General features: G+C 53.3%; 51 protein-coding genes, 1 tRNA gene and 1 pseudogene (1 of these 53 running past the window's edge). 33 read left to right on the top strand and 20 right to left on the bottom strand.

From position 1 onward, the window contains the following. Both G461_RS0107115 and G461_RS23585 read right to left on the bottom strand, forming a co-directional pair. Positions 1-1,743, bottom strand: partial view of an EAL domain-containing protein gene (locus G461_RS0107115; protein WP_084429078.1) — the 5' portion only. 510 nt of this gene lie to the left of the window's left edge; 1,743 of the gene's 2,253 nt are visible here — the first part of the coding sequence; the start codon lies at positions 1,741-1,743; the stop codon falls past the left edge of the window. A gap of 101 nt (positions 1,744-1,844) precedes the next feature. Further along, positions 1,845-2,402, bottom strand: a complete 558-nt coding sequence (locus G461_RS23585) for a GNAT family N-acetyltransferase (RefSeq protein ID WP_051333422.1) — start codon at positions 2,400-2,402, stop codon at positions 1,845-1,847. A gap of 249 nt (positions 2,403-2,651) precedes the next feature. Here G461_RS23585 and G461_RS0107105 point away from each other — a divergent pair, with 249 nt between their 5' ends. The 7 genes from G461_RS0107105 (at position 2,652) to G461_RS0107075 (ending at position 8,026) form a co-directional block, all read left to right on the top strand. Beyond that, positions 2,652-3,440 (top strand): transporter substrate-binding domain-containing protein, encoded by a 789-nt coding sequence (locus G461_RS0107105; protein WP_026959383.1) that lies wholly within the window; start codon positions 2,652-2,654, stop codon positions 3,438-3,440. A 15-nt stretch (positions 3,441-3,455) separates the two neighbouring features. Further along, the gene (locus tag G461_RS0107100; protein WP_026971316.1) at positions 3,456-4,124 is read left to right on the top strand and encodes an amino acid ABC transporter permease; all 669 of its coding nucleotides are present in this window, start codon (positions 3,456-3,458) and stop codon (positions 4,122-4,124) included. Between the two features lie 11 nt (positions 4,125-4,135). After that, complete coding sequence (locus tag G461_RS0107095) at positions 4,136-4,786, top strand: amino acid ABC transporter permease (protein WP_026971315.1); 651 nt, start codon at positions 4,136-4,138, stop codon at positions 4,784-4,786. Beyond that, positions 4,773-5,501, top strand: a complete 729-nt coding sequence (locus tag G461_RS0107090; protein ID WP_026959386.1) for an amino acid ABC transporter ATP-binding protein — start codon at positions 4,773-4,775, stop codon at positions 5,499-5,501. The genes G461_RS0107095 and G461_RS0107090 overlap by 14 nt, the downstream gene beginning before the upstream one ends. Before the next feature lie 68 nt (positions 5,502-5,569). Beyond that, positions 5,570-6,391: a MurR/RpiR family transcriptional regulator gene (locus G461_RS0107085; protein ID WP_026971314.1), complete on the top strand. Its 822-nt coding sequence runs from the start codon at positions 5,570-5,572 to the stop codon at positions 6,389-6,391. A 116-nt stretch (positions 6,392-6,507) separates the two neighbouring features. Further along, entirely contained in the window at positions 6,508-7,512 is a 1,005-nt protein-coding gene (gene alc, locus G461_RS0107080) for an allantoicase (RefSeq protein WP_051333421.1), read from the top strand. A gap of 4 nt (positions 7,513-7,516) precedes the next feature. Further along, positions 7,517-8,026, top strand: coding sequence for an ureidoglycolate lyase (locus G461_RS0107075; protein WP_026971312.1), 510 nt, complete (start codon positions 7,517-7,519; stop codon positions 8,024-8,026). Between the two features lie 79 nt (positions 8,027-8,105). On the opposite strand, the gene G461_RS23580 is transcribed toward G461_RS0107075, so the two are convergent. Continuing rightward, complete coding sequence (locus tag G461_RS23580; protein WP_084429076.1) at positions 8,106-9,395, bottom strand: ADP-ribosylglycohydrolase family protein; 1,290 nt, start codon at positions 9,393-9,395, stop codon at positions 8,106-8,108. Positions 9,396-9,693: 298 nt separating this feature from the next. Between G461_RS23580 and G461_RS0107065 the strand changes: the two genes are divergently transcribed. The 11 genes from G461_RS0107065 to G461_RS0107015 all read left to right on the top strand — a co-directional run bounded on the left by G461_RS0107065 (position 9,694) and on the right by G461_RS0107015 (position 21,340). Further along, a complete protein-coding gene (locus G461_RS0107065; protein ID WP_211236258.1) occupies positions 9,694-11,139 on the top strand; it encodes an MATE family efflux transporter in 1,446 nt (481 codons plus the stop codon). A 462-nt stretch (positions 11,140-11,601) separates the two neighbouring features. Continuing rightward, positions 11,602-12,822 carry a hypothetical protein gene (locus G461_RS0107060; RefSeq protein ID WP_026971310.1) on the top strand — a complete coding sequence of 407 codons (1,221 nt, stop codon included), beginning with the start codon at positions 11,602-11,604 and terminating at the stop codon, positions 12,820-12,822. Positions 12,823-12,863: 41 nt separating this feature from the next. Beyond that, positions 12,864-13,841 (top strand): sensor histidine kinase, encoded by a 978-nt coding sequence (locus tag G461_RS0107055; RefSeq protein WP_051333420.1) that lies wholly within the window; start codon positions 12,864-12,866, stop codon positions 13,839-13,841. Continuing rightward, positions 13,829-14,578 (top strand): LytR/AlgR family response regulator transcription factor, encoded by a 750-nt coding sequence (locus G461_RS0107050; RefSeq protein WP_026971308.1) that lies wholly within the window; start codon positions 13,829-13,831, stop codon positions 14,576-14,578. The genes G461_RS0107055 and G461_RS0107050 overlap by 13 nt, the downstream gene beginning before the upstream one ends. 167 nt (positions 14,579-14,745) lie before the next feature. Then, positions 14,746-15,186, top strand: coding sequence for an ecotin family protein (locus G461_RS0107045; protein ID WP_026959394.1), 441 nt, complete (start codon positions 14,746-14,748; stop codon positions 15,184-15,186). Positions 15,187-15,318: 132 nt separating this feature from the next. Further along, positions 15,319-16,179, top strand: a complete 861-nt coding sequence (locus G461_RS0107040) for a PhzF family phenazine biosynthesis protein (RefSeq protein WP_026971307.1) — start codon at positions 15,319-15,321, stop codon at positions 16,177-16,179. A gap of 205 nt (positions 16,180-16,384) precedes the next feature. Further along, the gene (locus tag G461_RS23575; protein WP_051333419.1) at positions 16,385-17,005 is read left to right on the top strand and encodes a hypothetical protein; all 621 of its coding nucleotides are present in this window, start codon (positions 16,385-16,387) and stop codon (positions 17,003-17,005) included. A gap of 8 nt (positions 17,006-17,013) precedes the next feature. After that, positions 17,014-17,697, top strand: a complete 684-nt coding sequence (locus tag G461_RS0107030) for an ABC transporter ATP-binding protein (RefSeq protein WP_026971306.1) — start codon at positions 17,014-17,016, stop codon at positions 17,695-17,697. Next, positions 17,685-18,911, top strand: coding sequence for an ABC transporter permease (locus G461_RS0107025; RefSeq protein WP_026971305.1), 1,227 nt, complete (start codon positions 17,685-17,687; stop codon positions 18,909-18,911). Before G461_RS0107030 ends, G461_RS0107025 begins: the two co-directional genes overlap by 13 nt. Next, positions 18,904-19,644, top strand: a complete 741-nt coding sequence (locus G461_RS0107020) for an outer membrane lipoprotein-sorting protein (RefSeq protein ID WP_026971304.1) — start codon at positions 18,904-18,906, stop codon at positions 19,642-19,644. The genes G461_RS0107025 and G461_RS0107020 overlap by 8 nt, the downstream gene beginning before the upstream one ends. Positions 19,645-19,801: 157 nt before the next feature. Next, on the top strand, positions 19,802-21,340 hold the full coding sequence (locus G461_RS0107015; protein ID WP_026971303.1) for a phospholipase effector Tle1 domain-containing protein: 1,539 nt from the start codon (positions 19,802-19,804) through the stop codon (positions 21,338-21,340). 72 nt (positions 21,341-21,412) lie between these two features. On the opposite strand, the gene G461_RS0107010 is transcribed toward G461_RS0107015, so the two are convergent. The 4 genes from G461_RS0107010 to G461_RS0106995 all read right to left on the bottom strand — a co-directional run bounded on the left by G461_RS0107010 (position 21,413) and on the right by G461_RS0106995 (position 24,439). Next, positions 21,413-22,186 (bottom strand): FlgO family outer membrane protein, encoded by a 774-nt coding sequence (locus G461_RS0107010; RefSeq protein ID WP_157360254.1) that lies wholly within the window; start codon positions 22,184-22,186, stop codon positions 21,413-21,415. An 80-nt stretch (positions 22,187-22,266) separates the two neighbouring features. Next, positions 22,267-22,986 carry a FlgO family outer membrane protein gene (locus tag G461_RS23570; RefSeq protein WP_051333418.1) on the bottom strand — a complete coding sequence of 240 codons (720 nt, stop codon included), beginning with the start codon at positions 22,984-22,986 and terminating at the stop codon, positions 22,267-22,269. 372 nt (positions 22,987-23,358) lie between these two features. After that, positions 23,359-23,856 (bottom strand): LPP20 family lipoprotein, encoded by a 498-nt coding sequence (locus G461_RS23565; RefSeq protein WP_051333417.1) that lies wholly within the window; start codon positions 23,854-23,856, stop codon positions 23,359-23,361. Then, on the bottom strand, positions 23,837-24,439 hold the full coding sequence (locus tag G461_RS0106995; RefSeq protein WP_026971301.1) for a FlgO family outer membrane protein: 603 nt from the start codon (positions 24,437-24,439) through the stop codon (positions 23,837-23,839). The genes G461_RS23565 and G461_RS0106995 overlap by 20 nt, the downstream gene beginning before the upstream one ends. A 144-nt stretch (positions 24,440-24,583) precedes the next feature. Here G461_RS0106995 and G461_RS0106990 point away from each other — a divergent pair, with 144 nt between their 5' ends. Further along, on the top strand, positions 24,584-25,729 hold the full coding sequence (locus G461_RS0106990) for a flagellar assembly protein T N-terminal domain-containing protein (RefSeq protein WP_026971300.1): 1,146 nt from the start codon (positions 24,584-24,586) through the stop codon (positions 25,727-25,729). Between the two features lie 98 nt (positions 25,730-25,827). On the opposite strand, the gene G461_RS0106985 is transcribed toward G461_RS0106990, so the two are convergent. Then, entirely contained in the window at positions 25,828-27,015 is a 1,188-nt protein-coding gene (locus G461_RS0106985; protein WP_026971299.1) for a cation:proton antiporter, read from the bottom strand. Positions 27,016-27,163: 148 nt separating this feature from the next. Further along, positions 27,164-28,459 (bottom strand): anaerobic sulfatase maturase, encoded by a 1,296-nt coding sequence (locus G461_RS0106980; RefSeq protein WP_026971298.1) that lies wholly within the window; start codon positions 28,457-28,459, stop codon positions 27,164-27,166. A 99-nt stretch (positions 28,460-28,558) separates the two neighbouring features. Here G461_RS0106980 and G461_RS0106975 point away from each other — a divergent pair, with 99 nt between their 5' ends. Further along, positions 28,559-29,500 (top strand): LysR family transcriptional regulator, encoded by a 942-nt coding sequence (locus tag G461_RS0106975; RefSeq protein WP_026971297.1) that lies wholly within the window; start codon positions 28,559-28,561, stop codon positions 29,498-29,500. Positions 29,501-29,706: 206 nt separating this feature from the next. Beyond that, complete coding sequence (locus G461_RS26055; RefSeq protein WP_157360253.1) at positions 29,707-30,072, top strand: hypothetical protein; 366 nt, start codon at positions 29,707-29,709, stop codon at positions 30,070-30,072. A 9-nt stretch (positions 30,073-30,081) separates the two neighbouring features. On the opposite strand, the gene G461_RS0106970 is transcribed toward G461_RS26055, so the two are convergent. The 6 genes and pseudogenes from G461_RS0106970 to G461_RS0106945 form a co-directional block, all read right to left on the bottom strand. Beyond that, on the bottom strand, positions 30,082-30,756 hold the full coding sequence (locus G461_RS0106970; protein WP_026971296.1) for a hypothetical protein: 675 nt from the start codon (positions 30,754-30,756) through the stop codon (positions 30,082-30,084). 285 nt (positions 30,757-31,041) lie between these two features. After that, a pseudogene (gene eno / locus G461_RS23560) lies at positions 31,042-32,337 on the bottom strand (phosphopyruvate hydratase). Continuing rightward, on the bottom strand, positions 32,318-33,298 hold the full coding sequence (locus tag G461_RS23555) for a phosphotransferase family protein (RefSeq protein ID WP_051333416.1): 981 nt from the start codon (positions 33,296-33,298) through the stop codon (positions 32,318-32,320). Before G461_RS23555 ends, eno begins: the two are co-directional and overlap by 20 nt. A 9-nt stretch (positions 33,299-33,307) precedes the next feature. Continuing rightward, the gene (locus G461_RS0106955) at positions 33,308-34,783 is read right to left on the bottom strand and encodes an aldehyde dehydrogenase family protein (RefSeq protein ID WP_026971295.1); all 1,476 of its coding nucleotides are present in this window, start codon (positions 34,781-34,783) and stop codon (positions 33,308-33,310) included. Positions 34,784-34,860: 77 nt separating this feature from the next. Beyond that, on the bottom strand, positions 34,861-36,456 hold the full coding sequence (locus tag G461_RS0106950; RefSeq protein ID WP_026971294.1) for a solute:sodium symporter family transporter: 1,596 nt from the start codon (positions 36,454-36,456) through the stop codon (positions 34,861-34,863). 70 nt (positions 36,457-36,526) lie between these two features. Continuing rightward, positions 36,527-37,474 carry a carbohydrate kinase family protein gene (locus G461_RS0106945; protein WP_026971293.1) on the bottom strand — a complete coding sequence of 316 codons (948 nt, stop codon included), beginning with the start codon at positions 37,472-37,474 and terminating at the stop codon, positions 36,527-36,529. Positions 37,475-37,809: 335 nt separating this feature from the next. On the opposite strand from G461_RS0106945, the gene G461_RS0106940 reads away from it, so the two are divergent. Further along, positions 37,810-38,655, top strand: a complete 846-nt coding sequence (locus G461_RS0106940; protein ID WP_026971292.1) for an AraC family transcriptional regulator — start codon at positions 37,810-37,812, stop codon at positions 38,653-38,655. A 98-nt stretch (positions 38,656-38,753) separates the two neighbouring features. Here G461_RS0106940 and G461_RS0106935 read toward each other — a convergent pair whose 3' ends face one another. Continuing rightward, on the bottom strand, positions 38,754-40,451 hold the full coding sequence (locus G461_RS0106935) for a solute:sodium symporter family transporter (RefSeq protein WP_026971291.1): 1,698 nt from the start codon (positions 40,449-40,451) through the stop codon (positions 38,754-38,756). Positions 40,452-40,518: 67 nt separating this feature from the next. Next, entirely contained in the window at positions 40,519-42,621 is a 2,103-nt protein-coding gene (locus tag G461_RS0106930; RefSeq protein ID WP_026971290.1) for an alpha-galactosidase, read from the bottom strand. Positions 42,622-42,910: 289 nt separating this feature from the next. Between G461_RS0106930 and G461_RS0106925 the strand changes: the two genes are divergently transcribed. The 9 genes from G461_RS0106925 (at position 42,911) to G461_RS23550 (ending at position 52,884) form a co-directional block, all read left to right on the top strand. Then, complete coding sequence (locus tag G461_RS0106925; protein ID WP_026971289.1) at positions 42,911-43,951, top strand: LacI family DNA-binding transcriptional regulator; 1,041 nt, start codon at positions 42,911-42,913, stop codon at positions 43,949-43,951. A gap of 129 nt (positions 43,952-44,080) precedes the next feature. Continuing rightward, positions 44,081-44,156 (top strand) — tRNA-Arg (locus G461_RS0106920). A 673-nt stretch (positions 44,157-44,829) separates the two neighbouring features. Beyond that, positions 44,830-45,618, top strand: coding sequence for a hypothetical protein (locus G461_RS26210; protein WP_026971288.1), 789 nt, complete (start codon positions 44,830-44,832; stop codon positions 45,616-45,618). 749 nt (positions 45,619-46,367) lie between these two features. Then, positions 46,368-47,366 carry a dihydroxyacetone kinase subunit DhaK gene (locus G461_RS0106910; protein ID WP_026971287.1) on the top strand — a complete coding sequence of 333 codons (999 nt, stop codon included), beginning with the start codon at positions 46,368-46,370 and terminating at the stop codon, positions 47,364-47,366. 15 nt (positions 47,367-47,381) lie between these two features. Continuing rightward, the gene (gene dhaL / locus G461_RS0106905) at positions 47,382-48,014 is read left to right on the top strand and encodes a dihydroxyacetone kinase subunit DhaL (RefSeq protein WP_026971286.1); all 633 of its coding nucleotides are present in this window, start codon (positions 47,382-47,384) and stop codon (positions 48,012-48,014) included. An 86-nt stretch (positions 48,015-48,100) separates the two neighbouring features. Beyond that, positions 48,101-49,102, top strand: a complete 1,002-nt coding sequence (locus G461_RS0106900) for an ABC transporter permease (RefSeq protein WP_026971285.1) — start codon at positions 48,101-48,103, stop codon at positions 49,100-49,102. Between the two features lie 75 nt (positions 49,103-49,177). Continuing rightward, positions 49,178-50,176, top strand: coding sequence for an autoinducer 2 ABC transporter substrate-binding protein (locus tag G461_RS0106895; protein ID WP_035479671.1), 999 nt, complete (start codon positions 49,178-49,180; stop codon positions 50,174-50,176). A gap of 78 nt (positions 50,177-50,254) precedes the next feature. Beyond that, on the top strand, positions 50,255-51,841 hold the full coding sequence (locus G461_RS0106890; protein ID WP_051333415.1) for a sugar ABC transporter ATP-binding protein: 1,587 nt from the start codon (positions 50,255-50,257) through the stop codon (positions 51,839-51,841). After that, entirely contained in the window at positions 51,838-52,884 is a 1,047-nt protein-coding gene (locus G461_RS23550; protein ID WP_084429070.1) for an ABC transporter permease, read from the top strand. Before G461_RS0106890 ends, G461_RS23550 begins: the two co-directional genes overlap by 4 nt. Before the next feature lie 311 nt (positions 52,885-53,195). Here the strand turns inward: G461_RS23550 and G461_RS0106880 are convergent, their stop codons facing one another. Together G461_RS0106880 and G461_RS0106875 are read right to left on the bottom strand one after the other, a co-directional pair. Next, on the bottom strand, positions 53,196-53,642 hold the full coding sequence (locus G461_RS0106880) for an RpiB/LacA/LacB family sugar-phosphate isomerase (RefSeq protein WP_026971282.1): 447 nt from the start codon (positions 53,640-53,642) through the stop codon (positions 53,196-53,198). A 436-nt stretch (positions 53,643-54,078) separates the two neighbouring features. Continuing rightward, positions 54,079-55,056, bottom strand: coding sequence for a sugar-binding transcriptional regulator (locus G461_RS0106875; protein ID WP_026971281.1), 978 nt, complete (start codon positions 55,054-55,056; stop codon positions 54,079-54,081). Between the two features lie 254 nt (positions 55,057-55,310). On the opposite strand from G461_RS0106875, the gene tal reads away from it, so the two are divergent. After that, on the top strand, positions 55,311-56,300 hold the full coding sequence (tal, locus tag G461_RS23545; protein ID WP_051333414.1) for a transaldolase: 990 nt from the start codon (positions 55,311-55,313) through the stop codon (positions 56,298-56,300). A 390-nt stretch (positions 56,301-56,690) separates the two neighbouring features. Next, positions 56,691-57,392: a DUF4328 domain-containing protein gene (locus G461_RS25435; RefSeq protein ID WP_026971280.1), complete on the top strand. Its 702-nt coding sequence runs from the start codon at positions 56,691-56,693 to the stop codon at positions 57,390-57,392. Between the two features lie 23 nt (positions 57,393-57,415). On the opposite strand, the gene tnpA is transcribed toward G461_RS25435, so the two are convergent. After that, the coding region (gene tnpA / locus G461_RS0106860) for an IS200/IS605 family transposase (protein WP_026971035.1) at positions 57,416-57,671 on the bottom strand (256 nt) is incomplete at its 5' end.

Genomic DNA, 57,671 nt, shown 5'->3' with positions numbered 1-57,671 from the left:
ATTGGCGCGCATCACCTTAATCGCTTCAAGGGTCATCTTCAGCACTTCATAGTCCAGCTGATTGATCAAGCCGTAGGACTCTGCCACCGGCACGAACTCACCGGGAGAGACAAAACTGCCATCGGGTAAGTGCCAACGTAGCAGCGCTTCAAAGCCCACAACAGAGTCGTCTTCCAAGCTGAGCTTGGGCTGGAACACCAAAAACAGCTGATCCGTCCCGAGCGCACCATTGAGTTTTTGCAGCAAACGGTGTCGATGTGAGATCTCTTCTCTAAACTGAGGCTTGTACTCAACATATTGCTGCTGCTCCTTGTCAGAGAAGATCAGTGCCGACTCGAGCATGCGGATAAGCTCACGCCCCTCAGTTTCCTCGACCTTGCTGAGCTGCAGCAAGGCCACCTGAGTTTCTACATGTAGTTGAATATCCTCGGTCATCACCCGGAAGGTATTGATATTGCGCTGCAGCTCAGGGCGAGGCATGTCTTCGCGATTAAGCACAATGGCAAAGCAATCATCGCTGATGCGGGCAATGACTTTGTACAGTGCAAAGCGAACCCGAAGCTTGAGAAAGAACTGCTTTAAAAATTCATCGATAAAGTCGCTATCGGCGCTCAGTTGCAGTTCAGTAAAGTTCTTTAAGCGAACCGCGTAAATTACCGCCGCCTGCTGGTCGCGCTGATGGAGGTTGTCGAGGAAGCGCGTTAGCCAGGCGCGATTGGGGATCTTTAAGTCAGCATCGTAGTAGGCCAACTCAGTCAAACGATCACACAACAGGATGTTGTTGAAGCCGTTATTAATATTCTCGCTAAAGGCCTGCAACAAGTTGATGTGGTAATCAGTCAGGTTTTCGTTGGACTCAACGATGACGACAAAGCTCGATAGCTCAGCAATATCCGCATCGAAGTACAACACGGTCAGATTATCCTCAAACTGATGAGTCTGCAGCTCGATGGCGCGCTGCATAGACGGCCAAATCCGCTCACTAACCGCCTCAGGAAGCTGTTTGATTTGCTTAATACCTCTGGCTGGCTGCAACTCACTGAAGCTGCCAGAGCAGGCTATCAGGTGGTAATCCATGCCGTCTGCACCACTGGTGTTACGGGCACAGATAATGCCGCCCTTGCTCACCCCAATCAGCGCGGCGATCTCTTCAAGCAGTTGCTTGGAAAACTCCTTGAGCTCAGATAAGCGGGAAAGATGTCTTGAGGCATCAACCAACAGGTTAAGGCCGTGGCGAGCCCGCTCAAGCTCATGATAGGCATGCCAGGTGCGAATATGGCTGGCCACCGTGGTGCGCAACTTATCGACTTCGAGATCGGCCTTGTTCCAATACTCATCGATATCGTAGCGCTGCATAACATCCACTAACGGCGCCATGCCGGGCTGTCCGGTAAGCAAGATGATCCTAACCTCGTTATTACCCATCACATCGCGGATAGTATCTACTAGCCTGAGGCCAGCATCATCTTGCTCCATCACCACATCGAGTAAAATAACCGAGATATCATGCTCTTCGGTTAGGATCTCAATGGCTGATTTGGAGCTGTTTGCACGGAGAAACTGAATAGGAAGGTCGGAAACCGATAAGTCACTTAGGCTATGAACCAGGGTGTCCTGATAGGAAATGTTGTCTTCAATGCTGAGCACTTTCCAAGCGCGGCTCGCTTGGAAGCTTTCTTCAAGCGCCGCCTCTGGCGCAAAGTTGAACAGACTCTCTTGCATGCCGTCTACCATCCATGACATCTGACAATAATGTCACTAGTATAGCAAGCTGAGCATTTTCACTAGCCAAAGTTGTTACATTTCATTGACAATTTTATTTGCAGTGGAGAATAGTCTCGAAGCTAGTCACTACTCCACCGCCCTAACACTGATAGCTTGGCCCCGGCATTAAGCACCATGATGTGCTGAGGACCAAACTGACCGCCATGATAAAGCTGTTCAGTATCTACAAAGCCCACTTTCTTATAGCAGTGATAAGCCGCTGGATTTTTGCAGTTAACCGTCAGGTATAACGACGTGTGCTGCGGGTACTCATGAAATACCCACTCGCTCAACTGGGTCAGCGTTAAGCTGGCCAAGCCTTGGCCCTGATAGCGTTGATCGATAAAGAAAGCGCGCAGGCCTAGCCCCCCCTTACGAGCAAACTCATAGTTCTCGCTGTATGTGGTATCGATTAGGAAAAAGCCCACCGCGGTAGTATCTTGCCCATTCCCCCGCGCAGTCACCTGTTCAATCACCTGTTCAATCACCTGTTCTATCACCCATGGCTGCACCGTATCGCTAGCCAGCGTTAAGATATCTTTGATCACCCCAACAAACTTCTGCTGCTGCGGCGCAACAGCGAGAGCCAGCACAGCCTTGTGTTCGATGGATGAGTACCGTTTAAACTGCAGCGCCAAAGGCTTCTCCTTATTTGCTTCGTTCTGCACACTTTTCGTGCCCCTTGTTGGCTCGCGAGTGCACCAGCTTATAGCGCAACTGGAACAAGAACAATCGCATCACCGCTAGCCCGATTTTCACATTTCGATCTTAATCCCTTATTTTTCATATAGATAACTATATTTTATACCACCAAAGTAATAGTGGTTCATTTGTTGCAAACAACCCTCTCGCCGACTCACACGTTTCATCCACAAGGACGACACACTATGAAATTTCTGCGCAAGTTAGTACAAACAGTGACTCTATCTGTAGCCATGCTGCTAAGCCTTGGTGCACAGGCAGATCTATTGGAAGATATCCAACAACGCGGCACCTTGAAAGTCGCGGTCCCTCAAGACTTTCCCCCATTTGGCTCCGTTGGTCCAGACATGCAACTGCTCGGTTACGACGTCGATATGGCGAAATATCTGGCCGAGTCGATGGGCGTAAAACTAGAGCTAGTCCCAGTGACCAGCGCCAACCGTATCCCTTATCTGCAAACCCGCAAGGTCGACTTGGTGATCTCTAGCATGGGCAAAAACCCAGAGCGTGAAAAAGCCATCGACTTCACCGACGCCTATGCGCCGTTCTTCTTAGGTGTATTTGGTTCCGCCGACGAGCAGGTGAGCAACGCGCCTGAGCTGAGCGGTAAAACCGTTGGCGTGACCCGAGGTGCGGTGGAAGATATCGAGCTGAGCAAGATTGTTCCGGCAGACGCCACCCTCAAGCGTTACGAAGATAACAACGCAACCCTCTCCGCCTACCTATCGGGTCAAGTAAGCCTGATCGCCACTGGTAACCTGGTGGTTGCCGAGATCGCCGACCGCTACCCTGACCGTGCTCCCGGCGCCAAGTTTATGCTGAAAAACTCGCCTTGCTATGTTGGCCTGATGAAAGGCGAACAAGCCCTGATGGACGAGGTAAACCGTCTAATCGCCAAAGCAAAGGCCGATGGCACCCTCAACCAGCTGTCAGAAACTTGGTTTAACGCGCCGCTGCCTGATCTTGACGCTTAATCGCCGGAGTCGGTCATGAGCTATCAACTAAACTTCTCTGGCCTACTCCCCTACCTGCCGCAGTTTGCGGCAGGGATATGGGCCACTATCGAACTCACCCTCATCAGTACCTTTCTCGGTTTGCTACTTGGCACCATTGGCGCCGCAGGTAGAAACTCTCGCTACCGAGTTGCCCGCACGCTGTGGGGCTGCTACGTCGAGATTATCCGCAACACCCCGTTTATCGTGCAGCTGTTCTTTATCTTCTTTGGACTACCGGCGCTGGGTCTAAAGCTCTCTGCGTGGCAAGCAGGCATGATCGCCATGGTGGTGAACTTAGGTGCCTATAGCACCGAGATCATCCGCGCGGGTATCGACGCCACGCCTAAGGGGCAATGGGAAGCGGGTAAAACCCTTGGGCTAAGCCGCCGTCAGATCTTTATCCGCATCGTATTGCCGCCCGCATTCCAGCGGGTTTATCCAGCGCTGGTCAGCCAGTGCATTATCGTGATGCTCGGCTCCGCCGTGGTCTCGCAGATCTCCTTGGAAGAGCTCACCTTCGCTGCCAACTTTGCTCAGTCCCGCACCTTCTTAAGCTTTGAGTCCTATCTACTCACTGCGGTGCTTTATCTGGTTTTGGCCTTGTTGATGCGCCAGAGCTTCGCGTTTGCCGCTAAGCGGCTGTTTAAAAACCCCTCGCTTTAGGAGAAACCGCCATGATGCAGTTTTCCGATTGGGATATTCTTCGCAACTTATTGCTGGCCGCACGCTGGACCTTGTTGCTCTCGCTGATAGCCTTCACAGGCGGCGGCTTGGTCGGGCTATGCCTCACCTTGGCCCGCAGCCTGCGTAATCCGCTGATTAGCGGCTTTATCAAGGCCTATGTGGAATTGTTCCAAGGCACACCGCTGCTGATGCAGTTGTTTCTTGCCTTCTTTGGCCTGTCGCTGATCGGCATTGATGTCGACCCATGGACCGCCGCCGGATTGTCCCTCACCCTATTTAGCAGCGCCTTTTTGCATGAGATCTGGCGTGGCTGTATCGATGCCCTTCCCAAAGGACAATGGGAAGCCTGCCGCACCTTGGGGCTGAGCTATCTGCAAACCATGCGCTACGTCATCTTGCCGCAAGCGCTGCGCATCGCCATCGCCCCCACCGTGGGCTTCTCGGTGCAGATTGTGAAGGGTACCGCGCTTGCCTCGATTATCGGCTTTGTCGAGCTGACCAAGGCAGGCACCATGCTCAACAACGCAACCTTCCAACCGTTTAAGGTGTTTGCCATGGTGGCCGCCCTCTACTTCATCATTTGCTACCCCTTGTCGCTTTTCGCCAAACATCTGGAGAACAAAACCCATGTCACTCGTTAGCATTGATCAAATCCACAAATACTACGGCGAAAACCACGTACTCAAAGGCGTCGACCTAAAAGTCGCACCGGGAGAAGTGGTCTCGATCATCGGGCGCAGCGGCTCAGGGAAAAGCACCCTACTGCGCTGTATTAACGGCCTCGAAGCCTACCAACAAGGCGCCATCGTGGTAGACAGCCAAGCGGTTGAAGACGACGAATACAAGCTACGCCTACTTAGCCGTAGCGTGGGTATGGTGTTTCAAAACTTCAACCTGTTCCCGCACATGACCGCCGGTGAGAACGTTATGCTGGCGCCTAAACTGGTGCTGGGGCAAGACAGCAAAACCTCCCGCGCCCACGCCCAAGAACTGCTGGAAAAAGTCGGCCTTGGCGACAAGTTCGATGCCTACCCCAACAACCTCAGTGGCGGGCAGCAGCAACGCGTCGCGATTGCCCGATCCTTGGCCATGTCGCCCAAAGTCTTGCTGTGCGATGAGATAACCTCGGCCCTGGACCCTGAGTTGGTGGGAGAAGTACTAAAGGTGCTTGAGCAGCTTAAAGCGGAAGGCATGACCCTGATTTTAGTGACCCACGAGATGAACTTTGCCCGTGATGTGGGCGACACCGTGGTGTTTATGCACCAAGGCAAGGTGTGGGAAACCGGCCCCAGTGACGAGGTATTTGCCAGCCCACAGACCAGCGAGTTGCAGAGCTTTATTTCTGCGGTTCTTTAACCTAGCATAATGAAACAGAATTTAGAGTGATGAAACGAATGTTTCACAACACAAGGACCAGCATATTGATGAATCCAGCCAGCTGCCCACTGAACCAACGGATCACCGAGCGCTACCCAGAGCTCACTGGCAAGGCACGCCAGCTCGCCGACTATCTGCAGCTTAACTCCGACAAGATGCTGATCTTGTCGACCGCAGAGATCGCCGAGGCCTGCAAGGTATCCAAAACCAGTGTCAGCCGCTTTATTCGTCAACTGGGTTATCAAGATCACCAGCAGCTACGTCAAGAGCTGCGGGCCAGCCGCGAACGCGGCGAACCGGTGGCCGCCGAGCCCTCACAGGGCGATCATCTGCAGCAGGAGATCAGTAACCTTCAGCAGTTGTGGCAACACATCGACCAAGCCCAGCTAGAGCAAGTGGTCGAGCGCTTGGCCAGTGCCAAACGGGTTAAGATCATCGGTTATCGCAACAGCTACCCACTGGCACTGCATCTGCGCCAGCAGCTCAGCCAATGCCGTCAAGATGTTGAGCTCCTGCCGCTACCGGGTCAAACCCTCGGTGAAGAGCTGGCCAACCTCAACCAAGACGATCTGGTGTTTCTGATTGGCATCCGCCGCCGTACCCATGGCTTTGCCGATCTGGTGGAGCACTTACAAGGCCAAGCCTGCGTACTACTCACCGACCAATCAGGTCAGAAGTACGCCAAGCAGGTGAGTCATTTGCTGGTCTGCCCCATGGGCAACCATGGCGCGTTAGACAGCTATGCTGCCCCCATGAGCCTGCTGGCCAATATTGCCAATCAGGTATATGGCTGGCTGGGCAACCTGTCTAAGCAACAAAGCGGACAGATCAGCCGCCACTACCAACAGCTACAAGAACTCGAACAGTAGTCGCCACGCAGCCACTACTGTTTCTTTGCGCGTATCGATGGTTCAATTGTTTCTCATGCTAATTTAAGGAAACATACGAAACCAGCGATACCAAGGATGAATTAAGGACCTATAAGATGGATATCTACACCGAAGCCACTAGCGAGCTCACCGAGCAAACCCGCAACCTCGGCGTAAACCTGGCCGATGAACGCATCGGCGCCAAGGCGCTTAGCTGCTCAGACGACTTCTTCGCTTCTGCTCAACGCATGCTTAACCACCTCCCTGCCCGCTTCTACCCAGAGCGCTACGATGATAACGGTAAGTGGATGGATGGCTGGGAGAGCCGCCGCCGCCGCGATAACGGCCACGACTGGTGTATCGTCGAGCTGGGCGTTGCGGGCATTATCAACGCTATTCAGGTGGATACCCACTTTTTTACCGGTAACTTCGCCCCGGCGGTCAAGGTACAAGGGGCCAATGGCGATCAGCCTCCCGCAGCAGACAGCGACCAGTGGCAACCAGTGCTTGCCACCCACAGCCTTAGCGGCAACAGCGAGCAGCTGTTTGAGGTGAGTAGCGAGCAACAGTTCCGCTTCCTTAAGGTCAGCATCTTCCCCGACGGCGGCATCTCTCGCTTAAAGGTATTCGGCAAGCCTTGCGTATCGCACACCCCGGGTCAGCAAATCGACTTGATTGCCCTGCAAAACGGCGGGCAAGGCCTGGCCTATAACGACTCCCACTACGGACACCCAAACAACCTGCTAAGCCCCGGCGATGCCGCCAACATGGGCGATGGCTGGGAGACCCGCCGCCGCCGCGAACCGGGCAACGACTGGTGCATTATCGCGTTGGGCCAAAAAGGCATCGCCGAGGCTATCGAGGTCTACACCACTCACTTCAAGGGCAACTTCCCACCCGAGGTGTCAATCCAAGCAGCGTGTTTAGAGCACAGCGATATCGACCTGGTGCCACAAAGCTTGTATTGGCAGGAGCTACTGCCCAAGCAAGCCCTCGCCGCCGACGGCCAGTTCCGCTTTGAAGAACTTGCATCGCTGGGCCCAATCACCCATTTGAAGATCAATATCTATCCTGATGGCGGGCTGGCACGGGTGCGTCTGTGGGGTCAACCAGAGGCCTAATGCGATGAGTTCAGCCACTTCCCAAGGCGCACGCCGTCTTAAGGTTCGCCCCCTGACCCAGCAAGCCTTCGCGCCCTTTGGTCAGGTGATTGAAGCGCGCCCCGGCGAGAGCTTTGAGATAAATCAGGGCAGCACCGAGCGCTATCACGATTTGGTAGAGGTTGAGTTTAGCGGTAGCGCAGCCCGCCCTATCGTCAATATCTTCCGCGGCCAAGCCTATCAAGACGCACTACTAGCGCTGATGGAGTATCACCCCTACGGCAGCCAACTGTTTATGCCACTCAATCAGCGCCCCTACCTGGTGGTGGTGGCGCCCAAAGGCGAGCTGATTGAGGATGAGATCTGCGCGTTCTTGGCACAAGGCCACCAAGGTGTGAACTATGCGGCAGGCGTATGGCACCACCCGCTGCTAGCGCTAGAGCAGACCAGTGACTTCTTAGTGGTTGACCGAGCGGGCGATGAAGCAAACTGTGTGGAGCAAAGCCTTAGCCAGTTTGTTCAGCTGGACTATTAATACCAATCCAGATTGGTATTAACCTTGCGCAGGATAACGAATAAGGCCCGCTACAATGCGGGCCTTATTATTTGCGAACCTATTCCCAATCATTGATGGAAAAGGCCGTTAGCAGCGCGTTGATACGCTGTTGGATCGCGGCGATTAACCCCTGCTGCAGGGCGCGGCTGAGTAGCTCCGCATCGCGCCGCTGAGCCTTAATCAGATAGGTATTGAGATACAAGATATCCAGCATACCCAGCTCTTCCACCCACTGTGGGTCAGATTGCTCCAGCTCGGCTGCATACGGCCAGCTCTCCCAATCAAAGCCGGGCGCCATATGTCGCCGCTCAACCAGATAGCTGTAGTCGCGCAGCTGCGCCTCTTCATCTTGCTGTTGGGGGTTCTCAAGTAGCTCCGCCAGCTCACCATTGAAGCTCTCGAGCTGATGCATACCAGGCAGCAGTACCAACTGCGCCGCACGATGAGCAATCGACTCATCCCATGCCAGCGTCTCCAGCCAGTGTGTGGGTAAGCCCTCCCGGCAATAATAGGCACCGGCGAGTTGGCCATACACCGCTGCAACCGTGTCGGCATCATCACCTAAGTTAGCCGCCAGCAGTGCTCCTTCTTCAAAGGTTGAGGTGTTGATAAAGCACCATAATGCGGCTTCCAGTGTGTCCACCACAAAGCCGGTGCTGGCGATATCTTCACGCTGCTTGTTGCGATAACAGCCGTGGATCAGCTCCTGCACATCTAGGTGAAACTTGTCACTGATACGACGCCACTGCGGGTCGCGGTTGGCAAACAGTGAAGACTTATGTACGTGGCCATCGGAGTTGAGGATGCGGTGCAGCAGATAGACCAAGTACTGACAGCACTGCACGCTGCGGATCTCGCCATGGGTGGTACGGCTGACCTCTGCGGCCGCCTCCACCGCTTGCTCAGCGCTGGAGCTGGCATAACGCAGCGCCACCGGTGCAATACGCATCAAGCTGCCATTGCCTGCGGTATGGCGTTTGTCGCTGCCAGCTAGCGGGTTGCCATTGGCACGATAGCGCTCCATCGCGCTGCGTGCGGTGTAGCCAATATCGCTACATTCGCCGGTGCAGGAGTTTTCACCTTGCTTATACCAGCGCCAGTAGCGCTCCATTTGATCGCTAAGATGGTTGATGCCACAGGCCAGATAGCTGTCGCTTAAACACAGCGACATAGCAGTATCGTCGGTCCATTCGCCGGCCTTCAGCTTATGCGGGCCTCCACCCACAATATCGGTCACCGGCGCTTTGCTGTCGCGGGCGCAAAACTCCAAACTGGTGCCCAAGGCGTCGCCTAAGGCTAGCCCTAGCATTGCTCCCTGCGCGCTCTCTTTGAGATAAGCCTCACTCATAAAGCGGCTTTCCTTTTTTTAGATCGTTATTAACCATAAGATTATCTGGGCATTGTACCTATCTAGCGCTAATACCCAAGCCAGGACGCTCATGCTTTAAGCTATCGAGCTGAAATCTCTGGAGATCTGCGAATGTCCTCGCAAATCTCTATACAATCAGTAACAACTACGCCAACCTCGCCTGACAGAACGTTCACATCTTGAATAGCTTTTGCTTAGGTTCTCAACCCTTGCCTTATTTACAATTGGCGATTAAAGTAGCGCCCGCCGAAATCGGCACACCCTACGCAGACCCGACATGCAATCCTGCCTCAACCCCATGGTCTGTGATATTGGTGTACACGCCTCCATGTTAAAACACACTCATTCTCTGTCTGGTTTTTTCAACGAATCAGCGGCTTTGCTGCGCCTGTCACTCCCGATTATCGTGACCCAACTTGCCACTCAAGGTATGAACTTTGTCGATACCAGTATGGCGGGACAAGTTAGCGCCACCGACTTAGCCGCCATCGCCGTGGGCGCGAGCCTGTGGTACCCCATCAGCCTGCTGCTGCGTGGGGTCTTAATGGCGCTTACGCCACTCACCGCTCATCACCGCGGCAGCGGCCAACAGCAACAGATCAACCACGAGCTCGGTCAAGGCCTGTGGCTGGCAATGGCAGGCTCACTGCTGGCGATCCTGTTCCTGCAGCAAAGTGAAGGGATCATGGCCTATATGCAGGTCGCGCCCGAGGTTGCCCCCATCGCCACCCAATACCTGCAAGCACTGGCCTTCGGCGTACCCGGCATAGCGCTGTTTTACAGTCTTAATAGTTTCTGCGAAGGCATGGGCAATACCCGCGCGCCAATGCTGTTCTCTTTGTTGGGATTAGCGGTCAACATCCCAGCGAACTACCTGCTGATTAACGGCAAGTTCGGCCTGCCCGCACTTGGCGCTGTCGGTTGTGGCTGGGCGACCAGCATTGTTTACTGGCTGATGTCACTAATGATGGGGCTGTACATTGCACGTCACCACGAGTATCGCCAGTTCCTCAGCCGCAGCGTGTTGCAGTTCAAAGCCAGCCAAGCTTGGGCGCAGTTCAAACTGGGCCTGCCGATTGGTATGAATATCTTCATTTGCGGTAGCATCTTCGCCATTATCGCGCTGCTGATTGGCAAACTGGGCGCCAATAACATCGCCTCGCACCAGATTGCGTTGAACTTCTCCGGCTTGATGTACATGGTACCGCTGAGCCTGTCGTTTGGTATTACCATTCGCGTTGGCCATGCATTGGGCCAAGGTAATGCTGCGCTGGCCAAGCTGCGCAGCTACAGCGGCATCGCGCTCACCCTGGCGTTCTCGTGCATCTCCTCTGCCAGCATCGTGCTGTTTCGCGAGCAGATTGCCCGCATCTATACTCAAGACCCATTAGTTGCCGCCGGTGCAGCCAGCCTGATTATCTTCGCTGCCTGTTATCAGCTAAGTGACGCCATCCAAACCGCCACTAATGGGGTGTTGCGCGGCTATAAAGATACCAAGCTGCCGATGTTTATCTCCGGTATGGCTTACTGGGGCTTGGCGCTACCAGTGGGCTACACCCTTGGCCTGACCGATAAGGTGGTGGACGCGATGGGCGCTGCTGGCTTTTGGGTTGGCATTATTGTCGGACTTACCGCCGCAGCGATCATGATGAGCCTGCGTCTTAGAGCAATGCTGAGTAAGCAGCAGGCACAACCGCTGCAAGCAGAACTGGGCTTCGCCTAAACGCGCATCTTGAGTTTGCTCGGGTATAAAAGACATCCAGAAAAAAGCCCCCTTGGCAAAGGGGGCTAAACACAGGGTAAAACAAGTGTTGACGAGCAACACCCAGATGACCCGGATACCCGAACCACCTGTTTTGCCAGCGAAAGCAAGAATCACTGGCAAATTCTTTAGTAAGCTAAAACGCTCACCGTCAATAGTGACAGTTGTAACACCGAACGCCCCATCAATATTGAGCAAGCTCAAAGCAGCGTGCTGTTAGCTCCTCGCTATTTTCCGATTCTCTGAGCGATCTCCCACTATCACTTTAGATATACAAAACAGCTTAAGCTGAACCACCTTAGTGATTACATTTCGCCAACTGTCCAAATTAATTGCCACCTATCACTCATACCTACCGTTTATCGCAAGCCTGGGTTTGTCGCGCGGCGAAGCGCTGTAATAGCCCTAACAACGAGGTGAGTGATGAAAACCCAACAATATCCGGCGCTAATATATCTGACATTGTTTACAGCCCCATTACTGTGTCATGCGAGTTATGAACAACCGCTTTTTGATCAACAGTACTTTGAACAGCAGTGGCACTGGCAAACCGAAGCTGGCTATCGCGCCGCTTCATCCAGCGATATGTTTGAGCAGCAAGATGCCGTCGTCGCACAGGGCGCATTGTGGTGGAACCCCAGCTATCGTGGCTGGGTTGGTCAGCTAAGTGCCCTTGGCTATGTCGACCATCGTGGCGAACAGGAACTCGACCTTAGCGTGAACGAGCTGTTTTGGATGGGCCAATGGGGCGAGCTGGACTGGCTGGTCGGCAAACACCGCAGCGATTATGGGGTGAGCTATGCCCATCGACCGCTAGATATCTTCCTGCTCTTTAGGCAAAACCCGGTGGGTATTCAGATAGAGGAAGGGGTTGGCATTGTCGCAGGTAGTTACTTCACATCACAAGGCGAGCTTACTGTGCTGTACAGCGACTCCCATTTTCTCGACATTGAGGACAGGCTCAAGCAACGTGGTATCGGACTGCGTTATTATCAGCTTGATTTTACAAGCGAATGGCAAGGTATTCTGTACTGGGATGACCGCCGTAAACTCAACGCTGGCGGCTCTTGGGTGAGCACCTTTGGCGATAGTTGGGAGCTGCATTTGGAAGGTCGCTATCAACAACGTTATCAGCAGCCCGCCCTCAATAGTCGCGTCGGTGATGCCCAATGGCAGCAACCGCTAAGTTGGCACGAGCAAGACCACGGCTGGCAGATGTTAGTGGGCGGCTCCTATAGCAGCCACCTGATCGGCACGGTGATTATGGAGTACTGGAACGATGGACGCGCACTTAGCGACCAACAATGGCAGTCGGCGATAGCCACCACCGCATGGCTTCGCGCCCAGCAGCACTATGGTAATCTGTGGCAAGCGGGCGGAGCGCTGTTTAGTATGGAAAACCTGCAGCAACATAACCTGATGTTGCACTGGCAAAAGCAACGACAACCCTGGACCAATCGGATAGATCTGATGTTTTCACCCCAAGACCAAGGACTGATCGCCACGGCAAGTAGCGAATACGAACTCAGCCAACGCTGGCTAGTACGCGCCAGCCTGCGCTATTTTGGTGGCGCATCGGATTCGCTGTATCAGCAGCTGCCCGAGAGCAGCATTGCCCTACTCAGCCTGGAGGGTCGATTTTGAGAAGCCCAGAGTGTTTTAACGACTATTTCCGCAGCCTTGCAATGACCTTTACTTTCTCGATAGGGATCGCCTTTGTCACCCAAGCCATCTGGGAAGGCCCCTATTGGATGCACTATATGATTGCGCTGGGTTATAGCTTCCTCGGCTCCACCACCGGGGTAGCCATGGCGCTAATATTGCCCAAGCTCCCTCACTTAATGCAGCAATTTGTTTCGGTGATCATCACCGGCGTGTTGGGGACCTGGCACGCCAGTTACTGGGTTGGCCGAATGGGTGGGCCAACTGATTTTGACTTCATGCTCAAGGTCTTAGGCGTCGCCATCCTGTTTGGCTTGGTGTTCTACGCCTACTTCCACCAGCGGGTGCAGCGCCTCCATACCGAGAACACCATCAAGCAGCTTGAGTTGGAAAAGCTCAAGACCGAGCAGGCGCTTACCCTGTCCCAGCTTAAGAACCTGCAAAGCCAGATTGAGCCACATTTTCTATTTAACACCCTGGCCAACCTCAAGGCGCTGATTGCCATCGACCCCAAGCAAGCCGAGGTGCTACTGGAGCGCTTTACCGATCTTATCCGCCTCACTCTAAAGCTCTCGCGCCAAGAGCAGGTAAGCTGGAAGGACGAGATAGCCTGCCTTGATGCCTATCTGGATATTCAGCAGATCCGCTTAGGTGGGCGACTGCGCTACAGCATCCAAGTCGACCCTGAGTTAGATGTGCACAGCCAACTACCGCCAATGCTACTGCAGCCCTTGGTGGAGAATGCCGTCTGCCATGGGATTGAACCCAAGCCCGAAGGTGGCGAGGTAACAATCAACATTAGCCAACAGCCAGATAGCTGGAAGGTAGAAATCAGCGACAGCGGTGTAGGCCTTAACCATAGTCAACAGCAAGGCAATGGCCTGGCGATTGGCAATATCAAGCAGCGTCTGCACAGCCTGTTTGGCGCTCACGCTCAACTCACCTTGTCACCCCGTGAACCCGGCACCCAAGCCACTCTGGAGCTACCATGCAAGCCATAATCGTCGACGACGAGCCGCTACTCCGCTTCCATTTAGACAAGATGCTCGGCGAGTGTTGGCCAGAGCTTGAGGTGGTCGATAAGGCTGGCGACGGCGACAGCGCGCTCAATAGCATTAGCCAGCTTAAGCCCGATGTAGTGTTTTTAGATATCCGCATGCCGGGCCTGAACGGCATAGAGCTGGCGGAGAAACTCAACCAGCTAGACACCCCACCCGCGATTGTCTTCACCACCGCCTTTGATGAGTACGCGATTCAAGCCTTTGAGCAGCAGGCCATCGACTACTTGCTTAAGCCCATCGAAGAGCAGCGCCTGTTGGGTTGCTGCCAACGGGTAAAACAGCGGCTACAGCACACCGACGCGCCGGTCGATATCGACTATCAGGCCCTATCGCAAGCGCTTAACCCACAAACCAGCAGCCTACGCTGGATTAAGGCAGGCAAAGGTGAAGACGTGGAGCTGGTTGCCACCTCAGAGGTGCTGGCCTTTGTTGCCGAAGACAAGTACACAACTGTGCATACCCAAAGCGCCGACTACGTTATCCGCACGCCCCTCAAAGAGTTAGTGAAACAGCTCGACCCGGACCAGTTTTGGCAGATCCATCGCGCCACCCTCGTTCAGGTTGCCAAGATCCAGCGGGTAAAACGCAGCATGCTGGGCAAGCTGAGCGTCGAGCTCATCGATGGCAAAGAATTTGCGGTTAGTCGCAGCGCCAATCACTTATTTAAGGCTATGTAGTGTTAGGCCGCTTTATTCAGTGAACATTAAAGTTTTGTAAGCTAGGGTAAAGGCGCTTGCCGGGTTAAACACCCGGCTGCTATGCTTCACTCACTGTTATCAATCCTGTCAAAATCGCTTTTGACAGAGTTATTCTCTAGTTTATTGAACTAACTCAGGAGTTCACCATGAAAGCACCCATCGCCCTTTGCTTAAGTCTTGTTGTAGGAAGTGCCATGGCCAGTGAAAAAGCCGCCGATCATATGTTCCCTGAAACCCTTGACGAAAACTTGGTTAAACACAGCATCGAACTGCCGGTTCGTGATAACGAACAAGAGTTGTTGGTTGAATTGATCGCCAGCACCCAAGCCGAAGTAGACTGCAATCGCGCCAGCCTAGGCGGTCAGTTTGAGCAGCAAAACCTGCAAGGTTGGGGCTACAGCTACTACGTGTTTAACGGTAACGGCGCAGTTGCCACCACCCTGATGGCCTGTCCCGACGACAGCCGCCGCGTAGAGACCGTACGCAGCGCCCGTGGCGAGCTACGCCGCTACAACAGCAAGCTGCCATTGGTGGTCTACTTGCCGGAGAACATCGACTTTGATTATCGCGTGTGGGCGCCAGAATAGGTCACCCCATCCTGCAGAAGCCGGCCTCGCGCCGGCTTTTGTTTTTCTGCTTGCCTTTCTACGATACAACGAACTTGGCTTCACATTTAAGAACCTCTAAGCTGGCAACTTCTCTCACCACAAGGATCTGTGATGCAATGCACCCTGGTCGATGTCTTTGCCAATAAAGCTCTGACTGGCAACGGCCTAACCATCTTCTCCGATTGCGAGTCACTAAGCAGCCAACGGATGCTGGCGCTGACTCGCGAGATGCGCCAATACGAATCTATCTTCCTGTTTGAATCGGCTCAGGGCCTCTCTGCGCGGATCTTCACCATGGATGAAGAGCTCGATTTTGCTGGCCATCCGCTGCTGGGCCTGGCGCACTTTCTTGGCGAGCGCTCTGGTGTGAGCGGCGAGCACTCTAGTGTAAGCAGCGAGCAGCACTGGCAGGTAGCACTCAATACCCGCAAGGTAGAACTGCGAAGCTGGACACAGCAAGAAGGCAGCTTTGCCGCCATGGACCAAGGCAAGCCCAGCTTTGGCCACATCCTCGATAGCGCCCTAGCGCAATGGGCCTGCGAAGCAATTGGCTTAAGCCGCGAAGACCTCGCCCACGCCCCCGCTCAAATCGTCTCAACCGGCCTGCCCTATCTGATTCTGCCGCTGCGAACAGGTTTGGAAAAAGTCAGCTACCGAGAAGATATCTCCTACTGGCTGAGTGAAATTGGCGCCAAGTTTCTCTATGCCTTGGATGTCGAGCGTCTGGAAGGCCGCAGCTTTGATAACGCCGGTAAGAGTGAGGATATCGCCACCGGCAGCGCTGCAGGCCCAGCCGCTGCTTACCTGTGGCAGCACCAGTTAGTAGCGCGACCGCAACTTAGCATCCAGCAAGGACGCTTTGTCCACCGCCCCAGTGAGATCAAAGTCAGCCTTGATTGCGAGGGCCGAGATATCAACAACGTGGCGATCAGCGGCCAAGTGATCACCACCGCCAACATCAGCTTCGTCTAAGCGGATAACTGCCCCGCCCCTCTAGTGCTGTGCTGAATGCGGGGGGCTTCGCGCCTCGCGCTCATGGCCCCGCGTGTCGCAGCTAACGATCCTTTTATCCTGTTCGATAACAGTTTGTCTGCCCAAACAACCAATCGTCGCATCCTCAAGCCAAGCCCTCTCTCCCTTTTTAGGATTACAGCATCAACAACAGGGAGGACACACCATGAAAACCTTACAACTTGCCGGACTGTCACTTTTGATGAGTTTTGCCGTGAGCGCCGAGGTGAGCGACGAGCTACTCGGCCGTTACTACACCGCCGCCCAAGGCGACTACAGCGAACTGGATGCGGTTTACAAGGAACTAAAACAAGCGCAAGAGCAAGACCCTAGTGATGCCTGGACGCTATTTCACTATGGCGCCGTCGAAGCACTGAAAGGCGATGATGCCTTTCTGCCTTGGAGCAAGATGCGCTTTACCGAGAACGGCTTAGCGCGCATGGATAAGGCGCTCAACATGCTCGATCAGCAAAACTGGGACCAACACTTCCGCGGTCTACCGCAGGCCCTGTACATGCAAGCCAGCGCAGCTGCCACTTTTACCTCGGTACCGGATTTTTTCAATGTTAGCGAGCAAGGCTTGGTGCTGTTTAGCAATGTCATTGACCACGCCGAGTTTAACGCAGCCCCCGCACAAGCCACCTCATGGGTGTACTGGCGAGCAATCAAGGCAGCGAAACAGCATAACCGCGACGCCCAAGCAGAAGACTGGTACCAGAAGCTACAACAAAGTGGCGTCAACGATCAGTACAGCGCCAAAGCCGAAACCCTGATGCAGCAAGGCTAGGAGCCACTATGTTACAGCTAAACAGTATCAACAAAAGCTACCGACTGGGCCAGCTTGAACAGCAAGCGCTGTTTGATGTCAGCCTCGACGTGGCAGAAGCGGAACTGGTGGGCCTTTGCGGCCCGTCGGGCTCCGGTAAAAGCACCCTGCTCAATATCTGCGGCTTGCTGGATCAGCAGTTCGATGGCCAAGTTTTCTTTTCCGGCGAACAAGTCACTGGCGCCCAGCAGGCCATGCGCCTGCGCCGCAGCCAACTAGGCTTCGTGTTCCAGCGCTTTAACCTCGTCCCAGTGATGAGCGCCTTTGAGAACGTCGAGTACCCGCTGCAGCTTAATCGCATCGCCGCGCCCCAGCGCAAGCAACGGGTCAATGAATTGCTCGAAGCGGTTGGCATGTTGGAGCACGCGGGCAAACGCCCCGACCGTTTATCCGGCGGGCAACAGCAGCGCATCGCACTCGCAAGAGCGATGGTGTTAAAGCCGCGTTTAGTGATTGCCGATGAGCCCACCGCCAGCCTCGATAGCCAAACTGCCCACCAAGTGGTATCGCTGATGAAGCAGCTAAGCCATCAGCATGGCACCTCCATCGTGGTGGCCACTCACGACGATAGAATGAGCAGCCACTGCGATCGGATTATCCGCCTGGAAGATGGTCGAGTAGTCTCGGATAAGGAGGCACTATGCGTCGCCTAACTCAAGCCTGGCTAAACGTTCAACGCAACCGCCGCCGCTCACTGATGTCGGTCAGCATTATCGCCATTGCCGTATTCGCCCTGCTCTCCGCCGGTGGCTTTGGCCTTTACACCTATCAATCATTGGCCGAAGCCTCCGCCCGCGAAAGCGGCCATATCAGCGTCACCATGCCCGGCTACTTCGATAGCGAAGAGGACTACCCACTGCAAAATGGTATCGCCGATAGTGGAGCGCTGATCAAGTCACTGCTCAGCCACCAGCAGGTCAAAGCGGTGCAGCCGCGCGTGGAGTTCTCCGGCCTAGCCAGCAATGGCGAGAAATCGGCAATCTTTATCGGCCAAGGGGTACAACCCAACGAGTTCCGCCAAAAAGGCCCGTTTCTCGATGTCGTTGAAGGCAAGCTTCTAGACAGCTACAGCCCCGACGAGGCGCCGCAAGTGGTGCTCGGCAAAGACTTAGCCCGCAACCTGAAGATGCAAATCGGCGACTGGCTGACCTTGCTCTCCACAACCAGCGAAGGAGCGCTAAATGCCTACGATTTTGTGGTCAGCGGCATCGTCTCCACCGGCGTACCGGAGATGGACAAACGCTTGTTATACATCGACCTAAACGCCGCACAAGCACTGCTCGACAGCCAGCGGGTCAGCGTCGTATCGATGTACTTCTACGACTATCAAGATGTCGGGCCGATGCTGCATACCCTCGCTGCACCGGGCGCACAGCAGACACCATCACTCGAGTACACCCCGTGGTGGGAGCGCGCGGTGTTCTACGATGCGGTGCGCAACCTGTATAACCGGATCTTCGGCGTAATGGGTGCGGTGATGGCATTGGTGGTGTTCGTTGCCCTGTTCAATACTCTGAGCATGTCGGTCACCGAGCGAACCCGCGAGATTGGCACTTTGGCGGCCATGGGCACCAGCCCAGCCGAACAACTGCGCGGCTTTGTCTATGAGGCGCTAGTCATGGCCTTGATTGGCTGTGTGCTGGGCATCATTGCCAACGGCGCGCTTTCAGCTGGCCTGCTGGTTGCTGATATCGAGATGCCACCACCGCCCGGGCGCACTGATGGCTACGCTTTGCAGGTCTATTTCTCACCGATGCTAGCACTGTGGGTCACCATCAGTATCGCCGTTATCTGCGCCGGAGCATCCGCGATTGCCGCCCTGAAGGGTGTACGTAAACCGATTACCGAGGCACTTATCTATGTCTAACTTATTCAAAACCCTCGCACTGAGCCTCGCCTTGGTGACCAGTACCAGCTTCGCAGGTGAACTACAACAGCGACTTGCCGAAGCGGATCACTACCGTTTGCAAGAAGGCCACGCCAAAGTCACCACCGAAGTGGTGCAGTACCAATCTGAGCAGGAGAAAAAGCGCCACCTCTACAACGTCTACCTACGGCCGCAGCGCGAATCGCTGGTCGTGTTTAAAGCCGCCTCCGAGGCCGGTCAAAAACTGCTCATGCTTGGAGACAACTATTGGCTGCTGATGCCCAACTCGCGCCGCCCACTGCGCATCACCCCGATGCAAAAGCTACTCGGTGAGGCCTCGGTGGGCGATGTCTCCACCCTGACCTGGAGCGAGGACTACGACGGTGAGATTGGCGAGCTCAGTGATTGGCAGGGCTTCTCCGCCCGCCACCTGATGCTGAACGCACAAACCAAAGGCGCATCCTACCAACGCATCGATCTGTGGGTGGATGAAGATACCAACTTCCCGCTCAAGGCCGATATGTACCTTAAATCGGGCAAGCTGGCAAAACGCGCCTACTTCGAGCCCGGTGAGCGCGACGGGCAAACGGTGGTCAGCACCATGACCTTGGAAGATGCGATTCAGCACAACAACACCACGGTGATCTACTACCAACAGGTGGAACCAAGGACGCTGCCTGACAAGTATTACAACCCCGCCTATCTAAGCCGACAGGATGTAAGCGCGCTCTAAACGGTAATTGATTAACATGTAAATAAAAGTGGCCACAGCGGCCACTTTTTTTGTCGAGCCCACTTTCTTTAATCCGGTTTGCTAACTATTCCCTTGGTATCTCTGGCTATCTCTCGACCGAAACACCCCTCTACCCAAAGAGAATAAGGAGCACACCATGCAAGGAATACTGTTCTTTCACTTTGACGGGACCGGCAACGAACCAAAAGATGCCCAGCAAGGGACCAAAGGCTTAAAAAGCGAGATTGAGGACAACAGCATCACCAATGTGTTGAAGCTGCACCTGTTACTTGGCGGCACCCTGCAACAGGAGCGCGGCGAAACCGACTTGGGCGATGACTGCATCAGCTTCTACTACCGCGGCATTGGCACCTATGGCAATAAGCTGCAGAAGATGCTGGCACTTGGCTTGGCCACCGGCGATGTAGCGCACATCCTGACCAGTGCCACCGAGGACTTTAAAAGGGTCTTCAAGCGTGATGTTCACAAAGCGGTGGTACTCACCGGGTTCTCACGCGGTGCGGCGCTGGCGCGGCGATTCGCTCAGGTACTGATCAATGAGAAGTGCTTAACGGAACAAGACACGATCGTCACCGAACTGGTGTTTGATACTGTCGCCTCCATTGGCCTTCCTAACACGGTGCAGGATCAGCGCCCCAAATCCGAGGTGGTGTTCGAGCATGGCTTTAGCCTGCCACCTAATGTGAAACGCGCGCTGCACTTAGTGTCACTGGATGATAAACGCGATATCTTCCAGCCTACCTTGATGAACAACGAAAAGCGCGTTGAGGAGATCTGGTTCCCCGGCGCCCACAGCGATGTTGGCGGCGGCTACAACTTTGATGGGCTATCAGACCAAACCCTGTGCTTTGCCAAAGACTGGCTCGAATCCATCGACGAGCTGGACGTGCAGCTCAAGCCACCCGCGCGAGTAGAGGTAGACCGCCTGTTTAAAGACGGTGAGCCGCAGTTGATTGGGCAAGACGACTTGCTGGTCGATCCCACGCCATTCGGTGTTATCCATCAGCAGCAATACCGGTTCTATACAGACTTTCTCTACAACCATCGTCGCTGCGTGGTCATCGAAGGGGATCGGGTTCGGCCCAATCTAGCCCCCAAGGTTCACGTGTCGGTTGCCCAGCGCATTGCCGCTAAGCGCGAGTACCGCCCCGAGTCGCTCAAGCGCATCGACCACCAGCTGGTGTTCGCACCGACGCATGTCCACCCCAACCTCTGCACCGGTATCGCCTCACACGAGCTAGGCTTCTACTCCAACTTACTGCTCGCAGACGATGAGCTAGAAGTTCGCGTGGTCGCTCATCGCAAGAACAACCACAGCGGCGTATTAGTTGAAAAAGGTCAGCGTTATCTGGTGAAAATGGTGGGAAGCAAACGCTGGAATGACTCGGACATCAGGAAGGTTGATGGCGAAGGCTGGACCCGCGAAGGACAAAGCTTCCGCTGGTATAAGAACATTGCCATCTCATCGATGGAGCACAAGCGGCGTGTACCCGACGCCGACTGGTTTGCGCTGTGTTTTAACATCGACGAAGACGATGACTGCGCCGAATACATCGGCAACGAGAAGATCATCGCGCCACAGCAAACCGGCGAGCTTTGCCTGTTCGCCAACGACCTCAACAGCTACTACGGCAATAACAGCGGCTTCTTAGAAGTCTCTATTAAAAAGCTTTAACGCCACATTAAAACAACAAAGGGAGTGGCCTTACCAACAGGCCACTCCCTTTTCGCTTTAATTAACAGGCGATTACTTACTGAAATACTTCACCGGCGGCATATTCACCGAGCTGGCGCTTTCCATCTCATCGGCAATCGGGTTAGGTGTATCGCCGAGCAGCAGCACGCCATCGGCGTAGCGGCCCGACCAATGTACGCCCGGTAAAAACTGCTGGGACGAGGCCAATATCAGCTTGCCCTTAGGGTCGAGCATACGGGCGTTAAGCATGGTGCCGCGTACCGATTCCGAGTAGGAACCGACCACCACATACTCGGTGGCGGTTTGTCGCACCAAGTCATCAAGTTCACGCTGGTACACCCACTCACCTTCAGGGGCGACCTTAATCGGGTCTTGCAGCTTAAAGTCGATGACCGAGAAACCCGCTTGTTGCAGCTCGAAGCTAAGGCTTTCCGCCAGCTGAGCGCCAAACTCATCACCGGCGGTGAGGTCATCCAGCGATACAAAACGCGTTACACCGATTGGCGCATTGAGATTTAGCTTGTGGCCACTGGCGATCAGCTCTACCGACATCGCGCGGGCAGTCTGGGCCAGCAGCATTAGCGGCTCCGCCGGATAATGATCCGACGAGTAGCCAATCACCCGATAACCGGGCTCATGGGGTTCGCCGAATGCTTCGTCGGCATACCAGTGATATAAGCGTTGATGCGGCACCCGATGCGCAATCAAATCTGGATGGTACTCGTCGTTGACGTCATGTTCGTGTTCTGAGACTTCAGGAGCCGGTGAGGAACAGGCGCTGGCCAGCAGACACAGTGGCAACATTGTTCGATGCAGTCGAGCCATGGCTTCTCCTTACAGATGCCAGAGGGAACAGATAGGAAAACGAACTGGCAGGCAACGCGCTCGTAGCCTGCCAAGCAGGGCTATTCTGACAGATTACCCAGCAGCAGCACACCATCTTTGCGTGCCGGTGTGGTCATCGGCTCGGATGAGCGATATACACTGTGCGGAACCAGCGTCTGCGCCGAGGCCACTACCACCTTAGACTGCGCCCCCACGATACGCGCATTCACCACCACGCCGTGCTGGGTATTGGTGTAGGTGCCAATCAGCAGGTATTCGATGGGTAGACGCTTTTGCAGCTCACTCACCTTGCGGCTATACACAAAATCGCCGTTATCGGTGACGCGGATGTAGCCGGTGCTCTTGTAATCGATCACCGAGAAGCCGTATTGCTGCATCTCATAGACGAAACTCTCAGCCAACTGCAGACCGAAGTTATCGGTAGCGTGGTAGTTATCGAGCTCAACGAATGAGGCCACACCAATGGCGGTGTCACGATTCACATAGTGCGAGCTGGAAACCAGGTTAAACGACAAATCGCTGACATAATCGAGCAGCGTGGCGCTGTCTTGATCAACCGGTTTTGGCGGCGCGGTACCCAGAATATAGAGAGCACCATCAGAGCCCACCACCGCTTCGCGATAGTTGGCGTTATGGTCGCTGGCTGCACGCATTGGGTCGTAGACTTTAACCGTTTGAACAGAGGACGGTTCAACCTCTGGGGTTTGGCTTTGCTGCTCTGAGCTGGAGCATCCGAGCAAGAGCAGCGCCGAGGCTGCCGTAATAGTTATAGCTTTCATAGAGCTCACCAATGGAAAAACTTAGTTTAAGTATCGGCGAGTTTGGCAAGAACTTTATCAAATATACCCGAACTGCCTCAAGATGCGGGATTCAGAGGAACTCAATGTCCATCGGGCTAGGCGAAAGCACGCAGGAATGGTATCCCCTTTCAAGTGCTTTCAACGACGAACGATGGACATTGAGCTCCTCCCGAAGGGCGAGTTTTCCATGCCCTCATGCTGCGTTCCTGCTCCTTGATTTAGACCACTAAACCTGCGGAACAGGGCCTTGCCTGAGGGCTTGGCTAATCTCGCTGAACAAGCATCTTGAGATAGTTCGGGTATATTGGCAACCAGCTTAGGGGGGGCTGGTTGCCATCGTATTGGGTGGGATCAGAAGCTAGCGCTGGAGGCGCTACTGTCTTTCTTGGTGGAACCGGTGGTCACGCTGCGATTTGGGTTCATCGACATAGTTACGCGATACACTTCGCGAAAATCTAGCTCTAACTCAGTCACATAGGTATCTTCCAAAGCATAGGCGCGGATTACCCGAGCACCGCGAATAACCCCTGCCACCGAAGCGGCCAAGTGCTCGTTAGCCAGCACCATATCGCTCACTGTTGCACTGCCTTCAATGCGCTGGCCGTAGACCTGCTCAGACAGTTCGCGGTAGGCATCCAGTTTCGAGGCCTTCATGGCGCGCAGCTGACGCGCAGTATGGTCGGCTCCACGCTGATTACTGATCTGGGCATAGCCCACCGCATGTACCAAGGTAAAGTCACTCGGTGGCTCATACTGCCAAGATACCTGCTGGGGGTTGCTGGTCGTGCCGCAAGCTGCCAGCAGCAACGTTGCCGCTACCGCGATGATCTTATAAAAAACTTTGGTCATGGCGCTCCAGGCTCCCTTTCTCATTCGTGACCCGAGGGCCGGTAATTCCAATTGCATTCGGTACAAACTCATAGGCGGCAGAGACCACTTCTTGTGAGCCAAGGTGAACCAAACGAAGATTCACATGGCGGCCCGAGCGGCTTTGCTGATAACTGCCCACCATCAGGTAGGTGATCTCCATGCGATCGCGCAGCTTTTCTGCATCGCGCGACAGGCTAAACTCGCCCTGATTGCTCTCAAACAGCAAGCGACCGGTTAAGCGCGCTTCGACGGTACGCACTCCCAACTGGTCCAAAGCGGCAAACATTGCCTCCGACATTTGCCGTCCGAAGACATCGCTGGCCTCTAAACTATTCAAATCGGCCACCGAGCTGATGGCGACCGTTTCGCCAGCTTGGATCTCAACCCCGTCAACCAACTGCTTAGATAAGCTGTCCACATACATGTAGAGCTTGTTATCATGGGACTCACGCGGCTCTACGTAGGTATAGTTGGCCGTATGAAAGGTTTCGCTATTTTGGCTACAACCTTGCAAGGTTCCCTGCAAGAGCACAGCGACTACCAAGAACTTCAAATATCGCATCGATAAATCCTCCATCTACAGCATCTTAGCAATTACCGTTCCAGTATTTATTGCCAAAATTCCAGCGCCTGGCGGAGGGTAATACCGCCGATAGTCGTACTTGGGAATAGTAATTGCATTCTGTGCTGTCAACAGGAGGGACATATGAAGCAACTAGCACTGATTCTCGCGTTACTACTGCACTCAGTAGTCGCTCAAGCAGAATGGATGCAAGCGCAAGGACGCAGCGCAATCAATGGCTTAGGTAAGCAACAGGCACGTAGTGAGGCGACCCAAGATGCGGTCAAGCAACTGCTGCTGTATAGCGGCGCCTCGGTGACGGCGATAAGCCAGGTCAACGACGGAAAGCTGACGCTTGACCAGTTGGAAGTAGTATCCAAGGGTAATCTGCATAACGTTCAGATCGTCAAAGAGTGGCGCGAGGGCGACCACTACTATGTGGAGATGGGCGCCGATGTCTTCCCGATCCTCAGCCAATGTAAAGCCAGCGGCTACAGCAAAAACCTGTTACTGCTGCCGCCATTTCTCAAACCCCAGGCCACCATTAACGTGGGCCAACTGCACGACATGTCCCCCGCCGTCGAGCAGCGCAGCTACGATATCGCCCGCGAAGTGGCGCAGCAGTTTAACGTACTTCACCCGCCCAAGCTGCCGCAGAACTACTACAAGCCGGGTAGCCATAACTACCAAGGTATCAAAGACTTAGCCAAGCGTTACGACGCCCAATACCTGCTCGGCTTAGAGATTGAGAACATCAGCCTCGATCGCAAGCACCAGCCCAAGCACTTTACCCTGAGCTACCCCAATCGCTACTTCGTGGTTAATGTGCGGGTCTACAACGCGGTAGACCTCGAGGAGATCTACAACAAACGCTACAGCCTGCATACCGAGTGGCGCTTTAAGGCCGAGAAGATTGTCTACCCCGCCAGCGCCGAGTTCTGGCTGTCTGACTACGGCGATGCGGTCAACGACATGCTCTATTCGATCATCCGCGATATCGACGCCCTACTCGCCTGCCAGCCATTGCAAGGCTATATCGTGCGCCAGCTCGATGAAGACCGCTGGCAGATCAATCTCGGCCACAACAACCAGATCCAGCCCGGCATGCTGCTCGATGTCGACCACCAGCGCTTCCACTGGGGTGACTGGCAGATCCCACGCCAAGAGCGCCAGCCCGTGGGAACAGCGCTCAAGGTTGAGCAAGTCTACCAACGCAACGCCATCGTACAGGCAGTGGACCCGAGCATGAGTGGGAACATTCAACTGGGCGATATGGTGAGTAAGTATTAATCTGCATCCAATACGCCTTGTCCAACCACGGACGAGGCTATCGCGCTAGTTTGATGTTCACTCAAAAGATGTATCGGTCTAGAAAACTGTGGAAGCGACTACTGATTTTTCACTATCAACCACTTGGTGAACGGTATCGCGGTCAATCCATGTGCGACGGCGCTTAGCAGTACCGTACAGGCGACAACCACAGCCAAAAACTCCGCCTCTGGCACCTGATGGCTCAAAACGTGTATAGCGAACACGATGCTGGCTAAGCCCCTTGGTCCAAACCATGAGAGAAACAAACAGTTACCCATGTTCTCTCCGGTTCCTGCCAGCGAAAGCAAAATAGGTAGCATTCGTATCACCGTCAGACTTAACACAGCATAAAGAACGATCGTGCCAGAGATATGTGCAATTACCGCCGGTACCACGATAGAGCCAAACAGCACCCAAGTGAGCATTGCCATGCCCTCACCGAACCCTTCGGTATCGAGCACCAACTGATGAGACAACCTTCGGGTTACATAACCGAACAAAAGCCCTCCGGTGAACGCTGCAATGTAGCCACTCCCATGTACGCTTTCCGCTGCCGAAAAACACAGCAAACTTAAGAAGGTAACCGACATCTGCCCCCAAAGCTTGGTGATGTATCCAGCGCGCCACGCGAAATACCCCAGCAACAGCCCCACGCCAGTAATGCCTATGCCAACCAGCAAGCCTATACCGATCTCTTTGATAATTAGAGAAAACGCCAATTCCCACACGTTATGTCCTGTTGACGAGGCTAACGCGATAAACACAAACAAAATGGGTACGCACAGCCCATCATTTAGCCCGCTTTCAACATTCAAACTCATGCGTACTTGCTCTGGCACTTGCTTGTTAACCACGACCGATTTACCCAAGGCCGCATCAGTAGCAGCAAGCATTGTCGCCAATAGCGCGACACTCCAGGTGGACAACTCAGGAAAAATCAACTTGGCGACACCGGCGCCAAGCAGAATCACCCCGGTTAAACCAACGCTGAGCATTCGCAAGGGGATGTGCAAGCTAGCTTTTAACGCGCGCCGATTAACATTGGCTGCATCTGAGAACAGAATGAGCGCCAAAACCAAGTCTGCAAGTACTTTAAGCTCTATCGGAGTAGCCTCAAGGCTTAGCCAGTTCAAGCCAAAGGGCCCAACCACCGCACCAAACATAATGAAGAGAATTGGGCCCGAAATAGGAAGCGTCTCCAGCTTGCCGGCCAATATGCTGAAAAGAAAAGCAAATACAGAAAGAATCACAAGAGGTAGGTACACGGTTATCCTTTCACTACACAGCCCTAAAACAAGCCGCTACAACGGGCTCACAAAGAGGTGCTTCGCTGAGCCCTGTTACTGGGAAGTGTTGGGGACACAAAACCGACGTTCAGTAACAGAGCCCAACGAAACACATAACAATGCCCGGCTACATTCCCGAGCCGCATTTACACGCACTATCGCTTTCTAAAGAGCAAAGTACATCACTACTACTGGCTAGTTCAGCGGTCACAACCTGTTGCCGCTGGAGAATAAACATCGCATCAGATGGGGCCCTCCCTCGAGCAATCAAATCTCGCATCAAACGCATTGCCGATGCACTATGTCGAAAAAACTGTCGAAACCCCTCACATAAGTAGTTGTGCTGTGCTTCGCCACTTTGGGAACTCGAAAAACGGTGCTTAGGGCACCCGCCATGGCAGGCGAAACGATAACTGCAGGATTGACACTGTCCTGTGAGTCTGCGCTGCTTATTGAGACTAAACTCGACCGTTGTTGCGCTACTTTTCATCTCCGCCAAGGTTTGCTTGTGGATACTTCCCGATTTTGTTTGGGGATAAGCGCAATCAAGGCAGTGATAAACGTTGCCATTTGCTTCAGGTGCTTGTGAATAGCCACAAGCAGGAGACAGGACGCACAAACTACTGGGTTGATCACACCAAGCAGACAGCACACTATCGAACATATCGACATGGACTTGCCCTACATCTTTTTGCAACCAACGGTCGAAAACGTCGCTTAAAAAACGGCCATAGCCATCTGATGATACCGATCTTTGAGTCACCCCAGATTTATTGCCAAGCAGCGAGTAGGCCTGCGTCAATCCATTTAACGCCGGACGCGCGCCCAGCTTCTCTACCAACGGAACGAACTGAATAGCCTTAGAACCAATACCGACTAGAAAGTCATACATGCGCTTTGGAAATTTAGCATTCTCAGCATGAACAATCGTCAACGTGCTAAATCGAACACCATGTAGCTTGAGGCGTTCAATGGCGTCCATTACACGACGATAGGTAGCTTTTTCACCTTTGTTTAGCCGATAAAAGTCATGTAGATCAGCCGGCCCATCAATGGAGATCACGACTAAGAATTCATGACGTCTGAAAAACTCGCACCACTCATCGTTGATTCGAGTGCCATCAGTTTGAATGACATTGCGAATGGTCCGCCCATCTGAGTACCTTTGTTGTAGCCCAACTACTTTGTTGAAAAAAGCGAGCCCCATCAAGGTTGGCTCCCCTCCTTGCCAACAAAAGGTAACTTCACCGCTCGCGTTCGCTTCGATGTACTGCTGTATCAGGCACTCTAGTTGCGAATCATCTATTTCCGAATCAAGCTTGTCCCTCTCCAAGTGGAAACAGTCGCAGCTGTCGGCAACACAGCGGCTACCGGAAGCGGTAACGACTCGACAGTGACTTAAGGAAGCAAATGGTTCAGACATGTTTTCTCCAGACAAAGGGGCGCTCCGTATCGACGTAAGCGGCACAGCCATGAGCTAGCAAAATTAAGTAGAATAGATTGATATGTAAGAAAGCTGGGATTGAAGAATTGGAAAGCGGCCTGCTTTATACTGCATGCCCTCAGCGGAGATAAATCAATGTTAGATCTAAATTTGCTACGAACCTTAGTGGTGTTAAAAGAAAAGCGAAACCTCAAGTTAGCCGGAGTGAAACTAGGAATTACAGAAAGTGCAGTCAGCAAGCAGCTAACTCGCCTAAGAGAGCAGCTGGATGACATGCTCTTCGAACGAACCACGAATGGACTGGAACCAACCGATTACACTCTCGCGATACTACCAACTGTCGAGCAAGCAATACGAAACATTGATAATCTCGCCTCTCCCACAAGCTTTACGCCAGAGCACTTTAAGAAAACACTAACTATAGCGATGCCAGCAGCATTGCTAGAGCATCGCGGCATAGTAATTTACAACCACCTAGTGAACGCTCTACCCAATGCAGAGGTGAAGCTCATCACCTGGGAACACAACTCTCAACGCGCAATTGCCACACGAGAGCTAGATGCAGGCCTACACTTTTGGAGCGATGAGCGCAGTGCTGATATCCACCAGCAAGTGGTTTGCGAAGACTTGTTGGTCGTCTCTGTAGCCAAGACACAAAACGTACAGTGGGAAGATGTCAAAAACTGGCCTTTTCTTAGGTTGAATGTGCATGGCTGGAGCGAGTATCGAAGAATATATGTAGAGTACTCCCAAAGGAGTGCTGTAGAGTTTGATTACAAGTTAGAAACTGACAATCTTGCTTTCGCCAAAAAGCTTCTTCTACAAGGAAAAGTCGCCAGTGTGCTCCCTCAAAGCTTACTTGGCGAGGACTTAAAAAAAGTGGTAACTCCTAACGGATTAGAAATGCCAGTCAAGTGGGTGTTAAACACAAACGTCGCGAATCGCTCTACTCCTATTCACAAAGTGGTGCATCGAGCAATCACTGCAGCTTTTAAAGAGTCTATGGAAAGCAATGCGTAAGCCAAATGATTGAAGCAACGCCCCACGGGTATAAACCTCTGCAAAGGGCGCTGCATTGACTCGATGCACACGGTAACTGCCATTCTAAGTAACACGCGTTCCAACATGCTCACACAGACATTTTCTGTCCCGTAACGATTAGCAGCCTGCGGCCCGTATTTATCGGCGACACAAACACCTTTCGCATTTCGAAAACCTGTTAGCTTATGAACACAAAACTAAAAAAAGACATCGCTCTGATTCCCACGTTAATGGCTCTTTCGCTGATGTTGCCAGTGATTACCTGGCATGGCATAGGCTATAGCAGTGCGGATGCCGCAGGGTGGTTTCAACGTAGCGGCTCATTGGTGGTGCTGTGTTCTGCAATCATGGAGTACGTACTTTTTAAGATTACTTGGGCCTATACGCCAGTTTGTGGGACAAGTAAACAGACAACACATGGTCGCAGGCTACCCGTATCGCCTACTTATTTACGCTTAATAGAATCGCTAAAATATGTAACCGCTGCTATTGCGATTTCTGGAACGGTAATTTGGGGTTATGGAGACTTGATACATCTAGCTCTTTACTAAAGTAGACACCTATGCGCTTAGTTCAAAAGTCGCATTTTCAATCGCAGAACGCATTAGCTTCGCAAAGCTCTCTATTTCACGATCAATTGACACATCTAAATCATGAAGTGATAGGTTTAAATCATCTTTTCTTGATAGCTTTAATTGCTTGCTTAACCATATCTGTTCTTCTACACGGGTTTCCTTGTAAGTAGAGAACACCTCAGCATAGAGCAAAACATCGTCAACAAAATCTTGCTCAGTCTCTGCATCAACATTGAGTAAATTCAAGCCAATATCAGGACATAGCAGATCAATGCAGGTCTGATACTCCTGAGGCATCGCCACGTAAAAGTTTGCAGACTCATCAGCAAACAACACAAAAGGCAGCGCATATCTGCCTCGATTGATTAAGCCTTTTGTCGGTAAACCAGAGTCGGGCACAACGTTGACGTAGCTATACTCGTCACTGTTACAACACACAGAGGCCAATAGCAGCGCGCCCCAGTTGGTGTCATCGACGTCCTTGAGGGTCTTGGTGTATCGCCAGTCAGATGAAGACAACCAATTGAGCCCGTCAGTAAAGCTAAGCCCCGATATCTGAGACAAGTCAATAATAGAGGACAGGCGACCGCCTAGCTTGTTAAAGCTCGCAATAAAGCTAAAATCGAAAGGGATTTTATTTTTTGAGGTACTACCAGGCAAGTTAACGGCTCTTCTTTTCAAATATTAATACGCAAGCAACATTTAGGAATAGCCTAAACGCAGCAAGCGTTAAATTATAACAAGACGCTTTGGTTATTTATATAGCAAGTCCCCATCGCAACGTTGAAATCAAATAAAACCTAGGGAGGCGCTAGTAACAAGATGACGTCATCAAGTATCGGTTAAAAACAGAAAAATAACGGCCATCCTGCCTTTAGACACGATGGCCGAGTATTGACTCTCGCCCCTTCAAAGCGAGCAGAGAGTTACTTGTCGTGGCAGCGCCTAAGCCTCAACCGGCTGCGCCAACTGCTGGTAGATCTCACCGCCAATAAAGCGGGCCTTATCGCCCAACTGACGTTGAATCCGCAGCAGCTCATTCCATTTCACCATCCGCTCACTGCGGGTAAATGAGCCCACCTTAAGCTGTCCGGCGTTAGTGGCCACCGCCAGATGCTAGATAAAGGCATCTTCGGTTTCGCCCGAACGCGCCGACACCACAGGCAGCCATCCGGCTTGTTGGGTCAAACGAATAGCATCGATGGTCTCAGACACCGTGCCGATCTGATTGAGCTTAATCAGCACGCTGTTAGCCAGCTTCTGCTCGATGCCCTCGCGGATCCGCGCAGGATTGGTGGTGAAAAGGTCATCGCCAATCACCTGCACCCGATCGCCCACTTGCGCGGTGAAGGCGCGCCACATATCCGGGTCGGTATCGGCGAAGGGATCTTCAATCGATAGCACCGGATAGCGCTCGCACCAATCGAGCATCAGCTTGAGAAACTCCTCGCTGGTGTAACTGGCATCATCCAGTGGCAGGTGGTATTTACCGTCACGATAGAGGTCAGATGCAGCGATATCGAGGGAGATGGACACCTCTTTACCCGGCTTGTAGCCGGCCTTCTCAATCGACTCCACCACAAAATCGAAGATCTGATAGTGCCGCGAGAAGTTTGGCCAGAAGCCGCCTTCATCGGCGCAGCCGCCTAACAAGCCACGCTGTTTTAGCAGTGACTGGGCGGTTTGGTAGATGTTGTAGGTGGCCTCCAAGGTTTGCTCGTAGTCGCTAGCTCCATTCACAATCAGTAGGAAGTCCTGAACGTCGGTGCGCCACTGGGCGTGTGCGCCGCCGCCCACCAGTTGGATCTCTGGCAGTGCAATCAAGTTGCCTTCGCCGCCGCCCAAGCTTTGATAGAGTGGCACGCCGGCCAGCTTGGCCGCGGCATCGGCCACCGCCAGCGATACGCCCAAAATGGCATTAGCGCCCAAACGCGACTTATTGGCGGTGCCATCCAGCTCGCACATGGCTTGGTCGATCTTGCCTTGCTCGCGCACGTCCATGCCCACCACCAGCTTGGCGATCTCGCCTTTGATGTGGCTCAGCGCCTTAAACACCGACTTGCCGCCAAAGCGCGCCTTATCGCCATCACGCAACTCTAGTGCTTCAAACTGCCCGGTTGATGCGCCCGAAGGCACCAAGCCGTAGCCTTTAACGCCGTTGGCTAGCACCAGCTCCACCTCAACGGTCGGTTGACCGCGCGAGTCGAAGATCTGGTAGGCATCAACTTGTTGAATATTCATAACCACTTACTCCTTGAATTAGTGCGTCTAACGAATTGGGTACATTTGCCAGCGCGATCATCACCCGCTCGCGGATCTCGTTTTTCTCGCTGTCGCTCAGGTATTCCACCGGCGATTTCCCGTCCAGCCGGGCCAGCATCATAAACAGGGTTAGCTCCATCAGGTGCTGGGGTTCGATGGCCGCCATTGGCCCCTCTCCCAGCTCTTGTTGGTAGCTTGAATAGAAGGCGTCGGCCATCTCTGCCAGTACGCTGTCGCCCAAATGGCAGAGCTTGAGCAGCAGGTGATGCAGGGTGAAGGCGATATCGAAACAGGGGTCGCCATACCAAGCCACCTCACAGTCGACGATCTTAATGCCCTGCTCCGCCACTAAGATGTTCTTAGGGCTAAAATCGCCGTGCACCAAGCAATGCTTGTTGCTGCGAATGCGCTGGCATAGCTGTTCAATCTGCGTCCGTAGCTGCGGATACAGCGGCACCAGTGAGATAAAGTACGGCGACAAGCGCAGCTCTTCGAAATTCTCATCGGAATCAAACTGGCGCATAGTGCCCAAGTCATGCCAGCTCACCCGGTGAATCACGCCCAGCGCCTTGCCGATGGTCGCAGCGGTTTCCACCTTGCGCTCACCGGCCAACAGGCGTTTCTTCCAATCGCGGTATTCGCTGGGAAGAAACTCCATGGTAAAAAACTCGTCTTTGGGAAATGCAGCCAGCACCTTGGGCACCCACTGGGGAAACAGCGCCCCCACATAGCTCAGGTACTGCTGCTCGTAACGGTTGCGGTTCGTGTTGGCGAACCAGTCCTGCTTCACTTTCAGCTTGGACAAGGCCCGCTTAACCACAAATCGGCGGTCGCCATCCTCAACCAGATAGATCTCACAGCTCACCCCGCCAGTTAGCGGAGTGAGCGTGGCATCATCGGTGGTTAGCAATTGCCGTTTTTTCAACAATTCCAACACCATCGGCGTCTCCTAGCGAATCGCAGCAACAGACTGGTGACGCAAGTAACCTTCGAAGGTTGCTTTACTGTTCACCCCACCGCCGCAGCCACTTTGGTTACACGCGCCGTAGTGCAGGCCGTACTCGAACACGTTGTGGGCGTTAATCCAGCTATTGCCCGACACCAACTGAGCGGCAATCGCTTTAGCCTTGGGCAGATCCTGACTCCACACGCTGTTGGCCAAACCGTAAGGGTTGGCATTAGCGCGGGCCACCGCATCCGCCTCATCGCTAAACTTGAGCAAGAAGGCCACGGGGCCGAAGATCTCTTCCTGCGCCCACGGGTTGTTGTCATCCCCCGCCAGCAGGGTCGGTTCAAGGAAGTAGCCCTTGGCGAACTCGCCCTCAACAATGCGCTTGCCGCCGGTTACCAGCTCAGCGCCACTGGCCTGCGCCTCGCCAATACAGCTGAGCACCTTGGCCATCTGCTTGTGGGTACACATTGGGCCCATCTCGGTGCTGTCATCCAGCCCGCGACCGACCTTAATCGCCTCAAAGGCCGCCTTGGCTTTGGCAACGAACTGATCGTAGATAGCCTCATGGATATACCAGCGCGACGCGGTACAACACACCTGACCGGCATTAAGAGTAATCGCGCCAGTCAGCCCTGCCACTGCGGCGTCTACGTCGGCATCGGAGCAGATTACCGCTGCGCCTTTACCGCCCAGCTCCAGCTTGGCTGGCACCAGGTTACGGCCACACACTTCGCCTACCCGGCGACCGACGCTGGTAGAGCCGGTAAACGACATCAGTTTGATACGCGGATGACCAATCAACGCCTCACCCACGGTCGAGCCAGTACCCGGTAGTACATTCACCACCCCGGCTGGGAAGCCCGCTTCATCCACTAACTTGGCCAGATACAAGGTGGATAGCGGAGTCTCACTGGCTGGCTTGATCACCACGGTATTGCCCGCCGCAAGCGCCGGACCAATGCCCCACGCACACAGGGTTAGCGGGAAGTTCCATGGGAACACGAAGCCGGCCACGCCATAGGGGCGCTTGATGGTTTGGCTATCGGTCACACTCAGGCCCAGCTCCACATCGTATTGGCACTCTTCGGCCACACCGGTGAAGTACTCAAAGCAATCAGCGGCGAACGGCACATCAAAGCCTGCAGCGGCTGCCACTGGCTTACCAACGTCTACCGATTCCAACTCGGCCAGCACCTGCAAATCGCGACGGATAAGCTCGGCTAGCTTACTGATATAGCCATTACGCTCCGCCACCGACAGCGCACTCCAGCTCACAAAGGCTTGTTCGGCAGCAGTCACTGCTTGCTCGACATGCTCGGCACCCGCCAAGGCCACCTCGGTTAGCTTCGCGCCAGTCGCCGGGTCATACACCGCCAGGCTTTTCTCGCTGCCCTGCCATTGGCCATTTAGCAAAAACGGCAGTGGCGACTGCTCCATGTAATTTAGGGTCACTGCACTAATGTTGTTGTTCATAGGGTTTTCCTTTTTTGGGTACAGATTGTTGTAGCAAGTGTCCTAACGGGCCTGCCGGCCCGTCCCTTCCAACTCTCCTAGGCGGCAATCCCCCAAGGAGAAAAAATCAGATACAGCAGCACGGTGCCGGCGCAGATCACCGCCGCCATGGTTTTCGCGTGCTTCCAAGGTTCCAGTTGCACCTGCTTGGTTTGGCGCGGTTGATAGTCGTGGTCCTGTGGATAGAACTTACCGATCACCATCATCAGCACGGCAACCGCCACAAACAGCACACCTGTGAGGTGCAAGAAGTGAATATCGACACTGAACACAAACGAGGTCAGTGCATAGGCGGTCATAAACACCACGATGCCAATATTGGCCGCTTTACCGGGCACTCTGCGGGTGATCAGGCCCACCACGATGATGGTGAACATCGGTGCCATATAGAAGCTATTGATGGTCTGGAAGTACTGGAAGAAGCCTTCCGGTGCGTAGTAGATAAACGGCGCCACAAAGATGGCAAACAGCCCTACCGTTGCCGCAAAGCGTTTGCCCACGCGTACCAAGTCTTCATCGCTGGCCTGCTTGTTGATAAGCGGCTTGTACACGTTCAGGGTGAACAAGGTCGAGGTACTATGCAGCACCGAGTTGAATGAGCTGAGCACCGCGCCAAACAGCACGGCAGCAAAGAAACCCACCAGTGCATGGGGCAGCACTTCACGCACCAACATTGGATAGGCCACCTCGCCGTTGGGCAAGTCGGGGCCAAACATTGCGTAGGCGATAATTCCGGGAATCAGCAAGAAGAACGGTCCGGCCAGCTTAAGCATACCGGCCCACAACACCCCTTTTTGGCCTTCAGCCAGGTTCTTGGCTCCCAGCGCGCGCTGGATAATCGACTGGTTGGTACCCCAGTAGAACAGGTTGAGAATCAAGATACCGGTGAACAGGGTGCTAAACGGTACCGGGTCTTCCGCGCCGCCGATGGCGTTAAGCTTTTCCGGGTGCTCGGTCATCAGCACTCGCCAGCCGTCGAGGGCGCTACCATCACCCAGCGCGCTCAGGCCAAACCAAGGGATGATGATCACCCCGCCGATCAGCAGGCCCACGCCATTAAAGGTGTCGGAATAAGCAATCGCCTTCAGACCGCCGAATACCGCATAAGCCGCACCCACCAGGCCAATGCCCACCACCATAATCCAGATGCCGCCCCAGTAAGAGACACCAAAGGTGGCCGAGATATCGAAGATCCCACCAAGGGCCACCGAGCCGGTATACAGAATCGGCGGCAGTAGGTTGAGCACATAGCCGATCAAGAACAGGCAGGTACAAAAGTACATGGTGCTCTTGCCGTAGCGGTCTTCAATGAATTCGGGGATGGTGGTGAAGCCGCCACCAAGGTATTTGGGCAGCATATACAGCGCCACTATCACCAAGGTAATCGCGGCGCAGATCTCCCAAGCCATGGGCGTCATATTGGCGGTATAGCCCTGAGCATTTAGCCCCACCAACTGCTCGGTGGAGAGGTTGGTGAGCATAAGCGATGAGGCGATTAGCACCCCGGTCAGCCCACGGCCAGCCAAGAAGTAGGACTCGGCAGACTCGCCTTTTTTGCTTTTCTGTTTAACTTTGTACCACGATCCAATGGCGACCAAGCCAGTGACCAGGGCAAATGATAAGGGTACGATCATGATGCCTTCCTTTTGTTAGCGTTCATTGTTCTCCGCCTATCCTTGTTGCGCGGCGGTCCTTTTTCTTTTGTTATTCAGTTGCGAGCGCCTCACGCTTGTTCCGCGAGTTATCAGCGCTCGCTTGTTCAACGACTTGCGCCGCTAGTGCCTTATTCATATCCGCCGAGCTTCCACCTGCCAACTGCAGCCCCATGCCCAGCGCCTTCTCTAGCCCCAACTGGCGGCCAAGCCCGGTGAGTACCCCCACCACAAAGCTATTGAACGAGGGCTCGGCTGATTGCAGCGGCGTTTCCAGTGCGTAGCTCACCGCTGGGCTGTCGCCGTGGCACAGGCAGGCGCGCTCGCCCTCCAGCACCACCAACTGGCCAGGGCCACTGCCGCTTAGCTTGCGATAGGCGCTGGCCTGCGAGTCATGGGGAAACCAGCGCTGCAGCACTGCGACATCGATAAACAGACAATCAAGATGGGGAAGTAGGCAGCGCAGCGCCTCAAAGCTGACCGGCTCCTGCGCGCCGATACTGAGCGAGGTACGTTTGCGCAGCGCCACCGCGGTACAAAGAATTTCTGCTAAACCGCCCTGCAGCAGCAGCGCCATCAGTCCGCAGTCGCTGACATGGATACGGTCGTGTTTAAGCAGCACCGACACCTCGATGTCGGCCAAATCAAACTGCTCAAAACTGCCGGGATAGAGCCAGCGCTGCAGCGCATTGCCTTGGCTAATCGCAATGCTCGACGCCGTGCTAAGCCCAGCCTTGCAGGTGATATAGCGATGGCCAACGCCGCTGCGCTTAAGCTCGCCAACCAGCTGACGACCGCCTTGGTCATCACCCACGCAGCTAAACAGATTGACGGTGGAGTTAAGCTTGGCCAGTTGCAGGGCCATCGCGGCCGCATCCCCGGCAACACCAAAGCGGCGCTGGGAGAGCATCCGCCAAGACGATTCGCTGGCGCTGTCGCCAGCTTGCTCGGCGGCACTGGTGTGCTGGGCGGCTAAGCCGATGAGGGCTATCGACTGCATGATTCACCTCGCGGTGAAGCAGAAACAAAGGTCAAGGGTTCGGCTGAGAGCGCGTATTGGGGTTGAGTACCAACCATCTGAACAGACACCAAACAAAACCTGCTGATCGCCAGCTCTGCTTGCGGTTCTCGAGCATAGAGGTGTTGCTGCGACATTCGCCATCTCCTTATACCGAACAGTTGTATCCAGCATAAAAAGTTGTTCTGGCGGGCACTTTGCAAATATTCGCAGGGATATGTACTAAATTAACCAGCGTCGCTAAATGTGACTTCTAGCGCATCTTTATTCGCCGGTTCGCTTAAGCTATTGAGTAATCTACTTTGTGGAGTATTCACGTGCGCGCGGTTCGGGAAGATATCAACTACATTAACGCCTCGTTCAACGCGTACCTGTATACCTGCGAGCACTTCTTCCACCCCTATCACTTCCATCACGAACACGAGATCGTGCTTATCGAGCAAGGCCAAGGGCGCCTGTTGGTGGGCAACGAGGTGATTGACTACCAAGCCAACGACATCTTTATCATCGGCGCCAACACCCCGCACAAGTTTTGCGCAGCCCAGGACGATGACAGCATCCGCTCGGTGATTATCCAGTTCGAGCCCGACTGCTTTGGCGAGATGTTCTTTGAGCTGCCTGAACTGAAGCGGATTAACAAGCTGATTAGCCAATCACGCTATGGCCTGAAGGTGACCGGCGAGCACCACAGCCTAAGCGACAAGATCCGCGCGCTTATCGACAAACAAGGGGTGTATCTGCTGATCGAGCTGCTGGGTTTGCTGGCAGAGATTAGCGAGCACCATCAACTGCAGCTAGTGTCGGGCCACAACGGCGAGCCCTTGCTGGTAAAAGAAGAGAGTAAGATTAACGCGGCCATCGACTGGATCTGCGAGAATTATTTTCGCGATATCACCCTGGAAGATGTGGCCGATCTCACCAACATGCACAAGAACGCCTTTTGCCGCAGCTTTAAGGCCGCCACCGAGCGCACCTTTGTGCAGTTTCTCACCGAGAAGCGTGTCGAGCATGCCGCCACCCAACTGCTGCAAAGCGATAAGAGCATCACCCAGATCGCCTTCGATGTGGGCTTTCGCAATATCAGCAACTTCAATCGCAGCTTTAAAAAGCAGCTCAAGCAATCCCCCAAGGCCTACCGCGAGCTAACGCGGCAGCTGGATTAAGTGGCACTAGAGGCTCAAAAACAAAGAAGTGCGCCCCCGATTAAAGAGGCGCACTTTTCATAATTGGCGCACCTTGCGATGCGCCCTTGCCACGACGGTTACTGTGCTTGCGCAGCCAGCAGCTGCTTACGCTTTTTTGAACGGAAGGCAATGCCCACCAACATAATCAGACCGCAGATACCGTAGATTTGCAGGAATGATTTATCGTCACTCATCAGGCCGATATCAGAGAACATAAAGAATGCGCCCAATACCATGTACAGCACGATGGCCGATGCCTCGAAGCGGTACTCCCAAGGCGTGATATCCATATTTTCGTTCACCGGCATCACGTAATCGGTCTCACGTGGGCGGAACTTCGCAATCACAAACATCAGCGCAGTACATACCACAAACAAGATGGCCAACTGGTGCAGGAAGTGGATGCCAGTGTCGAACACTAGCTGCATCGCTGCATAAGAGCTTACGAACACCACCAGTGACACCTTGGCCGCAAAGGCAGGCACACGTTTAGAGATGTAGCCAACAAATACGATGGTGAAGATTGGCACACTAAAGAAGCCCGCAACCATCTGTAGGTATTGGAACAGACCATCGGGTGCGTACATGATGAACGGGGCGATACATACCGAGATAATCGCAATGATCACGCCGAACACGCGCCCTTTCGAGACCAGCTCGTGGTCGGATTTGCCTTTACCAAACAGTGGCTTGTACACGTTCAGAGCGAACAAGGTGGTTGAGCTGTTCAATACGCCGTTAAAGGTACTGAGGATGGCGCCAAACATCACCGCCACAAAGAAACCCACCAGCGGCTTAGGCAGCACTTCGTTCACCAAGCGGGTGTACATGCTGTCTGGGTTACCGGCATCGGCACCAAACATATGGAAGGCGATAATACCCGGGATAATCAGGAACAGCGGCGAGATAACCTTGATAGCGCCTGCCAGGATCACCCCTTTCTGGCCTTCTTTCAGGTTCTTGGCACCCAATGCACGCTGGATGATCGACTGGTCAGTACCCCAGTAGTACAGGTTCACTAGCAGCAAACCGGTAAACAGGGTTGAGAACGGCAGCGGATCGCTCTCTGCGCCCACCGATTGCAGTTTCTCAGGCGCTGCAGTCAACAGAATATCCAGACCTTCGCCAAAGCTGCCGCCACCGAGTACCATCAAACCAAACACCGGAATCATCAGGCCGCCGATAATCAGGCCAACGCCGTTAAAAGTATCGGCGATTACCACCGCCTTTAGACCACCGTAAATGGCGTAGAAGAAGCCCAGCAAACCGATAGTAGCCGAGATAATCGCAATCGCGGTGAACTCCGACACCCCGAGCAATCCTTGCACATCGAAGATTTCACCAAGTACCACTGCACCGGCGTACAGGGTAGTCGGCAGAATGTTAATCACGTACTGACACAGGAACAGCAGGGTCACAAACTTCTTCACCGACAAGTCGTAGCGACTCTCGAGGAAGTCAGGAATGGTGGTAATCCCCTGCTTGAGGTAACGCGGTACCAGCAACAAGGCGATGATCACCAAGGTCACACCTGATGCCACTTCCCAGCCCATCACGCTCATATTGTGGGTGTAAGACTGCGCGCTCATGCCAACAAACGAGGTAGCACTCAGGTTTGTTAGGATCAGCGAGCTTGCAATCAACCCACCGGTGAGACTGCGCCCGCCCAGGAAGAAGCCCTCCTGGGAGTTGTGTTCACTGCTTTTTACTTTGTTGTAGGTAAACACCCCTACAAAGCCGGTAAAGAGCAGGAATGAAAGTAGTACGGTAAACATAACTTTATTTCCTTATAGTAGATATTTTCGCGGCATTCGGCTGTGAGCGAAGGACTGCGAGCTCGGACTAGATCCGCTCCAGTGACAACAGCAACGCTGACTCAGGATCCAGAATCGGTAGTGTCAACCCAACCTCGCGCAGGTTGTCACCGGTTAAAATCAGGGTTTTATCCAGCCAGCTAGGGCGTTGTTTCATTAGCTGGAAGCTAGTCTCAGGCATCTCCACCAACGTGACCTTGTAGCGAGCATCAGGCTCAACGCAGCTAATACGTAGCGGCGCTGGCAGTGCATGATCGGGCATGGCCAACTGGCACACGGTAATCAGCAGGTCGTTTTCATCGGTAACGCCATACACATGCTGGCGCTCGTCGTGGGTATCGAGGCGGAAGCTGCGGCCCGAGTGCAGCAACTGGCGGTACTGCTTGTGCAGCGCGATGTAGCGCTTAAAGCCGGCCTTGTCCTCGTCGCTGGCGCGCACCGGGTCAAGCTCCACGCCCATGTGGCCGCTCAAGGCCGTCATTCCGCGCATGTTGATGTGGTGGCAGCGGCGCGTGGTGTGCGCTTCATCGGGGCCGATGTGTGCGCCCATCACCTCAGGCGGGAAGAAGTAGCTCATACCCCGCTGGATGGTTTGGCGCTCAAGGGCGTCGTTACAGTCGGAAGCCCAGAAGCGGTGGGTACGTTTCAAAATCTCAAAATCGATGCGACCACCGCCCGAGCTGCAAGACTCAATCTCCACCTCAGGGTGAGCGGCCAGCAGTTGGTCGACCAAGCGATACAGCGCCTTGGTTTGGCCATGCACCGCCGGACTGCCTTGGTGGCCGGGCTGTACCAACTCGCGGTTCATATCCCACTTCAGGTAGCTGATGTTGTAGCGGGTGAGCAGGTCGTTGAGGCGCTCAAACAGGTAGTTGAAGCAGTCGTCGTTTTGCAGGTCCAACACATACTGCCAGCGGCCAGAGGGCTGATGGTAGCCTTCTAATCCCAGCACCCAGTCAGGGTGGGCGCGATACAGCATCGAGTCTTCGCTGATCATCTCCGGCTCAACCCACAGCCCAAACTCCATACCCAGCTTGTTCACATGGGCGATAACCGGCTCAAGTCCATCCGGGTACTTGGTTTCGTCTAAGTACCAATCGCCCAGTGCGGTGCGCTCGCCATCGCGGCCGACAAACCAGCCGTCGTCGATAATAAAGCGCTCAACGCCAATCTCGGCAGCTTCGGTGGCCATCTCTTGGATGTACTCGGGGCGATGGTCGAAGTAGATGCCTTCCCAGGTGTTCAGGTGCACCGGACGTGGCTTGTCGACGGGGAAGCTTACAATGTTTTCGCGAACATATTTGTGAAAACGTTCAGACACACCGTTCAAACCGCTATTGCTAAAGCAGCCGTAGAACTCAGGCGAGCTGTAGCTTTCGCCCTTCTCCAGTACCACTTCACCAGCCAGTAGCAGCTCACCGGCTTGCACAAAGCGGCGGCCATCACTTTTCACATCGGCGCGCAGTTGGTGGTTACCCGACCACGCCAGCTTAACGCCCCACACCTGCCCTTGCTGTTCAGAGAAGCCTTTGGAGCCGACAAACATGCCCGGGAAGTTTTCGTGGGAGGTACGTCCGCGACGGTTCTCTTGCATAAAGCCACCGTGGGAGAACGACAAACGCTGGGTTTGGAACTCGCGGCTCCAGCGGCCATGGAAGGTCATCAGCTCTACCGCATGTTGTGGCAGTGGCAAGGTGCACGACAGCTTGCCCAGTTGGTAGGGCTGCTCGCCGATGTTGGTGATAGACACCTGCTTTTTCAGTACATCGGTGGCGTAATCAAGCTCGATGTTTACGCTCATCAACAGTTGTGCGGTTTGGTCTTCCAGTTGGAACACTAACTGCTGCTCGCCCTGCTCTACAGCTACCACCTTAAATACCGGTGCCCATGCACTGCGATCGCGGTGGCCTTCAATGCCCGGAGCATTAAAGTGTCCGGCGCCCATCTCTGGCACCAACGACAGTGGCACGTCTACATCTAGCCGCGCCTGTGATACTGGGCGCTCGGTGGCCAGCAGCAGATCTTCGTCGATCTGACTGATGCGATTGCCCCAGTGGATAATCTCTGCGTTCCGGTCAACCTTAATAACTAGACTGCAGCGCTCACTTGTTAGATGAAGTATTTGGCTCATAGCATACCTTTGCTTGTTAATTTTCCAGCGCATGTGTTTGCGCAAACATATTGCGTTTATTTAAGTCCGATTTGCCGATTTTCGACAGTGCGATGGCAGGATTAGGCGATCAGCATCACGCTTTCGCGTGACATTGATTAGACATTTTTGACATTGCGCAGATTTGTTTGTGAAAACATTTTCAATGTTTGCGCTAACATGCGATGCTCAACATCAACAAGGTATGCCCGAACAAGCTCAAAAAGCTTGCTCGGGTATAGTCGTTATCCAGATTAAGACAGGAAGCATCATGGGCGTTACCTTTAAGGAAGTCGCAGAGCGCGCCGGCGTATCCACCCAAACCGTATCGCGGGTCACCAATGGCTCGCCCAGCGTGGCCCCCCGCACCCGCGAGCGAGTGTTAGCCGCCATTGAAGAGCTGGGCTACACCCCCAACCAAGGCGCGCAGATGCTCAGCCGTGGCAAGGTAAAACTGCTCGGGCTGATTACCCTCGACATCCACCTGCATGGGATCTCGCTGATTGCCAGCAGCATTCGCCGTCACGCCGAGTTAGTGGACCACGGTGTGAGCATCTCGGTGGTCTCCGACCCCGAGCTGGAGCTGCTGCACAACGCCATTCGCAAGCTGCGCGCCCAAAGCATTGAGGCGATGATCATCAACGTGCCCGTTAGTCAGGAGTGCGCAGAGCAACTGGTGGAGCACTACCCTCACCTGCATCTGGTGTTTATCGACGTACCGGCCACCGCCAATGTGCCCTCGGTATGTGCCAACCACTTCGACGGCGCACTGGCCGCCGCCAAGCACTTAGCAGCCTTGGACCGCCAACACTTTGTGTTGATAGCCGGCCCGCAACACTCCTTTGCCGCCAGCGAACGTTTGCGCGCCTGGCAAAGCGCCCTGCACGCCGAGCAAATCGTAGCCACCTACGAAGGTGATTGGAGCACCGAAAGCGGCTACCTAAAAATGCGGGAGCACTTAGTACAAGGCCAGCCAGTGGATGCGGTACTCGTCGCCAGCGACCAGATGGCATTGGGCGCGTTGCGCGCGCTACATGAATATGGCCTGAGCGTGCCCGCCGCCGTGTCCATCGTCGGCTTCGATAACATGCAAGACAGCGCCTTTTTCCAACCGCCACTGACCACCATCGAGCAAGACTTCCAGCAGATCGGCCAAATGGCGGTCAAGCAAGCCCTCGACCCACAACCGCGCCACCAAGAGCTGCCCACACACCTTATCGAGCGCAAAAGCACCGCCAAGCCACAGCAAGGCAATGAGCAACCCAACGCCCAGGCGCTGCTACAGCAACTGTCGAAACTGATTGATAACTAAGGGCCTGGCCCTAGGAGATTTGGGGCCGCAAAAGGCGAGAGCGGCTCGATAAAGAAAGTTGCTTAAATTGTGCCCAAACAATGGCTTAGCGTCTTTTCAAAGCGCTTCCCCGCGCTATAATAAAGCCGTCTCCTCATAGCTCAACAGGATAGAGCAGTCGCCTCCTAAGCGATCGATCGGGGTTCGAGTCCCTGTGAGGAGGCCAAATCGCCTTACCTTCCCTTATAAATCAATACTATGAATATTCACCAACGTAGCCGTGCCGACGCTGTGCCGTGTTGATATTTGTGGATTTGGTTACTCAAAGCAATCTCAAACTTAAGACTCTCTATATCGAAGACTATGCCGAGGCCGCTAAGCCCACTCGACGGCTAAGGATTGGAGACGTTATATACATATGTCTGGTACTACTGCTATCCCTCAGCCGATATCTGGCAAACGCTGCACTTTAGTTACGTTTCATATGAACCCCACCTTGGAGTTCTGGCAATATTAGAAGTGGTTGATAAGGCGTATTGAAGCTCGTAAGCAGACCAACCAAACGTTCTGTCCGCCTCCCGATTAGTGAAACAGTTCAGCTATTGGTCGGTTTGAGTCGGTAACACACTCATGCCCCATTAAGTGTTAGGGAAGCCTGCATCACTACTGGCATAGATATACAGTATTGGGAATATAATCTGTTTGAGCCGGCTAGTGTGCTCTCTTTCTTGCTATGTATCCTCCACGACACGGCTAACCGCTTGTTGTAAAAGCTTATTTTCAAGTGATAAAGTAGACATTATGTGGTGGATACATAGCGTAATGCTCTGTTTAAAGAGAGCCCTGTGCTATTGAATAAGATGTTGTGTGTCTATCCGAGCAGTGCTTAAGGAAGTCGAATGGAATTCAAATTACCGCCCGGATTATTCGGGCTCATTAAGAACTGGCTAGAAAAATTGATTTTTCTTCGGGCATATATCATTTCTCACAATGACTATGTTTCTCGTACATCAAAACTACACTTTAAAGAGCTAGCCGATGAGATTGACTATGATGTTAAACTAGCAAGTCGGTATATTTCAAACAACGAAGTTCCGATGTCTAAGTTATATGTAAAGACAGGTAAAAATAACGTTTACACCCGTTTTTCTGGATATGTAAAGGCTTTCTCTGGGAATGTTTGCTATCAAAATTCGATAGATCTTGAACTGATCTCAGATGACCAAGTTGTTATAACTCACTTACCGTCAATACCTTTGAAGGACATAACCATCGATGACGATGGAGTTTATACTACATATAGCGAAGTTACATTATCTGGTGTTTTTTATGGTGAAGGTGGAGTAACTAAGGAAGTCAGTGAAACATTCGGTTTTCCAACTTATACCGAGTTCCTAAATAGCACTTGGAGTAGAAAGTGGGACCACGTATGGAACTTAGACTTCCTAGAGTTCGAATTTGGTGAAATGAGGCATGCGCTTATTTACACTTTGGCTGGACCATTTGCTTTTATGGTGCACTCGAATACATATGTAGGTTTTTGGGGAAAAGTAAAGAAACTATGGGATAAACTCGTTCTAAACGTATTAGCCAATAAAAAAGCACTAAAGGTATATTGGTGGGTAACTATGCCACTTAGAGTTAGGCGTTGGCAAACACATAACAAACAATTTAAGGGTGATTCCTAACGCTTGGGACTTTTGGTTCTAATTTGAGTAAAGTGTTTACGGTGGTTTGGTTGAGTTTCGTGGTAGCGTTACTCACACCTTAATTGGGCGTTATTCCCCACTTCCCTAGCTCATTTCTGTCCAAAAGCGTGTTATGTAACAGCCTCCATATGGCGGATTATCTCCGCCCTATCCCGCTCATTTAACCTCAGATACCTCCTCAAGGCCTAACTTACGATCAGACGGGATGAACTCAGTTTTTGGATCACCCCACACCTAGAGCTTAATCTCCCGCAACTCCTGTCAAATACTCTCAATATCCAAATGTGCAGAGTTACTTGCTTTAAAGCCAAGCTGAGTAATGCTGCGCCGCCATAAGCTCCCCTTCCCTGCCTTCTCCGTTTACAACAACCCAAGCCCCATCCCCAGATTTGCCTCAGCTCACAGTTAAATGCCCCAAAACCGCTATTTTGTGACCAGCAACACCAAACACATAATCACCTGTTGAACATATGATGCGTGGGCGTATGTTAGCTAGTGTTAACCAAGGGTATTTACACTAATTACTTTAATAGTGGTTTATTTGCTTGTTACATATAGCAAAACCTTATGGGAAAGGGGCGTTTTCACCCTAAAAGATGCCTGTTAGGCGTCATCACTGGTTTAGCATCGTAACCGCAAACATTCTGCAAGCTTGTGTTCAAGATTGCTCATATGAACACTCGCTGGTCATACTCTTGTTTCTTGTACTTTTGGATTAGGAGTGTTCCATGCAGCGCTTGATTAATCGACCTGACGAGGTTGTCGAAGATTCTGTCCGTGGCTATGTCAAAGCCAATCAACACCTGCTGTCTAGTACAGATAACCCTAGAGTAATCAAATCAAACTGGTCCCCAACCAAGGGCAAGGTCGGTATTGTCACGGGCGGTGGCTCTGGGCATGAGCCGGCTTTCATCGGTTACGTAGGTAAGAACCTGGTTGATGCGGTGGCCATTGGTGAGATCTTCTCCTCCCCTTCCGCGAAACACTTTGCTGATGCCATGCGCGCCGCAAACGGTGGTGCCGGTGTCGCTTGCCTATATGGCAATTACGCTGGCGATAACATGAACGTAAAAATGGCCGTCAAGATGCTCAAACGTGAAGGCATTGAGGTTAAGACGGTTGTCGCCAACGACGACGTTGCCAGTGCCCCTTTGGATGAAAAGCACAAGCGCCGTGGCGTGGCCGGTGAGATCTTAATGTGGAAGGTGGCAGGCGCTGCGGCCGCACAAGGCTACGATCTTGACCAAGTGATTGCGGTTGCCCAAAAGGCTATCGACAATACGCTGTCGGTGGGGATTGGCCTCTCCTCGTGCACCATTCCAGATGTTGGTCACCCTAACTTCAACATTGACCCGGGCAAGATGGAAATCGGTATTGGCCACCATGGTGAACCCGGTGTGTCTGTCGAAGACATATGCAGCGCAGACGTCGCTACGCGCAAAATGCTCGATACCATCTTGCATGACGAGCTGTTCGCCTCTGGCGATGAGGTCGTGGTGCTGATATCAGGCTTAGGTGCCACCCCTATCAACGAACTCTACATTGTCTATGACTCGCTGTGCGACATGTTAGACGCGCACAAAATCACCATTGAAGAGAACTTCATTGGCAACCTGTTCACCTCGCTCGACATGATGGGCGCCACGCTCACCATGATGAAGCTCGATGACGAGCTCAAACAACTCGTCCAAGCGCCATGCCAATCTACCGGCCTTTCTAAATTCTAAATAAGGGACAGTTTTATGATTATCTTGAGTTGCGAGAATTTAATTAAAGTGGCAAATAAAATCATCGAGTCCAAGCAATACCTCAGTGATCTCGATGGCCTGATTGCCGATGGCGACCACGGCATCAATATGGCCAAGGGCTTTTCGATGGCTAAAGAGCAGATCCTTGCTTGTTCCCCTGCGCCGAGCTTTGCTGAATCCAGCGAGATGATTGCATCCACCTTATTCAATGATATTGGCGGCTCGATGGGACCTATCTACGGCACCATTTTCTTCTCCCTGAGCGAAGTGCTAGACCGCGACCAAATCGAAGCGGTAGCGCTGTATAACGCCTTTAAGTTTGCCAACGAAGAGCTGATGGATATCAGCGAGGCAAGAAAGGGCGACAAAACCCTGATGGATACCCTCGCCTGCGCACTAGAGTCGATGTCGCTCGCCATCGCCGACGATAAATCTGACCCAGAAATTCTGGCGGCCTTCTCTGAGGGTGCAAAACAGGGCTGGGAATCAACCAAAGAGATGGTGGCGAAATTTGGCCGAGCCTCTCGCTTAGGCGAGCGTTCCATAGGCGTGTTAGATGCAGGTGCCACCTCCTGTTACCTGATTATTAGCACCTTGGTCGACAGCATTGTTGCAGATTTGGATTAGCCGCGCGCCCAGCGCATCGCGAGTTCGCGTTTGCGTGCCCTGATTACCTTGTCGCTCAAATCTTGCCGCTCATATAAGGGGGAACCATGTCTTCAAAGTTCTTAGACGGCCAACTTGGCTTTTTACTGTTGGTGAATGCCCTGGTCGTGATCGCCTCACTGTTTTTGGTGGGGCCGCGGTTTGTTGGCCTGTATAACCTGCAGTCGATGGCGATCCAGCTCTCTGAGCTTGGTTTGTTAGCCTTTGGCGTGATGTTGGCCATGTCGGCCGGTCGGGGCGGTATCGATTTGTCGGGCGTGGCACTGGCAAACCTATCGGGTGTTATCGCGTTTATGCTCACCCCCACCTTTGCCACCGCCACAGAGTCGCCGTTGCTGTATTGCTGGGTGTTTGCGGGCTTTTGCTTACTCACAGGCCTGGCCGGTGGATTGCTAAATGGCGCATTGGTGGGCTATGCCGGGCTAACGCCGATTATCGCGACGCTGGGCACACAAATGCTGTTTACCGGCATCGCGGTGGGTTTGACTGGGGGCTCGGCGCTGCGGCTGGGCTTTATCGAACCGCTGGATGATTTTGCTAATACCTCGGTATTGGGTATTCCGATCAGCTTTGGCTTGTTTTTGGCCATTGCCGGGGTACTTGCCCTTTTCTTGAAGTACTCCTCGTATGGGGTCCGCCTTTACCTACTTGGCAGCAACGACAATGCGGCCAAGTTCTCCGGTATCAAGGTGAAGCGGATGTACCTTATCACCTACACCTTAGCGGGGCTGCTGGCCTCAGTTGCCGGGGTTATCATCGCCGCACGAACCTCCAGCGTGAAATGGGACTATGGCTCGAGCTACGTCATGGTTGCCATATTGATCGCAGTAATGGCCGGGGTGAAACCCGAGGGCGGCTTTGGCCGGGTGATCTGTGTGTTGATGTCGGCGATTGCCCTACAACTTATGTCTAGCCTGTTTAATTTTATGGCGATCTCCAACTTCTTCCGCGACTGCGCTTGGGGATTGTTACTACTGATCTTTTTGTTCGCCAGCAAAGTCAATATCACCGATTTCCTAAGATTGCGGCCGTCACCCGCAACCAAATAGTTAGCGCCAGAATTTGCCTGATTAAACCCTACGTTCAGGCAGAGCCAAGGAGAAATAACAATGAGGAACATCAAAATGCGCAAATCTACATTCTTACTCAGTAGTCTGTCGCTGTTAGTTGCAGCTAGCGTTGCCCTACCGGCTGTGTCGGCAGAAAAAGAGATTGCCACCGTGGTCAAGGTGACCGGTGAGAACTGGTTTACCCGTATGGGCCAAGGCGTTGAGGCCTTTGGCGCAGAAACCGATGGGGTAAAAGCCCGCCAGGTTGGCCCGGCAAAGGCTGATGCCGCCCAGCAAGTTGCCATTATTCAGGACTTAATCGCTCAAGGTGTTGATGCCATTACCGTTGTCCCGATGGACCCTTCTGCGCTGGAAGGCGTGTTCCGACGCGCCATGCAGCGCGGCATTGTTATCACAACCCACGAGGCGGATAACGTGCAAAACACCATGGTCGACATGGAAGCCTTCGATAACTTCGAGTTTGGTGCCAACTTCAACCAGAAGCTTGCCGAGTGTATGGGCCATCAAGGCCAGTGGACCTCCTTTGTAGGCTCATTGGGCAGCCTGACTCACGTACAGTGGGCCGATGGCGGTGCCCAGTATGCCGAGCAATACCCAGAGATGGAGCTGGTATCGCCGAAGAACGAAAGCTTCAACGATGCTAACCGCGCATACGAGCAGGCCAAGGAGATACTGCGCTCCTACCCTGACATTAAAGGCTTTCAGGGTGGCTCGGCGATCGACGTTATCGGCATTGGCCGCGCTGTAGAGGAAGCGGGGCTTATCGGCAAAGTCTGTGTTGTTGGACTTGGCCTACCTCAGGATACCGGCCCTTATCTGGAGAGTGGCGCAGTACAGTACATCTCGTTCTGGGACCCGAAAGATGCCGGGATGGTGATGAATATCCTGACCAACATGACCCTGAATGGCGAAGAGATTAAGAGCGGCATGGACCTTGGGGTTCCCGGTTACAACGACATTCAGGTCACTCAAGGCCCCGGCGAGGGCATCATTGTGCGTGGGCAAGCATGGGTTGATGTAGACGTATCAAACTACAAGGATTACCCATTCTAATCCTCGTCATTGGTTCAGGCGGGGTACACCGGGGTACTCCGCTTGCTAAGGCAATAACCTCATAAGGAGTCTGGAGTGATGGCGGCGCAACCGATTGAACAAGCTCTCCCTACTACTCGCGATAGCTCAGCCACTGCATTTATTGAGCTGCACGAGATCCACAAGCGTTTTGGTGGTGTGCATGCCTTAAAAGGCGTCAGCCTCAACATTGAGCCAGGCCAGATCTACCACTTACTGGGCGAGAATGGCTGTGGCAAGAGTACCTTGATCAAGGTTATCGCTGGGGCGCACCCTGCCTCATCGGGACACTTGAAGGTGAATGGCGAAACCGTCTCGGATTTTAGCTCCATCAAAGCACTCTCACTGGGTATTGAAACGGTCTACCAAGACCTGTCGCTGCTGCCCAACCTCACGGTGGCTGAGAATATTGGGCTGAGCCAACAGCTAGTCAAATCAAACGGAAAGCTCTATCGCAAGCTAGACAGCGCTGCGCTAATTCAAACTGCCAAACAAGCGTTAAGAATTGTTGAGCTACCCGTTACTCCTACCTTCTTAAACACTCAGGTCGATCGCCTGCCGATTGCCACCCGCCAGTTGGTAGCGATAGCAAGAGCGGTGGCCGGAAGCGCCGGATTGGTGATTATGGATGAGCCAACCACGGCACTGACCAAGAGTGAAGTGGATAACCTTATCGCTGTGGTGCGCAAGCTGCAGGCCGAGGGCGTTGCGGTGCTTTTCGTCACTCACAAGCTGGACGAGTGTAAAGAGATTGGCGGTATCGGCCTGGTGATGCGCGACGGCGAGCTGGTTTGCCAGTGCGACATTGCCGATTTGAGCAAGCAGCGCATCGGCTACCTAATGACCGGGCGCGAAATAGAACAAGGGCGTTACCGCGCGCCGCAGCAAGCCGGTGAGCGGCTGTTAACGGTGAACCAACTTGGCAAGACTGGGGCCTTCAGCAACGTTAACTTCTCGCTGGCGAAAGGCGAGATCTTAGGTATTACCGGCCTGCTGGACTCGGGCCGTAATGAGTTACCCAAAGCGCTGGCGGGTGTGGAGCCAGCCAGTGAAGGCACGATACAGCTCAATGGCCGCCTACTTAGCCTTCATCAAGTCGATGATGCCGTGAAGGCGGGTATTGGCTATGTGCCGGAAGATCGGCTAACCGAGGGCTTATTCTTAGATAAGCCGATTCTCGACAATGCCGTGATGGGCATTCTGGACAAACTGCGCGGCCAGCTTGGCTTAATCGACAAACACCGAGCGACCGAGCATACCGAGAATATGGTCAACGATTTGGCGGTGGTCGCGAGTGATGTGAAGGCACCAGTAAAATCGCTAAGCGGTGGCAACCAGCAAAAAGTGTTGATTGGTCGCTGGCTGGCGACCGACCCGCAGCTTCTTATTCTTCATGGCCCAACGGTGGGCGTTGATGTCGGCTCCAAAGATACGATTTATCGAATAATTCAGCAGCAAGCAGAATCCGGCATGGGGGTGATTATCATCAGTGATGACCTCCCTGAGTTGATTCAAAACTGTGACCGTATCGCGGTGATGTCTGACGGCAGAATGAAAACCATTGTCCCCGTGGAAGAGCTGACCGAACAGCAGTTGTATACCCATATCGCGAGTGGCAACAAAGCTACACAAGGAGTTGCGCTATGACCGCAATAAGCGACACCAATACCAAAACGATGGACATCTCCGACAGTGCGAATGTATATCAAAAGTTGCAGCAGTGGCTGGTTAATCATCCGATTATGTTTCCACTGTTGCTGATCATCATCGTCTGCCTAGTGGTGGGCACGATTGCCCCCTCTTTTTGGCAGATGGCCAACGTGTTCGACATTCTCCGTGCCTCAGTGATTCGTGGGCTATTCGCCCTCGGGGTACTGGTAGTGCTTGCCGCAGGCGGGCTGGAGGTGTCTTTTACCTCTGTTGCGGCCTTGGTGATGTACTCAGTTACCATGTTAGTGACCAACTACATGCCCGAGCTGGGATTTTTCCCCATCATGGTTATGGGGGCCATAGGTGGCACCCTGCTAGGTGTGGTGAACGGCCTGTTGGTGAATACCTTAAAAGCGCCGTCGCTGATTGTAACTATCGGTACCCAATACGCGTTCCGCGGGTTCCTGTTGACCTTTATCGGTACCGCACTGTTTATGAACATCCCCGCATCAATGGAGCAGTTTGGCCAGATCACGCTGGTGACCTTAACCAACGATGCAGGCTTCGAGGTGAAGCTACCGGCCTATGTGCTGGTGTTGTTAGCCGCTGCCCTACTCACCTGGTTTATTCTCAACCACACGTTGATGGGGCGCGCTATCTATGCGACCGGTGGTAACCCGGATATCGCCGAACGCTTGGGATTTAAAGTGCCGCAAGTACAGCTATTTGTTTTCGCCTACGCGGGCTTTCTGGCTGGGATCGCCGGCATTTTACATGTGTCGTCCAATCGCTTGGCCAACCCCTTCGACCTTGCGGGTACCGAACTTGCGGTGATTGCCGCAGTGGTGCTGGGGGGGGCGCGGATTACCGGTGGCTCCGGCTCTGTAGGCGGCACCATGCTCGGGGTTATCCTTATTACCTTGGTGAGTAACGTACTGATCTTGGTTGGGATACCCAGCACTTGGCAAACCGCTATCCTTGGTAGCTTTATTCTGATTGCCGGTTTGTTCTTCTGCTTTACCGACAAGAAGCAAGCCTGAGGCTCGGCTTCTCACCTAACAAGCCAAACATATGCTCGCAAGCGTAACAGTGCGCTTGCGAGCCTCGGCTTTTGTAGCTTCGCCATCCTAATTCGAACATATGATGAACCGTTTGGGTGTTTGATGTGCTTAGTACTGCTGGGCGAAGCAGTAAGGATGAGCGCTTCAACTGCGCTGTGTTTGATTCACGCCTGCAGTGAGGCTTACTAGGAGTTGACTTTCGGGAGTGCCAGTCGCAAGACCTGGCTTGTTTAAAGCCAGGCCAGCGGTCTAGGGGAGCAAGCTGTTAAGGACTTGCGATTAGCCAGGAGCTAGGCGTTTTGCTGCTCTAGCTCGTGGATCCGCTCTACTTTTGCCGTCGACGGCCCATCAACAAACTCGCATGACAGCCAGGTGGAGACGATGCGCTTTGCCAGCTCCGAGCCAATCACCCTCGCCCCCATGGTGATGATCTGGGCGTTGTTGCTTAACTGGGCTCGCTCGGCGGAAAAGGTATCGTGACATAGCGCGGCGCGGATGCCGCGGACCTTGTTGGCCATGATGCATACGCCGATACCGGTGCCGCATAGGATGATGCCGCGTGGTTGATGCTGGTGCTTAACCGCTAACGCGACTCGCGCGGCGACATCGGCATAAAGCTCATCGGGGTCGTGACCGTGATTGTGATCGACCACCTCAAAGCCTAGCGATAACAGGTGTTGCGTAATTACATTCTTCAGCTCAATAGCAGCATTATCACAGCCTATTGCAATCTTCATGTTAAGCCTCATATGTTCATATAGCGCACATTTGAATATGCCAGATCAGCGGATTACATACAAGAATTCCTGTTAAAACCCGTAGTTACGATCACTCAAACCGTTTGTGGCGCGAAAACATTCACCAAACCACCAATCGAATGATCGCATTATAAACATAGGTTCACGCATCGTGGGAGAAGTTAAACGGCAGCGAATGCAGCAATTACCCAGGCATTTGGAGCAAGGATGGTAGTGGACTAGGCGAGCTAAATAAAAGCTTGAACAAACAGTTGAACAATCGAGAATGGAGACGCTAAATCAGCGGGGCTTAGTCGCTGCCCTACGACGATTCCCCGCTTAATGAGGTTTGCTTCTTAGGCCAGTCACACATGACCGGAGCCAGAAAAGCACACCGTAACAATGACAGTGACCGCGCCCTATCCAGCGACTAACGCTAGGCTTTGTTTTGCTTAAGGTCGTCGAGATTTATGATTGCCATGGCGTTGGAGACACTGGTAGCCAGTACGTCGATCACGCCGGTGCGCAAGGCTCCCAGCAAAGAAAGCGACTTGCTGCTCTCAGAGGCGACGGCGATAACCTCGGGGATCTGCTTGAACTCCTCAATATTGAGGCCAATGATACGGTCGCTCATTATGTTGTGCGAGGTGTTGCCATGGATATCGAAGAAGTCGTAGCCGGCGATATCACCGATAACCCCATGGTGCATGCGCGCATCGCTGACTTCCTGAGCACTAAACCAACCCAGATCGACCATATAGCTATTGCTACTCATATCGCCCACCCCCACCAATGCCATATCGGCCTTTCGTGCGAGATCAAGGGTTTGCGTAATGGTGGGGTTCGCCATCAAGCTGGCGCGAATGGTTGGGTCGTTCACAAAAGCAGGGGCGTAAAGCGTTTCGCTGCTACCACCAAACTTCTTCACCAACTGTCGGCAAATGTGGTCGGCATTGGTCAGCCCGCCGCGCGGGTGGATACCACCGATGCCACACACAAACCGGCAGTTACGCTTGGCTGTCACTCCCATATACTCGGCCACTGCAGAGATATTCCTCCCCTGCCCAACGGTGACGACTGTGTCATCGGTGAGTGCATTAGATAGGTAACCGGATACCAAGCCGGCGACTAAGCTACGCTGCTCTTCCTCATGTGGCTGATCTAGCGCAATTAAGGCGCGCTTAATCCCGAAGCGATCAATGAGCTGTTGCTCAAGGTTGGCCGAGAACACCGGATGATACTTCACGGTGATTTCTACAATCCCTTCTTCGCGGGCTTTTCTTAGCAACCGGCCCACTTTGATCCGAGACACGGCAAAGCGTTTCGAGATCTCTTCCTGGGTGGCGCCATTCTGGTAATAGGCCATGGCGATCTCAGTCAGAAGATCGGTTTCATCCGGTAACTGCAAATCCATAGTTTTTTCCTTAAGTCTTTGTGAACGCTTGCTTCCGCCACACCAACAAAAATATCGCTATCGTTCATATGTAATCACATCGAAATCATACTCACAACGTATACATAGCCAAAACAGCGAGGCCAGCTCAATAAACACGCACCATTACGCGCTGAGCGAATGCTTTACGCGTCACACTATTGACAATCAACTTATACAACAGCCTAAACATTTGGCATTATAATGAACATATGAACACAGAGAGGGTAATCAGTATGGCTAATCAACTCAGTGAACTTAAACGCTACTCAACCATCGTTGCAGACACTGGCGATATCTCAGAGATCACCACCTATGCGCCGCAGGATGCCACAACCAATCCATCCCTCATTCTAAAAGCGGCACAATTATCTCATTATAAGCAATTGATTAATAATGTTTTAAGTGAAGTTCGCCAACTGAACTTACCCCGCCAGCAAGCGGTTGAAGAAGCGTGTGACCGACTAGCGGTACAGATAGGCTGCGAGATCCTCTCGATGATTCCGGGGCGTATCTCTACCGAGGTGAGCGCGACACTCTCTTACGACATCGAGGCTAGCCTCGCTAAGGCCCGCAAGCTTGTTGCACTCTACAACGACGCCGGAGTGCCCAATCAACGGATACTGATCAAGCTGGCTGCGACTTGGCAAGGCATTCGCGCAGCGCAGATACTGGAACGAGAAGGGATCAACTGCAATCTAACTTTGCTGTTTTCATTTGCCCAAGCTCGGGCGTGCGCAGAAGCAGGTGTCTACCTAATCTCACCTTTTGTGGGCAGAATCACCGACTGGTACCAAGCCCGGGGGGCCGGAGAGTTTACCCCTGAGACAGACCCGGGGGTTCGCTCGGTAAAACAGATCTATCAGTACTATAAGCAGCACGATTATCCCACCGTGGTAATGGCGGCAAGCTTCCGAAATGTGGGTCAAATCACCGCGCTAGCCGGTTGTGACCGCCTAACCATTAACCCCCACCTGCTGGAAAAACTCAGTTATGGGGAAGCGGCCTTATCGCGCGCACTAAGCCCCGACAGTGCTCATCAAGCGCGCCCCTTCCCCTTGTCCCAAAGTGAGTTTTTGTGGGAGCACAACCAAGATGCCATGGCGTCGGAAAAGCTCGCGGAAGGGATTCGTAACTTCGCCATCGATCAGCACAAACTTGAGACGATGATGGCGTCGCTAATGTTCGACCAAGTTGAACAGCCACCAATGGTGGCGACTGTTTAAACTCGAGAACCACTGACAGATATGGGGCTTGTGCCTGAATCATCATAAGTCTGGATAGTATTCAGTACGATCAGGTGTTTGCCTCTATCGCATATTGAGACGCATTCCATGGGTAGCACTTGATACTCACAGAGGCGCCAACACCACCGTTCAGGCTGCAACATTCAAGTTCGAATGTAGTACGATTCCAGGTCATAAATTTAGCACCTGCTGCACTCTTTCAGCATTCCAGTTTCAGGCAGTATCTTGCGAGCCCCCGACTTCGTGAGTCAGCTTAAACTTCCAGAAGTCGCGTTGTTGAGATGATCACAATTCGCAGGAATGCACCTTTAGCTTCCTGCTCAAACTGCGAAAATTAACATAACAATCAATTGGACAGGGGCAGCATTGATGCATGCTCAGCGCGTCGAATATCGGGACCCTACACTTATTAACCGCATTCTTAAGTGGCTACTCTGGCTGCTGTTGGTGTCGATATCCTTATTGTTTGCCAGCCATCTTTTTGAGCTTGTATTTGAGTACTCGGGCTATCAGCAGGAACAGCTTCGTGAAATGGGGGTGCCTTACTTCCCGCGTACCGCTGAGCTCACCGGCAGTTACCTCATCGTGATGGTGAGTTGCAGCGTGGCCATGTTGTCTTGGATTTATCGCTGCAACTACAACCTGCATCAGTTGGGGGCCAAGGGGCTGCGCTTCAGTCCGTTCCAGTCGATTGCCTGGTATTTCGTGCCTGTCGCGTTCTTCTGGAAACCCTATCAAGCGATGGTTGAACTGTGTCGCCATATTCATACCCTGGAAGGCAAAACCAAGCCGGTTCCGACCTTCCTGTTGCGCTTATGGTGGATAAGCTTTGTAACGCATTTTCTAGCGCACTTGCTTAATCCGCTTCACTCGCTCCCTAATGCCCTGCACTCACCCGAGGCGGCGTGCTTGCTGGTGACCGATATGCTAAGCATTACCCTGCTTAGCACAACCCTGTTGTTGGTTGGCCATATCAATCAATCACTCGATCAAATCGCCCACCGCCATGTGGGTGCCTTCGCCAGCCTGGCATGTAAATATCCACCTTCTAAAGAAGGTGGCTTTGAATGAGCCCCCTCGAAGGGGGCCTTTGTCTAGTGCAGCGCCAACTCACCTTGCTCTTGACGCTCAACTTTCTCTTGATGTCTTACATATCGGCGTATGATTTCTTCGTTAATACCCACAGTATCTACGAAATACCCTCGCTGCCAAAAGTGGTTGCCCCAAAGCTTGTTCTTCCTCAAGTACGGAAACTTGTTGAATAGCTTCAGAGCTATCTTCCCTTTTAGCGCCCCCATCAGCTTGGAAACACTCAGCTTTGGCGGAACCTTTACAATCAAGTGTACGTGG

The organism is Aliagarivorans marinus DSM 23064, from assembly GCF_000429485.1.
In the GTDB taxonomy this organism is placed as follows: Bacteria; Pseudomonadota; Gammaproteobacteria; order Enterobacterales; family Celerinatantimonadaceae; genus Aliagarivorans; species Aliagarivorans marinus.
Note: the sequence above shows the minus strand (reverse complement) of the source record. Positions and strands in the feature narration are given on the sequence as shown.

Bases quoted from the DNA above. Each gene is read 5' to 3' on its own strand.
- G461_RS0106935 (WP_026971291.1), bottom strand. From the start codon at position 40,451: ATGTTTACCGTACTACTTTCATTCCTGCTCTTTACCGGCTTTGTAGGG.
- G461_RS0107105 (WP_026959383.1), top strand. From the start codon at position 2,652: ATGAAATTTCTGCGCAAGTTAGTACAAACAGTGACTCTATCTGTAGCC.
- G461_RS0107095 (WP_026971315.1), top strand. From the start codon at position 4,136: ATGATGCAGTTTTCCGATTGGGATATTCTTCGCAACTTATTGCTGGCC.
- G461_RS26210 (WP_026971288.1), top strand. From the start codon at position 44,830: ATGGAATTCAAATTACCGCCCGGATTATTCGGGCTCATTAAGAACTGG.
- G461_RS0106910 (WP_026971287.1), top strand. From the start codon at position 46,368: ATGCAGCGCTTGATTAATCGACCTGACGAGGTTGTCGAAGATTCTGTC.
- G461_RS0106955 (WP_026971295.1), bottom strand. From the start codon at position 34,783: ATGAACAACAACATTAGTGCAGTGACCCTAAATTACATGGAGCAGTCG.
- G461_RS0106945 (WP_026971293.1), bottom strand. From the start codon at position 37,474: ATGCAGTCGATAGCCCTCATCGGCTTAGCCGCCCAGCACACCAGTGCC.
- G461_RS0106995 (WP_026971301.1), bottom strand. From the start codon at position 24,439: ATGCGATATTTGAAGTTCTTGGTAGTCGCTGTGCTCTTGCAGGGAACC.
- tal (WP_051333414.1), top strand. From the start codon at position 55,311: ATGGCTAATCAACTCAGTGAACTTAAACGCTACTCAACCATCGTTGCA.
- G461_RS0107100 (WP_026971316.1), top strand. From the start codon at position 3,456: ATGAGCTATCAACTAAACTTCTCTGGCCTACTCCCCTACCTGCCGCAG.
- G461_RS0106980 (WP_026971298.1), bottom strand. From the start codon at position 28,459: ATGTCTGAACCATTTGCTTCCTTAAGTCACTGTCGAGTCGTTACCGCT.
- G461_RS0107055 (WP_051333420.1), top strand. From the start codon at position 12,864: ATGACCTTTACTTTCTCGATAGGGATCGCCTTTGTCACCCAAGCCATC.
- G461_RS0106890 (WP_051333415.1), top strand. From the start codon at position 50,255: ATGGCGGCGCAACCGATTGAACAAGCTCTCCCTACTACTCGCGATAGC.
- G461_RS0107090 (WP_026959386.1), top strand. From the start codon at position 4,773: ATGTCACTCGTTAGCATTGATCAAATCCACAAATACTACGGCGAAAAC.
- G461_RS23570 (WP_051333418.1), bottom strand. From the start codon at position 22,986: ATGAAAGCTATAACTATTACGGCAGCCTCGGCGCTGCTCTTGCTCGGA.
- G461_RS0107085 (WP_026971314.1), top strand. From the start codon at position 5,570: ATGAATCCAGCCAGCTGCCCACTGAACCAACGGATCACCGAGCGCTAC.
- G461_RS26055 (WP_157360253.1), top strand. From the start codon at position 29,707: ATGAACACAAAACTAAAAAAAGACATCGCTCTGATTCCCACGTTAATG.
- G461_RS0107020 (WP_026971304.1), top strand. From the start codon at position 18,904: ATGTCTAACTTATTCAAAACCCTCGCACTGAGCCTCGCCTTGGTGACC.
- G461_RS23555 (WP_051333416.1), bottom strand. From the start codon at position 33,298: ATGGTGTTGGAATTGTTGAAAAAACGGCAATTGCTAACCACCGATGAT.
- alc (WP_051333421.1), top strand. From the start codon at position 6,508: ATGGATATCTACACCGAAGCCACTAGCGAGCTCACCGAGCAAACCCGC.
- G461_RS0107065 (WP_211236258.1), top strand. From the start codon at position 9,694: ATGCAATCCTGCCTCAACCCCATGGTCTGTGATATTGGTGTACACGCC.
- G461_RS0107075 (WP_026971312.1), top strand. From the start codon at position 7,517: ATGAGTTCAGCCACTTCCCAAGGCGCACGCCGTCTTAAGGTTCGCCCC.
- G461_RS0106950 (WP_026971294.1), bottom strand. From the start codon at position 36,456: ATGATCGTACCCTTATCATTTGCCCTGGTCACTGGCTTGGTCGCCATT.
- G461_RS0106875 (WP_026971281.1), bottom strand. From the start codon at position 55,056: ATGGATTTGCAGTTACCGGATGAAACCGATCTTCTGACTGAGATCGCC.
- G461_RS0106880 (WP_026971282.1), bottom strand. From the start codon at position 53,642: ATGAAGATTGCAATAGGCTGTGATAATGCTGCTATTGAGCTGAAGAAT.
- G461_RS0106895 (WP_035479671.1), top strand. From the start codon at position 49,178: ATGCGCAAATCTACATTCTTACTCAGTAGTCTGTCGCTGTTAGTTGCA.
- G461_RS0106990 (WP_026971300.1), top strand. From the start codon at position 24,584: ATGAAGCAACTAGCACTGATTCTCGCGTTACTACTGCACTCAGTAGTC.
- G461_RS0107060 (WP_026971310.1), top strand. From the start codon at position 11,602: ATGAAAACCCAACAATATCCGGCGCTAATATATCTGACATTGTTTACA.
- dhaL (WP_026971286.1), top strand. From the start codon at position 47,382: ATGATTATCTTGAGTTGCGAGAATTTAATTAAAGTGGCAAATAAAATC.
- G461_RS23580 (WP_084429076.1), bottom strand. From the start codon at position 9,395: ATGAGTGAGGCTTATCTCAAAGAGAGCGCGCAGGGAGCAATGCTAGGG.
- G461_RS0107030 (WP_026971306.1), top strand. From the start codon at position 17,014: ATGTTACAGCTAAACAGTATCAACAAAAGCTACCGACTGGGCCAGCTT.
- G461_RS23565 (WP_051333417.1), bottom strand. From the start codon at position 23,856: ATGACCAAAGTTTTTTATAAGATCATCGCGGTAGCGGCAACGTTGCTG.
- G461_RS0106900 (WP_026971285.1), top strand. From the start codon at position 48,101: ATGTCTTCAAAGTTCTTAGACGGCCAACTTGGCTTTTTACTGTTGGTG.
- G461_RS0107010 (WP_157360254.1), bottom strand. From the start codon at position 22,186: ATGGCTCGACTGCATCGAACAATGTTGCCACTGTGTCTGCTGGCCAGC.
- G461_RS0107025 (WP_026971305.1), top strand. From the start codon at position 17,685: ATGCGTCGCCTAACTCAAGCCTGGCTAAACGTTCAACGCAACCGCCGC.
- G461_RS0107040 (WP_026971307.1), top strand. From the start codon at position 15,319: ATGCAATGCACCCTGGTCGATGTCTTTGCCAATAAAGCTCTGACTGGC.
- G461_RS0106930 (WP_026971290.1), bottom strand. From the start codon at position 42,621: ATGAGCCAAATACTTCATCTAACAAGTGAGCGCTGCAGTCTAGTTATT.
- G461_RS23575 (WP_051333419.1), top strand. From the start codon at position 16,385: ATGAAAACCTTACAACTTGCCGGACTGTCACTTTTGATGAGTTTTGCC.
- G461_RS0107050 (WP_026971308.1), top strand. From the start codon at position 13,829: ATGCAAGCCATAATCGTCGACGACGAGCCGCTACTCCGCTTCCATTTA.
- G461_RS0107045 (WP_026959394.1), top strand. From the start codon at position 14,746: ATGAAAGCACCCATCGCCCTTTGCTTAAGTCTTGTTGTAGGAAGTGCC.
- G461_RS0106925 (WP_026971289.1), top strand. From the start codon at position 42,911: ATGGGCGTTACCTTTAAGGAAGTCGCAGAGCGCGCCGGCGTATCCACC.
- G461_RS23550 (WP_084429070.1), top strand. From the start codon at position 51,838: ATGACCGCAATAAGCGACACCAATACCAAAACGATGGACATCTCCGAC.
- G461_RS0107015 (WP_026971303.1), top strand. From the start codon at position 19,802: ATGCAAGGAATACTGTTCTTTCACTTTGACGGGACCGGCAACGAACCA.
- G461_RS25435 (WP_026971280.1), top strand. From the start codon at position 56,691: ATGCATGCTCAGCGCGTCGAATATCGGGACCCTACACTTATTAACCGC.